The following is a 57,081-nucleotide window of genomic DNA, read 5'->3' on the forward strand; positions in this document are numbered from 1 at the left end:
TGTTCAACGTGCATTCGCAACGCTCGCCGGTGGACGGCGCCATCACCAAGGTGCAGTACTTCCCGGGCGCATATCTGAACGCGGCCGTCGACAAGGCTTCCACCGAGAACGAGCGCAATGCTGTCGTGCTGCAGACGGCTGGCGGTCATACGGTGACGTCGGTGCAGATCGCCGGTCTGATCGCGCGACGCATCCTGTGCTACGTGCATGTCGGCGAACCGCTCACGCGCGGTCAGCGCTACGGTTTCATCCGCTTCGGCTCGCGGGTCGATGTCTATCTGCCGGTGGGAAGCCGTCCGCGCGTGTCGATCGGCGAGAAGGTTTCGGCCTCGTCGACGATCCTCGCCGAGTTCGCGGAATAACGCGGAGGTTCCATGGCGGCATTCAAACCGCGCCGTAACCGCGTGAACGGCGCTTCGCCGCGCGCGTTCCGCCGCAACAAGGCCGTGCAGGACGTGGGCGTCGTCGAGACGCGCCGCGCCAAGCGGCAGCAGTTCCTCAAGAAGCGCGGCATTTATCTGCTGCCGAACGCGTTCACCACGGCCGCGCTGTTCTGCGGCTTCTTCGCCGTCGTGCAGGCGATGAACGTGCGCTTCGAGATTGCGGCCATCGCCATTTTCGTCGCGATGGTGCTCGACGGCATGGACGGCCGCGTCGCCCGCATGACGCACACGCAGAGTGCGTTCGGCGAGCAGTTCGACAGTCTTTCCGACATGGTGTCGTTCGGCGTCGCGCCGGCGCTCGTGATGTACGAGTGGGTGCTGAAGGATCTCGGCCGCTGGGGCTGGCTTGCGGCATTCGTGTATTGCTCGGGCGCGGCGCTGCGGCTCGCGCGCTTCAATACGAATGTCGGCGTGGTCGACAAGCGCTACTTCCAGGGCTTGCCTTCGCCGGCGGCGGCGGCGCTGATCGCCGGCTTCGTGTGGCTCGCCACCGATAACCGCGTGCCGCTCAAACTCGTGTGGCTGCCGTGGGTGGCGTTCGCGCTCACCATCTATGCAGGCGTCACGATGGTGTCGAATGCGCCGTTCTACAGCGGCAAGGCGCTCGACGTGCGCTATCGCGTGCCGTTTGCAGGCGTGCTGCTGGTGGTGGTGGCGTTCGTGCTGGTGTCGTCGGATCCGCCGGTGATGCTGTTCTGCCTGTTCGTGCTGTATGGCTTTTCGGGCTATATCTGGTGGGGCTATCTCGCGATGCGCGGGCGGCAGAATCCGGCGCGCAGTTCGCAGCGGGATCATTAGAACCTTCTGCGTCTTCATGCGAAAAGGCGGCAACCGTGAGGTGTGCCGCCTTTTTGCATTTCCGGTGCTGGCTCGGTCAATTCACTGCGGTCAACCCGCGACCAGCGTGCCGTTCTCGACTCGCACGCGCTGACCCTGGCCAAACGGCGGCGCGTTCTTATAGGTGAAATAGCGCGTGTGGCCGTTCTCCATGCGCACGCGGACCGAATAATCGGTTTCGCTGCGAACGTGCTTCTCGACCGAGTTGCCGGCCAGACCGCCGCCGAGCGCGCCGAGCAGGGTCATCGCAGTGCGGCCGCCGCCGCGCCCGAACTGGTTGCCGACGACACCGCCCGCCACAGCGCCGCCGACCGCGCCAATCCCCGTGCCATGGCCTTCGCGCTTGACGGCGGAGATGGCTTCGACGGTGCCACACGTCGAGCAATAGGCCGGGTGTTGCGGCGGTTGCTGTGCGTAGGACGGTTGAGCGGGCTGCGGCTGTTGCTGGGCGGCTTGTTGAGCGGCTCGCTGTTGCGCTGCTTGCTGAGTGGCTTGCTGAGCAGCTTGTTGCTGCGCGACTTGTTGCTCGGCAGCCTGCTGCTGTGCCGCGGCCGATTGCTGCGTCGGGCTGGGCGCTGCCGAGTCGACCACAGGCTGCTGAGCGACCGCAGCCGATTGCGTCTGCGGATTCTGCGCCGAGTTGCTGGTTGCCTTCGGGAAGAGTCCGGTCATGGCCGCCGTGGCCACGAGGCTGGCGACGATCACTGCGCCCGCCGCTGTCGCGATGAGCGGATGCAGACGCCGCTGTGGCGGGCGCGCGCCGCTCGAAGCGGGCGAGGTGCTGAATTTATTGGTCCCGTTATCCATTTTTTGAACCTCCTCTCGAGGCAATGTGTTGCGGCAGGGCCGACTGTCACGGTCATTGTCGGGCAAACCCGGATTCTTCGCTTTTTCGGGTTGTAACAATTTCGCGGAATCGCACGGCAAGAAGAAAAGCACAACGGATGCCAGCCTGAAAGGCCTCCAGCAAAGGGACGGCTGCCAGGGATGGCTTGAAACTTTTACCCGCAGTAACAGAAAAGCGTTCAGACGAAAAAAAGCGCGCCCGGACGGGGCGCGCTTCGGGGCCGCAAAAAGCAAGAAGAATCAGTCTTCGCGACGCAGATGCGGGAACAGGATGACGTCGCGAATGCTGGGGCTGTCGGTGAGCAGCATCACCAGACGGTCGATGCCGATGCCGCAGCCGCCTGTCGGCGGCATGCCGTATTCGAGCGCGCGGATGTAGTCGGCGTCGAAATACATGGCTTCCTCGTCGCCGGCGTCCTTCTGGTCGACCTGCTTCTGGAAGCGCGCGGCCTGGTCTTCCGGATCGTTCAGCTCCGAGAAGCCATTGGCGATTTCACGGCCCGTGATGAACAGCTCGAAACGCTCGGTGATGCCCGCAACCGAATCCGACGCGCGCGCGAGCGGCGACACTTCGATCGGGTAATCGACGATATAGGTCGGCTCCCACAACTGCGATTCCGCCGTCTCTTCGAACAGCGCCAGTTGCAGCGAACCGACTCCGGCATTCAAAAAGGCCGGCTGCGAAGTATCGACGCCGAACTTCTTCAGTTCCGTGCGCAGGAACGCGCCGTCCGTCAGTTGCGCGTCGGTGTACTGCGGCGCGTACTTCTGGATGGCCTGATTGATCGTCAGCCGATGGAACGGCTTCGCCAGATCCAGTTCGCGCCCTTGATACGTGATGGTCGCGGTGCCGAGCGCATCGATGGCTGCCTGGCGGATCAGCTGTTCGGTAAAGTCCATCAGCCAGCGGTAATCCGTGAAGGCCGCGTAAAACTCCATCATCGTGAATTCCGGGTTGTGACGCGGCGACACGCCTTCGTTCCGGAAGTTACGGTTGATCTCGAACACGCGCTCGAAGCCGCCGACGATCAGCCGCTTCAGATACAGCTCCGGCGCGATGCGCAGGAACATTTGCATGTCGAGCGCATTGTGATGCGTGACGAAGGGCTTGGCCGCCGCGCCGCCCGGAATCGGGTGCAGCATCGGCGTTTCCACTTCCATGAAGTTGGCCTGCGCCATGAAATTGCGGATCGACGTGACGGCCTTGGTGCGCGCCATGAAGGTCTGGCGCGATTCCGGCGTGACGATCAGATCCACATAACGCTGGCGATAGCGCGTTTCCTGGTCGGCGAGGCCATGGAACTTGTCGGGCAGCGGACGCAGCGCCTTCGACAGCAAGCGCAACTCCGTGCAGCGCACCGACAATTCGCCCTTGTTGGTGCGGAACAGCACGCCCTTGGCGGCGATGATGTCGCCCAGGTCCCACTTCTTGAAGGCGTCGTAGGTTTCGGCGCCGACATCGGCGGGCGTGATGAAGAACTGGATCTGGCCGCTGCCGTCCTGAACCGTGGCGAAGCTCGCCTTGCCCATCACACGCTTGAGCATCATCCGTCCGGCCAGCGCGACGGGCAGGGGATTCGCCTCGAGCGCGTCCTTGTCGGTGTCGGCATAGCCGGCTTGCAGCGCGGCGGCCTGGTGCGTCGGACGGAAGTCGTTCGGATAGGCGACGCCCTGCTCGCGTAGCGCGCGCAGTTTCTCGCGCCGCTCGGCCATGATCTGGTTTTCTTCCAGTTCGGGAGCGGCGCCCGGTTGAGTCGGTTCGGTCATGATGGTGTGGCTTGAATATGAGGCAAAGGCGCAGCGAAACGAACGCGGCGCGGCCGCAAAGCCGCGCCGCTTGGGGCAGGTCAGACGCCCTGTTTCAGGCTCGCGCTGATGAAGTCGTCGAGGTCGCCGTCGAGCACGGCGCGCGTGTTGCTCATTTCGACGCTCGTGCGCAGGTCCTTCACGCGGCTCTGGTCGAGCACGTAGGAGCGGATCTGATGGCCCCAGCCCACGTCGGTCTTGCTCGATTCGAGCTTGTCCTGTTCGGCCTGGCGCTTGCGCATCTCGAACTCATAGAGACGCGCCTTCAGCATCTGCATGGCTTCCGCGCGGTTGCGGTGCTGCGAGCGGTCGTTCTGGCACTGCACGACGATGCCGGTCGGCGCATGCGTGAGACGCACGGCGGAGTCGGTCTTGTTGATGTGCTGGCCGCCCGCGCCCGACGCGCGATACGTGTCCGTGCGGATGTCGGCGGGATTGATCTCGATCTCGATGGAATCGTCGATTTCCGGATACACGAACACCGACGAGAACGACGTATGCCGTCCGCCCGACGAATCGAACGGCGACTTGCGCACCAGCCGGTGAATGCCGGTTTCCGTGCGCAGATAGCCGTAGGCGTACTCGCCCTCGACCTTGATGGTCGCGCTCTTGATGCCGGCGACGTCGCCTTCGGATTCTTCCAGCACTTCGGTCTTGAAGCCCTTGCGCTCGCAGTAGCGCAGGTACTGGCGCAGCAGCATGGACGCCCAGTCGCAGGCCTCGGTGCCGCCGGCGCCGGCCTGGATGTCGATGAAGCAGTTGTTCGGGTCGGCCGGGTTGGAGAACATCCGGCGGAATTCCATGTCCTCGACGCGCACCCGCAGGGCGTCGGCATCGGCTTCGGACGCGACCAGCGTGTCCTCGTCCTCTTCCTCGCGCGCCATCTCGAAGAGTTCGTTGGCGTCGCTCAGATCGCTGTCGAGCGCGGTGAGCGTCGAGACGACGCCGTCGAGCAGCTTCTTTTCACGACCGAGCGCCTGGGCGTTCTTCGAGTCGTTCCAGACGTTCGGATCTTCGAGTTCCTTGTTGACTTCGGCTAGACGCGCGGACTTGGCGTCGTAGTCAAAGATACCCCCGTAGCTCGCCCGCGCGACGGCGCAGGTCGGCCAGAAGGCTTTCGATCGCGTTGAGACGTTCCGCTTCCATTGTCGATCTTCGGCTTCGTAAAAAGAGCAAATTATAGCCGATCGACCGCGTTTTCCCGTGCGGGACCGGCCGTGGAGGCCGTTTTCAGCCCGCGTGCTCGACAATCAATTGCACCCGCGCGACGCCATTCCACGAATCGCTGACGAGCCGGTACGCGACGGTCGCGCGCGGCGGCAGCGGATCGACGTGGTTGAACCAGATCGCGTTGAAACGCTGGCGGCCGCGCAGCAGCGAGAGCTTCAGGTGCTTGTCCTTCACGAGCGCCTGCGAGGCGACTTCGAATTCGCCGGAGAAAGTGGGCGCCGGAAAGCCCTGGCCCCACACGGCGGCGTCGAGCATTTCGACGAACTGCGGCGTGAAGTAAGCGTCCTCCAGTTCGCCGTCGGTTTCGACGGTGCGCGCGAGCGCGTCCGCGGTCAGCCATTCACGGCCGACTGCTTCGAACGCGGCGGTGAAGCGCGGGATGTCGGCGGTGGCGAGCGTGAGGCCCGCGGCCATCGCGTGGCCGCCGAACTTGTGGATCAGGCCAGGCTCGCGCTTGCTGATGAGATCCACGGCATCGCGCAGATGAAACCCCGGGATCGAACGGCCGGAGCCCTTGCAGAGCACGCCGCTGTCGTCGGCGTGGGCGAACGTGAACGACGGCCGGTGAAAGCGTTCCTTCAGCCGCCCCGCGACGATCCCGATCACGCCCTGATGCCAGCTCGCGTCGTAGAGCGTGAGCGTCGCGCGCTCGCCGCAATCGAGGGTCTGCAGTTCGGCCAGCGCCTGCTGCTGCATGCCGGCTTCGATTTCCCGGCGTTCGCGGTTCATGCCGTCGAGTTGCTGCGCGAGTTCCCAGGCGCGGCCGATGTCGTCGGTGGTCAGGCATTCGATGCCGAGCGACATGTCCGACAACCGGCCCGCCGCATTCAGGCGCGGCCCGAGCGCGAAGCCGAGATCGAAGCCCGAGGCGGTGCGCGCGTCGCGGGCGGCGGCGCGGAACAGCGCCGCGATGCCCGGCTGCATGCGCCCCGAGCGGATCCGCTTGAGGCCTTGCGCGACCAGGATGCGATTGTTGCAGTCGAGCTTCACGACATCGGCGACGGTGCCGAGCGCGACCAGATCGAGCAGGCCGTCGAGGCGCGGTTCGGGCACATCCTGATTCTGATACGTACCGCGGCGGCGCAGTTCGGCGCGCAACGCGAGCAGCACGTAGAACATCACGCCGACGCCCGCCAGGCACTTGCTCGGAAACACGCAGCCCGGCTGGTTCGGATCGACGATCGCGCGCGCGGCGGGAAGTTCGTCGCCGGGCAGGTGATGATCGGTCACGAGCACGTCGATGCCGAGCGCGTTCGCGGCCGCGACGCCGTCCACGCTGGCAATGCCGTTGTCGACCGTGATCAGCAGTTCGGGCAGGCCGGACGCCGAGCGCGCCGCCAGGTCGACGATTTCCGGCGTCAGCCCGTAGCCATACTCGAAGCGGTTCGGCACCAGATAGTCGACGTTCGCGCCGAACATGCGCAGGCCGCGCACGGCCACGGCGCAGGCGGTGGCGCCGTCGCAGTCGTAGTCGGCGACGACCAGCATGCGCTTGCCCGCTTCGAGCGCGTCGGCGAGCACGACGGCCGCGTCGTCGCAACCCTTGAGGCCGGCGGGCGGATGCAGGCGCTTGAACTCGGTTTCCACTTCGTCGGGCGTGCGCACGCCGCGCGCCGCGTACAGCCGGGCGATGACGGGATGCAGCCCGTGGCGCGCGAGCGCTTCGGCATCGGCGGGGGAGGCGGCACGGGTAACGATTCGCGTCATTCGGAAAAGCCTTATTCGATGAGCAGCGCCGCGACCGGCCGGCGGCGCCAGAATTTGCGCAGGTCGCCGCGCGTGACGCCGAGCGTGACCGAACCCGTGTCGCCGCACAGCGTCAGTTCGAAGCGGCCGAGCGAGCCGTCGGTGAGCGCCTGCAGCGCCGGCGCGAACCACGTCTCTTCGAGCGTCCTGAGTGCGGCATTCCAGCGCGCCCAGTCCTGTTCGATGAAGGGCGCCGAGAAAGGATCGAGTTCGACGAGCGTCGTGCCGGACTTGCCGGACGTATCCGCCGGCAGCGCCGCGAACGACTCCGGCGGCCGCGACGGCTCGATGCCCGCCGCCAGCGCCAGTCCGCGCGTGGCCGCGGCCTCCGACAGCACGCGCGCGAACGGGCTCGTCACCGGACGCAGCGCGCCTTGCGCGTGCAGCCAGATCGAGTTGATGGCAGGCAGGCCGCGCGACTCGCGTTCGAGATTCAGCGGCTGTTCGAACCATGCCATCTGGACTTCGTTCTGCAGCTTCATCCAGGCGCGCGAACGCTCGCCGGTGCGGGCTTCGTGCGGCAGCCAGATTTCGATGTTGCGGCCCGTCGCGCGCAGCGGCGCCGCGCCGGCGAGCGTGCCCAGCGCCGCGCCCGACACGTACCAGCGCAAGGGCGTCGGCGCCTGCAACGTCAGGCCCTGATCCTCGATCAGCGGGCGCGCGAGTTCGAGCAGCACGCGGGCTTCCTCGGTATGCACGCCGAGCGTATCCGGATCGATCAGCACCAGATGATCGTGGGCGATCCGCACATGCACCGGTTCGATGCAGGCCCACGAGGCATCGCCGGGCGTGCCGCCGTCGGCGAGCAGCATGAAGGGGGCGAGCGGGGCATCGTCGGCATGGCGCTGGTCGGCGGGCGTGACCGCGCCGAAGCGTCGCGCAACCCAGCGTTCGTGCGGCAGCGTGCGCTGAAAGTCTTCGCCGATCACGCGTTCTTCGAGCGTGGCGCGGGCCAGCAGTTTGTCGAGCGCCGCGCCCTCCAGGCCATGCAGGGCGGTGGTGGCATCGGCGGCCGAGGGCAGCGCGAAGGGCAGCAGGAGATGAAGTGCAGGGAGTGCGTGAGCGGGCATGATGCCCGGCATTGTAGGGCAAAGCGCTTTTGCCGATGCCGCGCGCGGCGTGATTTCGACTCGCCCGCAGGACTCGCCCGCAACGCAGGTTCGTGCGTGGCTTTCTTCATATATGGCAAACTTTCGCAAATTTCACGCGCGGGGGCGGCGGCATCGGCGTCTTGCAGGCCGGAGACGCGCTGGCCGTCATGCATCCACCACGGCCGCCCGGGCGTATTCACACGGTGTCATCGGGGCGCCGCAACGCTTGACCAGCAGCAAAAAAGGACTCGCTTGAAACTTCCGTACGAATGGCAGATCGGCTGGCGCTACACGCGCGCCAGCAAACGCACCACAGGCAACGGCTTCATCTCGTTCATCGCGCTCGTTTCGATGGCGGGCATCGCGCTCGGCGTCGCCGCGCTGATCGTCGTGCTCTCCGTGATGAACGGCTTCCAGAAGGAAGTGCGCGACCGCATGCTGTCCGTGCTCGCGCACGTCGAGATCTTCTCGCCGACCGGTTCCATGCCCAACTGGCAACTCACCGCGCAGGAAGCGCGCCGCAATCCGGAAGTGATCGGCGCGGCGCCTTATGTCGAAGCGCAGGCGCTGCTCACGCGCCAGGGCGCGGTCAGCGGCGTCGCGCTGCGCGGCGTGGAGCCTTCGCTGGAGCCGGAAGTCTCGGACATCGGCAAGGAGATGCGCGCGGGCAAGCTGACGGATCTCGTGCCGGGCGGCTTCGGCATCGTGCTGGGCAAGGATCTCGCGATGAACCTGGGCGTGATGACCGGCGACAAGATCACGCTGGTCGCGCCCGAAGGCACCATCACGCCCGCCGGGATGATGCCGCGCCTCAAGCAGTTCACGGTGGTGGGCATCTTCGAGTCCGGCCACTACGAGTACGACTCCACGCTGGCGCTGATCGAGATCAAGGACGCGGAGGCGCTGTTCCGCCTGCCCGCACCCACCGGCGTGCGGCTGCGTCTGAAGGACATGCAGCGCGCGCCGCAGGTGGCGCGCGAGCTGGCGAAGACGCTGTCCGGCGATCTCTACATTCGCGACTGGACGCAGCAGAACAAGACCTGGTTCTCGGCCGTGCAGATCGAGAAGCGCATGATGTTCATCATCCTTACGCTGATCATCGCGGTGGCGGCGTTCAACCTGGTGTCGTCGCTGGTGATGACCGTCACCGACAAGCAGGCCGACATCGCCATCCTGCGCACGCTCGGCGCGCAGCCGGGCTCGATCATGAAGATCTTCGTCGTGCAGGGTGTGACGATTGGCTTCATCGGCACGGCGCTCGGCGTGACCTTCGGCTGCCTGATCGCGTGGAGCATTCCGTGGCTGGTGCCCATGATCGAGCATCTGTTCAACGTGCAGTTCCTGCCGTCCTCGGTGTATTTCATCAGCGAGCTGCCGTCCGAGCTCGTGCCCGGCGATGTCGCGAAGATCGGCGTCATCGCGTTCCTGTTGTCGTCGCTCGCGACGCTCTATCCGAGCTGGCGCGGCGCGAAGATTCGTCCGGCGGAGGCGCTGCGCTATGAGTGATCTGATTCCCGCCGACAATGTGGTGCTGAACGCCTCGGCCATTTCGAAGGCTTTCGTGCAGGGCGGCTTCAACGTGCCCGTGCTCAACAACGCCCAGTTGCAGGTGATGAAGGGCGAGAAGCTGGCGATCGTCGGTGCGTCCGGTTCGGGCAAGAGCACGCTGCTGCACGTGCTCGGCGGCCTCGACGAACCGAGCGCCGGCAAGGTGTCGCTGCTCGGCAAGCCGTTCACCGAGCTGAAGGAGAAGGAGCGCAACGAGCTGCGCAATCGCGCGCTCGGCTTCGTCTATCAGTTTCATCATCTGTTGCCGGAATTCACCGCGCTCGACAACGTCGCGATGCCGCTGCGCATCCGCCGCATGACCGAGGAAGCGTCGCGCAAGCAGGCGCAGGAGATGCTGGAACGGGTGGGCGTGGGGCATCGGGCGAAGCATCGGCCGGGCGAGCTGTCGGGCGGCGAGCGGCAGCGCGTGGCGATTGCCCGCGCGCTCGTCACGCGGCCCGCCTGCGTGCTCGCCGACGAACCCACCGGCAACCTCGACAGCGGCACCGCGGACACCGTGTTCAACCTGATGCTGGAGTTGTCGCAGACGCTGGAGACGAGCTTCGTGATCGTCACGCACGACACGGATCTGGCCGCGCGCTGCGACCGCATCATGCGCCTGCGCGACGGCGTGCTGCACGAAGAGCTGGTGGTGCCGGTCTGATCCTGGGTCTGCACGGAGGGCGTCATGTGGATCGATACGCACTGTCATCTCGATGCCGGCGAATTCGACGCCGATCGTGACGCCGTCGCCGGGGCCGCGCACGCGGCAAAGGTCGCGCGCATCGTGATTCCGGGCGTGGGGCGCTTCAACTTCGACACGGTGCGCGAGCTGGCGCATCGGATCGCGGGCGGGGCGTATGCGCTCGGCATTCATCCGCTGTACACGCCCGGCGCCACCGACGACGACCTGCGCGTGCTGCGCGAGCAAATCGCGGCGAGCATGGACGATCCGCGCTTCGTGGGTATCGGCGAGATCGGGCTCGACTACTTCGTGCCGACGCTCGACGATGCCCGCCAGCAGTTCTTCTTCCACGCCCAACTGAAGCTGGCGCACGAGTTCGGCCTGCCGGTGATCTGCCACGTGCGCAAGTCGCAGGACAAGGTGCTGAAAGGCCTGCGCGTGCACGACATTCATCAGGGCATCGCGCATGCGTTCAACGGCAGTTTCCAGCAGGCGGAGGCGTTCATCGCGCAGGGCATGCGGCTCGGTTTCGGCGGCAACCTGACGTTCGAGCGCGCGCTGCAGATCCGGCGGCTCGCCACCGATCTGCCGCTCGACGCGATCGTGCTCGAAACCGACGCGCCCGACATCGCGCCCTCATGGCGCTACAAGCAGCGCAACACGCCGGATCAGGTGGCGCGCATCGCGCAGGTGCTGGCGCAACTGCGCGGCATCGATGAACCCGCGCTTTCCCTAGGCACAACGGCCAGCGCACACGCGGCGCTGCCACGGCTCGCGCTAGCTTCCTCATAATCGTTTCGTCGGATGCAAGGTGGTTTGCGTTCGCGACGGCAATGAGGACGAGGAAGCGGTGCGGGCGATTCTGCTGGGATATGCGTTGGGCATCGGATGGCTTCAGCAGCAGGCGCACTTGCCGGGCGGCTTCGGGTGGCTCGTTTGCTGTGCCGGCTTCTTGGTGGCAATCGGACTGGGCATCGCGAAGCCGCGGCTGCGCGTGGCGAGCTTCACGATTGCTGCTTGCATCGCGGGCTTTGCGTTTGCGGCATGGCGGGCCGAAGTGCGCTTGCAGCGGCAGTTGCCGCTTGCTTACGAGCAAAGGGATATCGAACTCAGCGGCTTCGTGCGCGGCATGCCCGACCCACGCGCCGACGGCACGCGTTTGCTCTTCGAGATCGAATCGAATGGCGCGCGGCTCGAGGGCTTTCCACGCGTCGTGCGCTTGCTGTGGATGCCGAAGGAGGGCGCGCTGCTGCCAACCTTGTACGCGGGTGAGCGCTGGCGCCTGACCGTGCGCCTGAAGCGTCCGCACACTGAGGCGAACTTCGCGCTTCGGGATGGCGAAGCGAGCTTGCTGGAACGCAATATCCGCGCGACGGGCGTCATCTCTGCCACGCCCGCGCCGCAGCGTTTGAAGCCGGACGCCAGCGGGCCGCTGCTGGCGCTCGATCGCTTGCGTACACGGTTGCGTGAGCGCATCGACAGCGTGCTTGACGATGCGCCGCATCGCGGCATCGTCGTCGCGCTGGCGGTCGGCGCACAGAACGCCGTCAGCGAGGAGGACTGGCGCGTGATGCGCGCCACCGGCACGAGTCATCTCGTCGCGATCTCCGGCTTGCACATCGGCTTCGTTGCGGGACTGGCGGGTCTGCTGTGCGGCTTCGTCTGGAAGCGCGTGAGGCTGCGCGGCGTCCCGGCGCCGTTGCTCGCAGCGGCTCCGAAGGCGGCAATGCTCGGCGCAGCCGCGTGCGCCGCGTTTTATGCCGCGCTGGCCGGCTTCAACGTGCCCGCGCAACGCGCGCTGTGGATGCTGCTGATCGCCGCCTGTGCGCTGTTCAGCGGGCGGCGGCCGGCGTCGTCACTGGTGCTGCTTTGGGCGCTCGCATGCGTGCTGACCGCCGATCCTTGGGCGGTGACGTCGCCGGGGTTCTGGCTGTCGTTCGGGGCCGTGGGCGCGATACTGTTCGCGCTCGCTTCGGCGGGCCGCGCCGCCTCCCGGCGGATGACGCCGGATGACGACGACATCGACCAATGGGACCGCGTCGATCCGAGCGAAGTGGGCCAGCGGCCCGCGCCGTCTCCCGGCGCGCGGCGCACCGTCGCACGCGTGCTCCACTTCATGCGCCGCTGCGCGCGCCGCGTGCGGGAGCGGATGGCGGCCGGCGTGCGCGTTCAGTACGCGGTGACACTCGCGCTCGCGCCGCTCACCGTCTGGTGGTTCTCACAGATCCCCTTGCTTGGACCGCTCGCGAACATCTTCGCCATCCCATGGATCAGCGTGCTCGTCACGCCCGCGACGCTCGCCGGCCTGCTGCTGCCCGCGCCCTTCGACGCGCCCTTGCTGCATATGGCACACGCCGCACTCGCCGTGCTGTGCGAGCTGCTGGCGCGCCTCGCCGCCGCAGCGCCCGCGTCGCTCTGGCAGTTGCCCCGGCCGGAGCCGTTCGCGCTGGCGGCGGCGTGCATCGGCGTTCTATGGGCATTGGCGCCGCAGGGCTGGCCGCTGCGCTGGGCCGCACCGCTGACCTGGCTGCCGCTGCTCGCGCCCGCGCCGCATCCGGCGCCGCCGGGCGCGTTCCGCGTGACCGCGCTGGATATCGGCCAAGGCTCGGCGCTCGTCATCGAAACCGCGCATCATGCGCTGCTGTTCGACGCCGGCCCTGGTCCGGAATCGACCCATGCGGGCGAGCGCATCGTCGCGCCGTATTTGCTCGCCACCGGCGTAACTACGCTCGATGCGCTCGTCATCAGTCATTCCGATTCGGATCACGCGGGCGGCGCGCCCGCCGTGCTGCGGATGGTCGCCGTGCGGCAACTGCTCGCCTCGCTGCCCGCGCAGGACGCGCTCTGGGCATCCGCCCGCGCGCGCGGCATCGAGACGCTGCGCTGCGCGGCGGGCCAGCGCTGGCAATGGGACGGCGTCGGATTCCGCGTTCTGTGGCCGGAGCCCGCGCCGCTCACAGGCAAGCCGAACCGGCAATCGTGCGTGCTCAAGGTGACGAGCGCGGCGGGGCGGGCGGCGCTCTTCACGGCGGACATCGAGGCCGACGTCGAGCGCGAGCTGCTCGCGCGCGCCCGCGACGTCCTGCGCGCCGACCTGCTGATCGCACCGCATCACGGCAGCCGCACGTCGTCGACCGAGCCTTTCCTCGATGCCGTCGAGCCGCGCGCCGCGCTATTTCAGGTAGGCTATCGCAACCGTTTTCATCACCCGAATGCCAGCGTGTTCGCGCGCTACGGCCTGCGCGCCATGCCGCTGTCACGCAGCGACGAAGACGGCGCGGCGCGCGTCGAGATCGGCGCGGATCTCGTGCTCGAACGCTTCAGACAGACGCACGCCCGCTACTGGATGGGGCGCTGATCAGAACAAGAGCAGACAGAACCAGATCAACAGAACAAGCGCAACGGCAACGGAGGCGTGCACGCGTGAAAGACATCATCCAGTTTTCGCATGCGAACGGCTTTCCCGCATCGACCTATCGCACGATGTTCGCCGAACTGGCCGACGAATTCGAGATTCGCGGCATCGAATGCATTGGTCACGATCCGCGCTTTCCGGTCACGCAGGACTGGCCGCATCTGGCGGAGCAGCTCATCGACGACATGAACCGCCAGCGCGGCAGCACCGACGGCGAACCCGCGAAGGTCTGGCTCGTCGGGCATTCGCTGGGCGGCTATCTCTCGCTGCTGGCGGCGCTGAAGCGGCCGAACTGGGTGAAGGGCGTCGTGATGCTCGATTCGCCGGTGATCGCGGGCTGGAAGAGCGGTTTGTTGCGCATCACGCAGTGGACCGGACTGGACGAGCGGCTGTCGCCCGCCGCCGCCACGCGCAAGCGGCGCACGCACTGGGCAAGCCGCGACGAGGCATGGCGGCATTTCCACGCCAAGCCCGCCTTCGCGCGCTGGGACGAGCGCATGCTGGCCGACTACATCGACCGCGGCATGCGTGAAGCGCACCCTGAAGGCGGACGCACGCTGGCGTTCGACCGGCAGGTCGAATATCTGATCTATCGCACCTTGCCGCACACGCTCGGCGCGCGGCTCGCGCACGGCGCGCCGGTGCCGGCGGGCTTCATCGCGGGGACGCGTTCGCGCGAGGTGCGCCACGTGGGGCTCGGCATGACGCGGCGGATCGTCGGCGAGCGGCTCGAATGGCTGGACGGCAGCCATCTGTTTCCGATGGAACGCCCGATCGATACCGCGCGCGCCGTGCAGCGCATGATCACGGCGATGCGCGCCGGCGTCTGACGCGACGCCCGACAGGGCATGAAAAAGGGCACGAGGCGCACGTGCCGCGCGGCGAAATGATCCCGGGTCAGGCCGGTGAAAACGCGCGCATTCTGAGCCCCTCCAGCGTCCAGGCACGCTTCGTGGGGCGCGGCCTTTACGGTATAATCCGTTTTTCCCGCGAGCATCTAGCGATGACCAAATATGTATTCGTCACCGGCGGCGTAGTGTCTTCCCTCGGCAAGGGTATTGCCGCCGCCTCCCTCGCCGCGATCCTCGAATCGCGCGGTCTGAAAGTCACCCTCCTCAAGCTCGATCCCTACATCAACGTCGACCCCGGCACGATGTCCCCGTTTCAGCACGGCGAAGTGTTCGTGACGGAAGACGGCGCGGAAACCGATCTCGACCTCGGCCACTACGAGCGCTTCATCAGCACGAAGATGCGCAAGGCCAACAATTTCACCACCGGCCAGATCTACGAATCGGTGATCCGCAAGGAACGCCGCGGCGAGTACCTCGGCAAGACGGTGCAGGTCATTCCGCACATCACCAACGAAATCCAGGCGTTCGTCGAGCGCGGCGCGGCGGCGGCCACCTGCGGCCAGCCGGATGTCGCGATCGTCGAGATCGGCGGCACGGTGGGCGACATCGAATCGCTGCCGTTCCTCGAAGCCGCGCGCCAGATGAGCCTGCGCATGGGCCGCAACAGCGCGTGCTTCGTGCACCTGACGCTCGTGCCGTTCATCGCCACCGCGGGCGAACTGAAGACCAAGCCCACGCAGCACAGCGTGCAGAAGCTGCGCGAGATCGGTATCTATCCGAACGTGCTGCTGTGCCGCGCCGACCGCCCGATTCCCGACGACGAGCGCTCGAAGATCTCGATGTTCTCGAACGTGCCGGAAGACGCGGTGATCTCCGTATGGGACGCGGACAGCATCTACAAGATTCCGCAGATGCTCAACGACCAGCATCTCGACGACATCATCTGCGAGGAGCTCAAGCTCGCGCCGCCGCCGGCGGATCTCGCGATGTGGGCGGACCTCGTGCAGAAGCTCGAGCATCCGAAGAGCGAAGTGACCATCGGCATGGTCGGCAAGTATGTCGAGCTCACGGAGTCGTACAAGTCGCTGATCGAGGCGCTGCGCCACGCGGCCATCCATACGTCGACCAAGGTCAACATCGAATACATCGATTCCGAGCAGATCGACGCCGAAGGCACGGACGCCCTCAAGCATCTCGACGCCGTGCTGGTGCCGGGCGGCTTCGGCCGGCGCGGTACGGAAGGCAAGATCAAGGCCATCCGCTACGCACGCGAATCGAAGACGCCGTATCTCGGCATCTGTCTCGGCATGCAGCTCGCGGTCATCGAGTTCGCGCGCGACGTCGCCGGTCTCGCGGACGCGAACTCCACCGAGTTCGATCAGGACACGAAGAACCCGGTCGTCGCGCTCATCACCGAGTGGTACGACCGCGCGGGCCGCGTCGAGAAGCGCAGCGAGGAATCGGATCTGGGCGGCACCATGCGCCTCGGTTCGCAGAAGTGCCCGATCAAGCCGGGCACCATGGCCGAGCGCATCTACGGCACGGATGTGAACGAGCGTCATCGTCACCGTTATGAAGTCAATAACCGTTTCGTGCCCCAGCTCGAAGCAGGCGGGCTTATCATCAGCGCCCGTACCCCGAGCGAAGACCTGCCCGAAATGATGGAACTGCCGCAAGCGCTGCATCCGTGGTTTGTCGGCGTGCAGTTCCACCCCGAGTTCACCTCGACGCCGCGCGACGGGCATCCGCTCTTCAAGGCGTTCGTCGACGCCGCGCGCGCGCATGCGCAAGGCGCGGGCGCGACGTCGCAGGCCAAGGCCACCGCTGGAGCGCAAGCATGAAGCTGTGTCATTTCGAAGCCGGTCTCGACCAGCCGTTCTTCCTGATCGCGGGAACCTGCGTGGTCGAGTCGGAGCAGATGACCATTGACGTCGCCGGACGGCTGAAGGAAATCACCGCGAAGCTCGGCATCCCGTTCATCTACAAGTCGTCGTTCGACAAGGCGAACCGCAGCTCGGGCAAGTCGTATCGCGGTCCGGGCATGGACGAAGGCCTGCGCATCCTGGGCGAAGTGAAGAAGCAACTGGGCGTGCCCGTCTTGACCGACGTGCATGCCGAAGAGGAAATCGAAGCCGTGGCGTCGGTCGTGGACGTACTGCAGACGCCCGCGTTCCTGTGCCGCCAGACGGACTTCATCCACGCGTGCGCGCGTTCGGGCAAGCCGGTCAACATCAAGAAAGGCCAGTTTCTCGCACCGCACGACATGAAGAACGTGATCGACAAGGCCCGTGACGCCGCGCGCGAAGCGGGCTTGTCGGAAGACTGCTTCATGGCGTGCGAGCGCGGCGTGTCGTTCGGCTATAACAACCTCGTCTCCGACATGCGCTCGCTCGCGATCATGCGCGAGACGAATGCACCGGTCGTGTTCGACGCCACCCACTCGGTGCAGTTGCCGGGCGGGCAGGGCACCAGTTCCGGCGGCCAGCGCGAGTTCGTGCCGGTGCTGGCGCGCGCGGCCATCGCCACGGGTGTCGCGGGCGTGTTCATGGAGACGCATCCGGACCCGGCCTGCGCGAAGTCGGACGGTCCGAACGCGGTGCCGCTGCATCGCATGGAAGCGCTGCTGGAAACGCTCGTCACAATCGATCGCGCCGTCAAGAGCGGCCCGTTCCTCGAAAGTGATTTCAACTGAAACTGAGCGGCAACCGCCATTGCAGTTTCGCGGTGAAGAAGTACGATAGCGGGCGCCCGTGTCGGCGCCCGTATGCAGGACAGCGGTCACGTGACGTGGCCGTGCAGGAGGAGCGGGCCGTGCCTGATGTGTTCGAAGGCATGGCCGTCATGACGAACCTGAAGCCGAACTTGAAGCCGAACTTGCAGCATTCAGCGGTCACGCAGGCAGTATCGTGACCGCATGTGCCGGTCCCGCATCAGCCTGACGGATTCAGTTCACCGCAGCGTCGGCCGCGCTTGTGACGAGCTTGTTACGCGTCGCGCAACGCTGCCGCGCCACTGAATCAGGGGTCGTGCATAAAGGGTCCGGGCGAAGCGCAGCAGGCGCGAGCGCCACGGCCAGTCCGGCCGCGCCGCGTCGTAACGCCTGACAGAATTCATCGTCATTTCTTGAGGAAACCATGAGTGCTATCGTAGATATCATCGGCCGCGAGATTCTCGATTCGCGAGGCAATCCGACCGTCGAATGCGACGTGTTGCTCGAATCGGGCACGATGGGCCGCGCCGCGGTGCCGTCGGGTGCGTCCACCGGTTCGCGCGAAGCCATCGAACTGCGCGACGACGAAGCCGGCCGCTACAACGGCAAGGGCGTGCTGAAAGCCGTCGAACACATCAACACCGAGATTTCCGAAGCCATCATGGGCCTCGACGCCTCGGAACAAGCCTTCCTCGACAAGACCCTGCTCGAACTCGACGGCACGGACAACAAGTCGCGTCTCGGCGCGAACGCGATGCTGGCCGTGTCCATGGCTGTCGCAAAGGCCGCCGCTGAAGAAGCCGGCCTGCCGCTGTACCGCTATTTCGGTGGCTCGGGCGCCATGCAGCTGCCGGTGCCGATGATGAATATCGTCAACGGCGGCGCGCACGCCAACAACAGCCTGGACATCCAGGAATTCATGATCGTGCCGGTGAGCCAGCCGACCTTCCGCGAAGCGCTGCGCTGCGGCGCCGAAGTGTTCCACGCGCTGAAGAAGATCCTGGCCGAGCGCGGCATGAGCACCGCCGTGGGCGACGAAGGCGGCTTCGCGCCGAACTTCGGCAGCAATGACGAGTGCCTCTCGACGATCCTGCAAGCCATCGAGAAGGCGGGTTATCGCGCCGGTGAGGACGTGCTGCTCGCGCTCGACTGTGCGGCGAGCGAGTTCTATCACGACGGCAAGTACCAGCTCGCGGGCGAAGGCCTGCAACTGTCGTCGAGCGAGTTCGCCGACTACCTCGCCACGCTGGCCGACAAGTTCCCGATCGTCTCGATCGAGGACGGCATGCACGAAGGCGACTGGGAAGGCTGGCGGATCCTGACGGAAAAGCTCGGCAAGAAGATCCAGCTGGTCGGCGACGATCTCTTCGTGACCAACACGCGCATCCTGAAGGAAGGCATCGAGAAGGGCATCGCCAACTCGATCCTCATCAAGATCAACCAGATCGGCACGCTGACGGAAACCTTCGCGGCCATCGAAATGGCCAAGCGCGCGGGCTACACGGCCGTCATTTCGCATCGTTCGGGCGAGACCGAAGATTCGACCATCGCGGATATCGCGGTGGGCCTGAACGCCGGCCAGATCAAGACCGGCTCGCTGTCGCGCAGCGACCGTATCTCGAAGTACAACCAGCTGCTGCGCATCGAGGAAGATCTCGGCGATATCGCGAGCTACCCGGGCAAGTCGGCGTTCTACAACCTGCGCTAAAGCTTTCGCCGCTTTAGTCGATAAGGGTTCGTCAGTCTTATTTCCAGCCCGTCGCCCTCGGCCATTCGTCTTTTGCCGCCGGGCGACGCTTCTTTCGGCTACTTGAATGCGGCTCGTCACTGTCGTTCTGATTCTGTTGCTGGCGCTGATCCAGTACCCGCTTTGGTGGGGCCACGGCGGCTGGCTGCGCGTGCATGAACTGCAGCAGCAGCTTGGGCAGCAGACGGACAAGAACGCCAATCTGCGCCTGCGCAACGAGCGGGTGCAGGGCGAGGTTCAGGATCTGCAGAACGGCACGTCGGCGGTCGAGGAACGTGCGCGCTACGAGATGGGCATGGTGAAGGACAGCGAGGTCTTCGTGCAGTTCGTCTCGCCGAACTCTACCGCGCCCGTCAACTCGGCCAACGTGCCGGGCATGAGCGGGTCGACGCGTGGTCAGGTGTCGTCGGCGCCGTTGCGCGTCGTGCCGAATCCGGTGTCGCGCTCGAAGCAGGAGCTGCGCGATCTCGACCGCAAGGCGCAGAAGGACAAGGCGGCTGAAGCGAAGAAGAAGGGCGGCGCGCAGTAGCACTGCGGCGCGATTCAGACAGACGAAAAAAATGGCGCGGTCACTTCGAGTGACCGCGCCATTTTTGTTATCAGGAGCCGTGGGTTGCCGCGCTCACCACCAGGTGCCGATACCCACGCCCGTGCCCCAGTACGGTCCGCCCCAGCCGCCGCTCGAATAGCCGCCGTACACCGAAACTGGCGCGGGCGCCGGTGCGTAGAACTGCGACATCGTCCGCGCGGCTTCGCTGGCCGTGGCGGCCTGCTGCGATTCGTTGAGCGCCTGTTTGTCGATGGCGTTGTAGCGCGCCATCTGCTGCTGCGGCGTCAGCGCCTGTTGCGGCGCGGGCGTGGTATCGGGCAGACGGCTATAGATGGGTGACGGGCCGGGCGGTTCCATCGCGCAGCCCGCGACGAGCGCGAACCCCGCGACGACTGCGAACAACCCCGTCAGCCGTTTACAGTCGGGCAGTGCGGTTTTCATCTTGCGACCTCCAGCGGGCCGGACATCTGAACGGAAAATCAAACTGAAGCTGCGGCGGGCTTTCCGTGAACCGCACCGCAGGCGACGCTCTCAAGCCTTGTTGCGCCCGACGCTCAATGACGCCGGTCCGACGCCGGGCTCACGCCTTGTGAGAGCTCTTTAGCGACGAAAAGTTGCGCGACGTCCACCGGGTCGAAGTCATAGCGCTGGTTACAAAACTCGCAGTGCACCTCGACGCCGCCGCGCTCTTCAATGACGCTGTCCACTTCCTCGCGGCCCAGCATCTTCAGCATGCCGCCCACTTTCTCGCGCGAGCAGCTGCACTGGAAGCGCGCCGGCGCCGGATCGAAATGCTGGACGTTTTCCTGCCAGAAGAGCCGCTTGAACACGGTGTCCGGTTCTTCCTTCAGCAGTTCCTCGTTGGACAGCGTGCTGCCGAGATGGCAGACGCGCTGCCACGTATCGGCGTCGTGCTCGCCCGGATGCGGAACGATGCCGCCGTCGCCGGGCAGCTTCTGCAGCAGCATGCCGACCGCGCGATCGGTATCGGCGGCGAGCCACAGGCGCGTGTCGAGCTGCTCGGAGTGGTGCATGTAGTGTTCGAGCACCTCGGCCATCGACGCCAGCGGGCCATGCTCGCCCGACAGCGGCACGATGCCCTGGTACGGCTGCTGGCCCGGCTTCTTGTCGGACGGATCGAGCGTAATCACGCAGCGGCCGCGGCCATGCTGGTTCAGCAGCTCGCTGAGCGACATCTCGTCCTTCAGCTCGCTTTCCGCGCCGTCGGCCAGCTTGGCGGTGGCGCGCAGCGACAGGTTCGAATGGCACTGCACGACCAGCATCTTCACGGGGCCGTCGCCGTAGATCTGCATGACGAGCGTGCCGTCGAACTTGAGATTGGCCGACAGCAGCGCGCACGCCGCCATCATCTCGCCGAGCACGTTGCGCACGGCCACCGGATACTGGCGGCGCGCGAGCACTTCCTGCCACGTATGGCGCAGCGAGACGATCTCGCCGCGCACGGGCGCCGCGTTGAACATGAATTTCTGCAACTGGTCGTTCACAACTCTTCCTTGGGTGTTGAGACTGGCCCGGATGTCCGGGTCTCAGCCGATGCGCACGAGCTGCGCCTTGTAATATTCGCGCCGGTCGGCATAGCTTGCCGTGGCCCCGCGCATGCGGGCGATGTCCGCTTCGCCGATCTCCCGGATGGCCTTCGCCGGCGCGCCGAGAATCAGCATGTTGTCCGGAAAGACCTTGCCTTCGGTGACCACGGCGCCCGCGCCAACCAGACAGTTGCGGCCGATCACCGCGCCATTCAAGACCACCGCCTGAATCCCGATCAGCGAGCCTTCCTTGACCGTGCAACCATGCAGCATCGCCTGATGGCCGACGGTGACGTCGTTTTCAATCGTCAGCGGAAAACCCGGGTCCGCGTGCAGCACCGCGCCTTCCTGCACGTTGCTGCCGCGCCCGACGACGATCGGCTCGTTGTCGCCGCGCAGGGCGGCGCCGGGCCACACGCTGGCGTTTTCCGCGAGCGTCACGCGACCGATGATGGTCGCGGTGTCCGCGAGAAACACGCTTTCGTGGATGGTGGGGGCGTCGTCGCCGAGTTTGTAGATGGCCACATTGTCTCCTGAGGCGTGGATTCGTATGAATGGATGCGAACGGGGCGTGGCCGGGGCGGGACCGGCGGCGGCGCTACAATGCGCGCCTGCCGGCACGGCGGCCGACGTCGTTGCGCGATGCGCGGGCGTGCGCCGGGATGTCCATTTTAGCCGTTTGCACTGGATGCCCGCCGATCGGGAATTTTCCGGCATCCTCTCTCCAGACCGCCACCATGCACGAGACCACCACGCCCTCCGACACCGATGTCCGCCTGCTCGCGCTCGAGATCCTGCGCGAGCACGATCCCGCCGTGAAGGCGTCGCGCACGCGCGCGTTGTGGGACGCGGTGCGCGCGCAGGCCGCGCGGATCGATCCGGCGGGCGCTCGCGCCGATCCCGGCGATCTTCCCGGCCGTCCGGCGCGGCCCGCGCTGGTCGAGCCGTCGGCGCTGAAGCGGCGCGGCATGCAGTCGGAGGCGGGGCGCGCCGTGTTGCTGCACGCGCTGGCGCACATCGAGTTCAACGCGATCAACCTGGCCCTCGACGCCGTCTGGCGTTTCCGGGCCATGCCCGAAGATTTCTATCTCGACTGGCTCAAGGTGGCCGCCGAGGAAGCCCATCATTTCTCGCTGCTGAGCGCGCGGCTGGCCGAATTCGGCCATGCCTACGGCGATTTCCCGGCGCACGACGGCCTGTGGGACATGGCGCAGCGCACGCGCGGCGATGTGCTCGGCCGCATGGCGCTGGTGCCGCGCACGCTGGAGGCGCGCGGGCTGGACGCATCGCCGCCCATCCGCAAGCGGCTCGCGCAGGCGGGCGATCACGCGTCGGCAGCGATCCTGGACATCATCCTGCGCGATGAAATCGGCCATGTGCTGATCGGCAACCGCTGGTTCCGCTTTCTCTGCGACGCCCGGCAACTCGATCCCCACGCAACCTACGAAAGCCTCGCCGCCCGCTATCACGCGCCGCGGCTGCGCGGACCGTTCAACTTCGAGGCGCGCCGCGAAGCGGGTTTCGACGAAGCCGAACTGCGTGCGCTCTCAGGTCTCGACGACGGCCCGCCGTCGGTATAATCGAACGATCATCCTTTTTTATCTTGAGAAGGCGGGAACATGAAGGAATCGCGCTCCGAATTCGTCGATGCGTGCGGCGTGCGTCTGCATGTGCGCCGCTGGGGTCCGCCCGACGCACCGATGCTTTTCATGCTGCACGGCTGGATGGATATCGGCGCATCGTTCCAGTTCGTCGTCGACGCACTCCCGGGCGACTGGCAGGTGCTCGCGCCGGATGCGCGCGGCTTCGGGCTGTCGGACTGGCCCGTGGCCCGCAGCGGCGGCGGTCACTACTATTTTCCGGACTATCTCGCCGATCTCGAACGGCTGCTCGACCACTACACGCCCGACGCGCCGGCGAATCTCGTCGGTCACAGCATGGGCGCGAATCTCGCGCTGCTGTATGCGGGCGTGCGGCCGGAGCGCGTGCGGCGCGTCGTCGATCTGGAGGGCTTCGGTTTGCCGGCGGCGCGCGCGTCGCAGGCGCCTGGCCGTCTGGCGCAATGGCTCGACGACCAGCGCGCGCCGCCCACGCTGCGCAGCTACGCGAGCCTCGACGAAGTGGCCGAGCGCCTGATCCGCACCAATCCGCGCCTCGCGCCGGCTCGCGCGCGCCATCTGGCGCAGTACTGGTCGCGCGAGGAAGCGGACGGGCGGTTTCACCTGCTCGCCGATCCGGCACACAAGATGCGCGGACCGACCCTATACCGTCTGGACGAGGTCAGCGCAACGTGGGCGCGCGTGACGGCGCCGGTGCTGCACGTCGAAGCGAAGGATTCGCAGACCCTCGCGGGCTTTGCCGGCCAGACGCCCGTCGCCGAGTTCAAGCAGCGCTTCGAGGCGTTTGCCGACTGGCGCGAAGAGGTCATCGACGACGCCGGCCACATGGTCCATCACGACCAGCCGGAGCGGGTCGCGGCGCTGATCGCGGCGTTCTGTGCGTGAGGCCGCCCGCGCGTGACGAAGGGACAGCATGCCCGGGCTGTCATGCCATTAAACTAGAATGTCAGTGAACCGCGAGAACCGATGATGAACGCCGATCTGCATTGCCACTCCACCGTGTCCGACGGCCAGTTCGCGCCCGCCGAGGTCGCGGCGCGGGCGCATGCGAACGGCGTGACGCTGTGGTCGCTGACGGATCACGATCAACTGGGCGGGCAGCGGGAAGCACGCGCGGCGGCCGAGGCGCTCGGCATGGGCTATCTGGCGGGCGTCGAGATCTCGGTGACGTGGGCGGCGCGGACGGTGCATATCGTCGGCATGAATGTCGATGCCGAAAACGAGGCGCTGCAACGCGGCCTCGAATGCACGCGCAACGGCCGGGCGGCGCGCGGCGAAGCGATCGGCGAGGCGCTGGCGGCCATCGGCATTCCGGACTGCCTGAAAGGCGCGCTGCGCTACACCGACGACCCGGACATGATCTCGCGCACGCACTTCGCGCGCTATCTGGTCGATGCCGGCTACGCGCAATCCACGTCCGAAGTGTTTTCGCGCTATCTCGGCGACGGCAAGCCGGGCTTCGTCGAGCATCGCTGGGCGAAGCTGGCCGACGCCGTGAAGTGGATCCGGGAAGCGGGCGGCGAGCCGGTCATCGCGCATCCCGGCCGCTACGATTTCACGCCGGTGGAGTTCGCCGCGCTGTTCGACGAGTTCATCCAGCTGGGCGGGCGCGCCATCGAAGTCGTGACGGGCAGTCACACGCCGGATCAATATCGCGAGTACGCTGACGTCGCGCGGCGTTATGGCTTCGAGGCATCGCGCGGGTCCGACTTTCACGGCGCGGGCGAAGGCCGTGTCGATCTCGGCCGGCTGCCGCCGCTGCCCGACGACCTCACGCCTGTCTGGGAGCGCTGGCTGTAACGCTCCTTCGCGCGCTGCTCCTGTTCCGCGCGCATGGTCCTTGCATTGATTGACTTGTTCCCGCACGCAGTCCGCGTATCGGCTCGCCCAGGCGCGAGCTGCACCTGCGCCGCTGCCGTGCGCGCCCAGGCCACGCGCCAGCGCAAACGCATACGCATACGCAAACGCAAACGATCGAAACAACAAGGCGTCGTCATGTCCCAATTCTTTCGCATTCATCCGGACAATCCGCAGCCGCGGCTCATCAACCAGGCCGTGCAGATCATCAAGGACGGCGGGCTCGTCGCCTTGCCGACGGATTCGAGCTACGCGCTCGCCTGCCATCTCGACGACAAGGACGCCGTCGAGCGCCTGCGACGGATTCGCGGCATCGACGACAAGCAACTGCTGTCGCTGCTCGTGCGCGACCTGTCCGAGCTGTCCAATTTCGCCCAGGTCGACAACCGGCAATACCGTCTCATCAAGTCGGTGACGCCGGGGCCCTATGTGTTCGTTCTGCAGGCCACCAAGGAAGTGCCGCGCCGGCTGTCGCATCCGTCGCGCAAGACCATCGGCCTGCGGGTGCCGGATCACACGATCACGCTCGATCTGCTCGAAGCGCTCGGCGAACCGCTGCTCGCCTCCACGCTGATCCTGCCGCCCGACACCGAACCGCTCAACGATCCCGAGGAGATCCGCGAGCGTCTGGAGAAGCAGATCGAGCTGGTGATCGACGCGGGTGCGTGTCCGGCGGAGCCTTCCACGGTGATCGACCTGTCCGGGGGGGAGCCGGTGCTCGTGCGCGCGGGGAGAGGCGCCCTCGAACCGTTCGGGCTCACGGCCTAGCGCCGTGCAGTGACGCACACGAGCACAAGTCCCGCATAAGTCCCGATTAAGTCTCATGCTTCACGATGTGGCCAAGAGCGTGCGCGCGCGGCCACACAGCGCGCGCCGGAACCTGCCTGCCTGCTTGATACAATACCGCCCTATGGATTCTTCCCTGATACAGACCATCGCGGTCTACGCGCTCCCGGTGATCTTCGCGATCACGCTGCACGAGGCCGCGCACGGTTACGCCGCGCGCCTGCTCGGCGACAACACGGCCTACGTGCTCGGCCGCGTTTCCATGAATCCGATGCGCCATATCGATCCCATCGGCACGATCGTGATCCCCATCGTGCTGTATTTCGTGACGAGCGGCGCGTTCATGTTCGGCTATGCCAAACCGGTGCCGGTCGCGTTCGGCAATCTGCGCAATCCGCGCTGGGGCAGCCTCTGGGTAGCCGCCGCCGGTCCCGGCAGCAATTTCGTGCAGGCGCTCGTGTGGGGCGTGATCGCGGTGCTGCTCATGGTCTTTCACGTCGACGAACCGTTCTTCACGCGCATGGCGGCAGCCGGCGTCGGCGTGAATCTCGTGCTCGGCGTGCTCAACCTCTTTCCGCTCCCGCCGCTCGATGGCGGACGCGTGCTGATGGCGCTCCTGCCGGTGCGCGCGTCCATCGCGTTCTCGAAGCTCGAACCTTACGGTTTCTTCATCGTGATGGCGCTCGTCGTCACCGGCGTGCTGACGCGCTTCTGGCTCGGGCCGCTCGTGAGCGTCGGCTACGCGGCGGTATCGGCCATCCTGAATCCCCTCGCTTCACTCTTTCCATAACATCATGTTCCCTGACCGTATTTTCTCCGGCATGCGCCCCACTGGGTCGCTGCATCTCGGCCACTATCACGGCGTGCTGAAAAACTGGGTGCGGTTGCAGTCCGAATACCCGTGCTTCTTCGCGGTCGTGGACTGGCATGCGCTCACCACGCACTACGAGACGCCCGAGGTCATCGAGAAAAACGTCTGGGAGGTGCTGATCGACTGGCTGGCGTCAGGCATCGATCCGGCGCAGGCCACGCTGTTCATCCAGAGCCGCGTGCCCGAGCACGCCGAGCTGTCGCTGCTGCTCGGCATGGGCACGCCGCTCGGCTGGCTCGAACGCGTGCCGACCTACAAGGAGCAGATCGAGAAGCTGAAGGAAAAGGATCTCGATACCTACGGCTTCCTCGGCTATCCGGTGCTGATGGCGGCGGACATCCTGCTGTATCGCGCGTCGCTCGTGCCGGTGGGCGAGGACCAGGTGCCGCACGTCGAGATGACGCGTGAAATCGCGCGCCGCTTCAATTATCTCTACGGCCGCGAACCCGGCTTCGATGAGAAGGCGCTGGAAGCCGCGAAGAAGCTCGGCGGCAAGCGTTCGAAGCTGTATCACGAGCTGCGCGTCGCATATCAGCAGGAAGGCGACGACGAAGCGCTCGAACAAGCGCGCGCGATGCTGCAGGAATCGCAGAGTCTTTCGATGAGCGACCGCGAGCGCCTGTTCGGCTATCTCGAAGGCTCGCGCAAGATCATCCTGGTCGAGCCGCAGGTGCTGCTGACGGAGGCGTCGCGCATGCCGGGCCTCGACGGCCAGAAGATGTCGAAGTCGTATGGCAATACCATCGGCTTGCGCGAGGACGCGGCGACCATCGAACAGAAGGTGCGCCGCATGCCGACCGACCCGGCGCGCGTGCGCCGCACCGATCCGGGCGATCCGGACAAGTGTCCGGTCTGGAAGCTGCACGAGGTCTACACCGACGAGACGGTCCACGCGTGGGTGCAGAAGGGCTGCCGCAGTGCGGGCATCGGTTGCCTGGAGTGCAAGCAGCCGGTCATCGAAGGCATCCTGCGCGAACAGCAGCCGATGCTCGAACGCGCGCAGAAATACATGGACGATCCGTCGCTGCTGCGCGCGATCGTCGCGGACGGCTGCGACAAGGCCCGCAAGTTCGCCACCGAGACGATGCGCGACGTACGCGAGGCCATGGGCCTGTCCTACAACTGATGGAGAGCGTGGCGAGCGCCTGGGTCACGCGCTGGGCGCATCTGCTCGCGGCCGGCGGCACGGTGCTCGATGTCGCCTCGGGCAGCGGGCGCCATGCGCGCTGGCTGGCGGCGCGCGGACATCGCGTGCTGGCGGTCGATCGCGATGCGCAGGCGCTCGAGTCGATGGCGTCGGAGCGCGGCATCGAGACGTTAAGCGCCGATCTCGAGGACGGCTCGCCGTGGCCGCTTTCCGGCCGAACGTTCGATGCAGTCGTCGTCACGAACTATCTGCACCGGCCGTTGTTCGGCGCGCTGGTGGCGTCGCTTGCGCCGGGCGGCGTGCTGCTTTACGAAACGTTCGCAGCGGGCAATGCGAGCGTGGGCAAGCCGTCCAATCCGGCATTCCTGCTCGCGCCCGGTGAACTGCTCGAGGCCGTGCGCGGAAAGTTGCGCGTCATCGGTTACGAGGACGGCTTTCTCGACCAACCGCGGCCAGCGTATGTGCAGCGGATTTGCGCGGTACGCGAGGCAGATTGGCTCACGATTGGTAACACACCCCCGGGTCCGCCGCGTTACGCGTTGCACGGCTAATCCGCTACAATCGCGAGAGATCGCGTTTCGCGGCTAAATTCACGATTAAATTCATAGAGTTTCATGACAAACGGCACAAGCGGCACAAGCGGCACCAACCAGGGCGGCCTTCAGATCCGCGGCAGCATTCCTGCCATCGTTACCCCGATGCACGAGGACGGTAGTCTCGACCTGCCGGCGTTCCGAAAACTGGTGGACTGGCATGTCGAACAAGGTTCGAACGGTCTCGTCGTGGTGGGCACGAGCGGCGAATCCGCCACGCTGTCGGTCGAGGAACACATCCTGATGATCCAGACGGCCGTCGAGCATGCGGCCAAGCGGTTTCCGATCATCGCGGGCGCGGGCGGCAACTCCACCGCCGAAGCCATCGAACTCTCGAAGCACGCGAAGAAGGTCGGCGCCGACGCCACGCTGCAAGTCGTCCCGTATTACAACAAGCCGACGCAGGAAGGCATCTATCGCCATTTCAAGGCGATCGCGGAAGCCGTCGACCTGCCCGTGATCCTCTACAACGTCCCCGGCCGCACGGTCGCGGACATGAGCAACGAAACCATCCTGCGCGCGGCGCAAGTGCCGGGCATCATCGGCGTGAAGGAAGCGACGGGCAACATCGACCGCGCCGCGCAGCTGATCAAGCACGCGCCGGCGCACTTCGGCATCTACAGCGGCGACGACCCCACAGCCATCGCGCTGATGCTGCTGGGCGGCCACGGCAACATCTCGGTGACGGCCAACGTCGCGCCGAAGGCCATGAGCCAGCTGTGCCGCGCGGCGCTCGAAGGCGACGCGGTCACTGCGCGCCGCATCCACATGCAGTTGCTGTCGCTGCACAAACAGCTCTTCTGCGAATCGAATCCGATTCCGGCCAAGTGGGCGCTCGCCGAACTGGGTCACATGCAGCATGGCATCCGTCTGCCGCTCACGCCGCTCGATGCGCGCTTCCACGACATCGTGCGCGACGCGCTGCGCGAGTCCGGGCTGCTCGGCTGATCGCAATGCGGCGGCGCGCCAGGGTCACACTCACGTGATCGCCGCGCCGCCGCAGTCGATCGACATGAAGCACTGCCTCCGTCATCAACCCACGCTCCTTGGCCTCATCGGGCGGTCCCGATGAACCGCTCGGCCCGAGCGGGATCGGCGCCAGGACCCAAGCGTCATCAGCAGCAACGAAGGACCTCATGAAACGTTCCGCTCTCCTTGTTCATGCCAAACGCCTGAGCGTGCTGTCGCTTGGCGCCAGCGCCGTGTTTGCCCTCGCCGGTTGCGATACGCTCAACGACTGGCTCGCGCCGGATCGCGTCAACTACAAGGCTGCTGAAACCGCGCCGTCGCTCAACGTGCCCTCGGACCTGACCACGGCCAACATCAGCCAGCGCTATGCCGCGCCGCCGAAGATCAACGCGCTGGGCGGCGCCGCCGAGCGTTCGGTCACGCCGGCCGGCAACGCGACGCTCGGCGTGCCGAACACGCAGGATCCGTACGGCATGCACGTCGAGAAGGACGGCGATCGCCGCTGGCTCGTCGTCGACGGCCGCTCGCCCGACCAGATCTGGGACCCGCTCAAGGAGTTCTGGCAGGAGAACGGCTTCACGCTCAAGACCGACGCGCCCGCCACCGGCATCATGGCCACCGACTGGGCCGAGAATCGCGCCAACATTCCGAACGACTGGTTCAGGAACAGCGTGGGCAAGCTGATCGACTTCGCGTATTCGTCGGGCACGCGCGACATGTTCCGCACCCAGGTGGACCGCGCGCAGGACGGCTCCACGGACATCTCCATCACGCACAGTGCGATGGAAGAAGTCCTGACGGGCCAGGACAAGACCGGCTCGCGCTGGGAAACGCGTCCGCGCAATCCGGCGCTCGAAGCGGCGGTCCTCACGAAGCTGATGCAGAAGTTCGGTCTCACCGAAGACCAGTCGAAGCAGCTGATTGCCGATGCACGGCCGGCCGGCGCGAAGGTGGCCGTGGATCCGGGCGCGGGCGGCACGTCGCTCGATCTCGCCGAGCCCTTCGATCGCGCGTGGCTGCGCGTGGGCCTGGCACTCGATCGCACGAACTTCACGGTCGACAATCGCGATCGCGAAAAGGGCATCTACTACGTGCATTACTCGGACTCGATGGCCGAGCTCAAGAAAGACGGCCTGTTCGGCAAGTTCTTCTCGAGCAACACGCCGAAGCCGACGCGCCAGTTCCTCGTCAACGTGAAGCCGAAGACGGACGCGGTCACGCAGATTGGCGTCGTCGATGCGAACGGGCAGCCGGACACATCGTCCGATGCGCAGCGCATCGTCTCGCTGCTTCACGCACAGTTGAACTAGCCATACGTGCAGGACTTCAGTTGATCAAGGTTGCATCGTGAGATTCGCCAGTCTGGGCAGCGGCAGCGAAGGCAATGCATTGCTCGTCGAGGCGTCGTGCGGCACCACGACGACGCGCGTGCTGCTCGACTGCGGCTTCTCCGCGAAGGAGATCGAGCGGCGTCTCGCGCGGCTCGATTGCCGCGCCGAAGATCTCGATGCCATCGTCATCACGCACGAGCATACGGATCACATCGGCAGCGCGATGACGCTGGCGCGCAAGTTCTCCATTCCGTTGCACATGAGCTGGGGCACGGCGCGCGCGATCGGCGCCGATGAAGGCAAGGTCGAGCTGAACGTGCTGTGGGGCGACGAGCGGGTGACCATCGGCGATCTGAGCGTGTTGCCGTACACCGTGCCGCACGATGCCCGCGAGCCGCTGCAATACGTATTCTCCGATGGCGCCAGCCGCCTGGGGGTGCTCACCGACGTGGGCGTTTCAACGCCGCATATCACGAACATGCTGAGCGGGTGCGACGCACTCGTGCTCGAATCCAATCACGATCTCGCGATGCTCGCGGCGAGCCGTTATCCGCCTTCGCTGAAGGCGCGCATCGGCGGAACGCACGGACACCTGAATAACGACGCGGCCGCGGCCATTCTCGCTTCGCTGGATCGATCGAAGCTGCGTCATCTCGTGGCTGCTCATTTGAGTCAGCAGAACAATCAGCCGCATCTGGCGCAGGCGGCGCTTGCCGCGGTGCTGGGAGCGTCGGCGCTCGAGGTGGTGGTGGCCACGCAGACGGAAGGCTTTGACTGGTTGACGTTATAGGTCGCGTCGAGATTGGCAATACATACGCATGAAGCAAGCATAAAAAAACCGGCTCGAAAGCCGGTTTTTTCGTTTGCAGGCCGCATCGAGCGACCTGCGGGGGCATAGCGCCTGAAGCCTTACTGGCTTGCGCCCGATGCCGGAGCAGCCGACGAAGCCGCAGCGTCCGAAGCAGCGCCAGCAGCCGAAGCTGCGTCGCTTGCAGCGGCCGAAGCGCTCGATGCTGCAGCGTTTGCGTCCGAAGCGGCAGCAGCCGGTGCCGAAGCAGCCGACGTATCGCTTGCAGCGCTCGGAGCAGCCGAATCGCTAGACTTGTTGCATGCAGCAAGAGCAACAGCAGCCAACAGGGATGCTACGAGGAGGGATTTCTTCATGATCACGTCCTTTTATGGTTAAAGGTAAGCAACAGCGCAAAGTACCGGTAATGTGTGCTCCAACACCGACCTGGGCCGCTGTGGAGACTCACAATTCTTTTTTGGTGTGAGACTTCCTACGGCTTGGCCGGAAATTATAGGCACTTTCGCAACGACCGTCGATAAATCGGGGGCCGATACGTTGTCTTTCTCATACAAACTTTCATATTGCGGAACGCCGTATTCTAGCATTCGCAGCGTGTTTCACAGCGTGTTTGGAAGCCTCGTCGAGCCAAGCCTGTCAAGCCCAAGCGCCTAGTTGAATCCAGCCCGCACGATACCATTCGTGCAGCAACGCTGTCATTGTCGAATCGTCTGTAAGTGTTACAAAGCGTTTCGCCTCCAGATGCCTCGAATCAGCCAATTCAGGGAGCCACTTTTTCAGCTTCGACGATAACGATGCCGCCTCGCCATTTACGAAATATGACTTCTGGTCATAGAGCAAAATGGCCTTTCTATCCAGCTTTACGCCCGTCTTTTTTGCGCGTTCAACAAAGCGTTCTTCATTCAACGCGCGTTCCGGCGAATCGAACACGACATTCGCCTTCGGCTCGCTCAAATAAGTGCCCAGAAACGCAGCGATGTCCTTTTCATTCCAGTCGATATTCGCAAGGATCGCGCCTACACGCTCCTTCAACAGTCCAGGCAGCGCGGCCGGGTTCGCCACGGGCTCTTGAGCAGGGTCGCGATAACGTGCGCTCGCGCGGGCGCCTTCGGCTGCTTCGCCTGCACGTTCAGCCAGGTGATAGAGGAACTGCGCCGTGAGCTCATGCTCCGAAGGCGCGCGAAAGCCGATGGACGCCGTCATGCATTCGCCTTCCGCAATGCCGTCGTGCGCGACGTGCGGCGGCAGATAAAGCATGTCGCCGGGCTCCAGCAGCCATTCCTCCTCAGGCTCGAAGTGCTGTAAAACTTTCAACGGCAGTCCGGGTTTTAGCGAAAGATCGCGCTGTTTGCCGATGCGCCAGCGGCGCTTGCCATGCACTTGCAACAGGAACACATCGTAGGAGTCGAAGTGAGGACCGACACCGCCGCCATCGGTGGCGTAAGAGATCATCAGATCATCCAGACGCGCGTCCGGAATGAAACGGAACTGATTCATCAGGGCATGGGCGCGGTCGTCGTGCAGGTTCGCGCCTTGCACGAGCAGCGTCCATTCACGCTTTTTCACAGATGGCAGTTCGTCAGGCGCGAACGGCCCATGCTCCATGTCCCATTTGTCGCGAAAATGGGTGATGAGACGTGACTCGACGTCGTCGAGATCGGCGAGGGCGAACAGTTCGCCGCGCGGCAGCGGAGCGGCAAGACCGGGGAACGCCTGGCGGATCAGCAGCGGCTTTTTCTGCCAGTAGCGACGCATGAACTGCCGCGGCGTGCGGTTGCCCAACAGGGGTGTGAGCTCGTCCGGCAAGGGCGCACGGGTGTGCCCGGGCGGGGTGGAACGGGGGGATGGACTGGCGTGGTGCGGCCGCTTGGGCATCGTATAATCGAGTCTTGTATCTTGGAGGATCCAATGAAAATTGCGAAAGACAAAGTCGTTTCGGTCGCGTACAAGCTATCGGATGCGCAAGGCAATCTGATCGAGGAAAGCGACGAGCCGATGGTCTATCTGCACGGCGGCTATGATGGCACGTTCCCCAAGATCGAGGAAGCGCTGGCCGGGCATGAAGCCGGCTTCGAAACGCTCATCCAACTCGAGCCGCAGGATGCATTCGGGGAGTACGATCCCGAGCTCGTGAAGATCGAGGAGCGCAGCCGCTTTCCCGAGCCGCTGGAAGTGGGCATGCAGTTCGAAGGCACGCCGGAGGATGCAGACGACGAACTGGACTCGCTGATCTATACCGTCACCGACGTCGCCGAAGACAAGGTCGTGCTGGACGGCAATCATCCGCTCGCGGGCATGGCCTTGCGTTTTGCACTGTCGGTGCAGGAAGTGCGCGACGCCACGGATGACGAGATCGAGCATCAGCACGCGCATGGCGCGGATGGACTGCAAGTCGTCGATGAAGACGACGAAGAAGACGATAACGAACCGCGCAAGGACGCGGGCCCGACGCTGCATTGAGCGCGCCGCGCCAGACCACTCATTGATGAAGAAAGCGCAGCTTCGGCTGCGCTTTTTTTATTTGTTCGGCGTTGGCGAGGTCGGCGCCGTGCCGTTCTGGACGTTCGAAGCCGGCATCGGATAGATGGGCGGCAGCGACTGCGGCGACGTCAGGATAGGTGGAAGATCGGAAGCGGGCAAGGGCATGGTCGGCGGCGCGGGCAGGGCTTCGGGCAAGTCGTCGCGCGGCAGCGCGGGCAGCGTCGGTTGTGGTTGTAGTTGCGATGGCGGCGCTGGATACGCCAGATCCGACGCGCCCGATGGCGCACCGGTCTCCACGTTGGCCGCTCCGTTCACGGTACGCATGCGCAGACGGAACGGCGGATGCCATTGCGCATCGGTCTGCACGTCGAGCCATTGCGATTGCGGCCTGGCGAACGCAATGGCCACGCGCGTCAGATTCGTGACGATCAGCCCTTTGTCGTTGCGCAGCGGCTGGTCGATATGAAAGCCGGTAGGCTCGGACGCATCCGTAGTGTGGATCACGATGACCGGCCCGCGAAACGTTTCGGCGGCCTTGACGAGACTGCGCTTGAGTTCGAGGAAGCCGTCGCGCGGCTGGTTCGCACGCGAAAAGCGCAGCCATGCAAAACGTTCACGCCGTTCATAGCGCGAGAAATCCGGATCGCCCTGCAGCAGGATGACGAGCGCACGCATGTCCGTGCGCCGGGCGGTCTCCGCCGCGTGTTCGAGCCAGAAGCTGGTGGCGACGGCGCGGTCTTCGAACTCGCCGTTGCGTCCACCCGCGGTCAGATAGTGATTGTTCGGACTCGGCACATTCAGGCCGATGAACGCGACGCCCTGCGACTGCCAGCGCACGATCTCCCGGAAGGTGCGAAAGCGCGCGACATCGCTTTGGCGCGACAGCGTGAGCGGGGTCTGGCCGAGCGTATTGGCATCGGCGAAGAACAGCTGGCGCACGAAGTCCAGCCGTTCGACGGGGTCATAGCCGCCCGCGTGAGCCTGACCGCAATCGGCCCAGTCGTGCTGGCCCAGCAGGACGATCACCGGCGTGTGCGACGCATCCAGCAGATCATGGCGCGACTGGTAGATGCTGTCGCGGCACGCTTCGGCGCTGCCCTTGAAGTTGCCGTCGTAGACGATGAACGCGATGTTGCTGTCGCGCCCGATGACATCGAGCATGCGGCGCACCGGGGCTTCGTCGGCGGGGCGCGAGAGGGCGTCGGCGAGCACCGCGAAACCGAGCGGCCCACTGGCCTGCGCATGCCCGCCGACGCTCCACATGAGCGCGGCCAGCAGCACGGCCGCGCCGGTCAGACGAGGCGCGTGAGAGAGGCGCGAGAATCCGGCACGCTCAACGCGCGTCATCCGGCGGCGCATTCGCCAGCTCGTGCAGTTCGTAGAGCAGATCGAGCGCGTCGCGCGGACGCAGGTCGTTCGGATCGAATCCGCGCAGCTTCGCTATCACCGGATGCTCGGGGGCTTCGACGGGTTCCGGCGGCGCGTCTGCTTCGTCTTCATACGGCGCATAGGGCTGGCTCGCGAAGAGATCGAACTGTGGGGTGGGCTGGTTGATGGACTGCTGTTCGAGCAGCACCAGATGCTTGCGCGCCGCGCGGATCACCGCCGACGGTACGCCCGCGAGTTGCGCCACCTGCAGGCCGTAACTCTGGTTGGCCGGTCCTTCGCTGACGGCATGCAGGAACACGATGCCGTGGTCGTGCTCGACCGCCGAGAGATGGACGTTCGCCGCCTGCGCGAATTCGCTCGGCAGTTGCGTGAGTTCGAAGTAGTGCGTGGCGAACAGCGTGTAGCAGGCGTTGTGCGTGAGCAGATGCCGCGCGATGGCCCACGCCAGCGCGAGACCGTCGAAGGTCGAGGTGCCGCGGCCGATCTCGTCCATCAGCACGAGACTCGATGCGCTGGCATCGTTGAGGATCGCGGCGGCTTCGGTCATCTCGACCATGAAGGTGGAGCGGCCGCCGGCGAGGTCGTCGGCGGCGCCGATGCGCGTGAAGATGCGGTCCAGCGCGCCGAAGCGCGCGCGTTTCGCGGGCACGTAGCTGCCGACATAGGCCATCAGCGCGATCAGCGCGGTCTGGCGCATGAACGTGGACTTGCCGCCCATGTTCGGCCCGGTGATCAGCAGGAGCTTGCGATCCTGGCTCAGGCAGCAATCATTGGCAATGAACTGCTCGACCTGCGCCTCGACCACCGGATGCCGTCCCTGTTCGATATCGATGCCCGCTTCCGCCGAAAACTGCGGCGCGACCCAGTCGAGCGCACGGGCGCGTTCGGCAAACGCACACAGCAGGTCCAGCTCGGCGAGCGCGCCGGCCACGCGCTGGCAGTCCGCGATGAAGGGCAGGAGGTTCTGCAGCAACGCATCGTATAACGCGCGTTCGCGGGCGAGCGCGCGTTCCTGCGCGGACAGCGCCTTGTCCTCGAAGGTCTTCAGCTCGGGCGTGATATAGCGCTCGGCGTTCTTCAACGTCTGGCGGCGGCGATAGTCGTCCGGCACCTTGTCCGTCTGGCCGCGCGTCACTTCGATATAGAAGCCATGCACCTTGTTGTATTCGACCCGCAGATTGGCAATGCCGGTGCGCTCGCGCTCGCGTGCTTCCAGATCAATCAGGAACTGGTCGCAGTTCTCCGAGATGTCGCGCAGTTCGTCGAGATCGGGATCGTAGCCGCGCGCGATGACGCCGCCGTCGCGGATCAGCGCGGCCGGTTCGGGCGCGATGGCGCTGGTCAGCAGGTCGAGACATTCGTGCGGCGGTTCGAGCGCGGCGGTGACGCGTTCGAGCGCGCTCGCATGCGCCGATACGCCCGCGACCTGCGCGCGCAGTTCCGGCAGCGCGGCGAAGGTGTCGCGCAGGCTCGACAGGTCTCGCGGTCGTGCCGAGAGCAGCGCGAGGCGCCCGGTAATACGTTCGATGTCCGACACCCGGCGCAGCGCCGTGCGCAACGTGTCCAGGCTGCTGGCGGCGGGCGCTTCGAGGAGTGCGCCGATGGCCTGCTGGCGTGCCTGCGCGATGGCGGCATCGCGCGGCGGATGATGCAGCCAGTGGCGCAGCAGACGGCTGCCCATGGTCGTGCAGCAGGTGTCGAGCAGGGAGAACAGGGTGGGCGATTCGGTGCCGCGCAGCGTCTCGGTCAGTTCGAGATTGCGCCGCGTGGCCGGATCCAGCCCGATGTATTCCGACTCGTATTCCACCTTCAGGCTGCGCACGTGGCGCAACTGCTGGCCCTGCGTCGCGGCCGCATAGAGCAGCAACGCGCCCGCCGCCCCGCACGCGCAGGTGAGGGTCTGCGCGCCGAAGCCGTCGAGGCTCGCGACATCCAGTTGCTCGCGCAGGCGTTGCGTGCCCGAGCCGACATCGAAATGCCAGGCTGGCACCCGGGTGATGGCGACGTGATTCGCGCCGAGATTCGTCACGCCAAGCGAGCTTTGCAGGTCCGTGATCGAATCCGCGACCAGCGTTTCCGCGGGGCGGATGCGTTCCAGCGCCGCGCCCACTTGAGCGGGGGCGACTTCCGCGAGGCGCAGCGCGCCGCTCGCCAGATTGAGCCACGCGAGCCCGACGCTCGTGACCACGCCGCGCCGGTTATGGATGGGGCAGAGCGCGAGCAGGTAGACGTCGCTTTTGTCGGAGAGCAGGGCGGCGTCGGTCAGCGTGCCCGGCGTGACCACGCGCATGACCTTGCGTTCGACGGGCCCTTTCGAGGCAGCCGGATCGCCGATCTGTTCGCAGATCGCCACCGACTCGCCGAGCTTCACGAGCTTGGCGAGATACTGCTCGCACGCGTGATGCGGCACGCCCGCCATGCGAATGGGATTGCCGCCGGACGCGCCGCGCTGGGTGAGCGTGAGATCGAGCAGGCGCGCGGCCTTCTCGGCGTCCTCGAAGAACAGCTCGTAGAAGTCGCCCATGCGGTAGAACACCAGCGTGCCGGGATGCTGCGCCTTGATGCGCAGATACTGCTGCATCATCGGCGTGTGTTGCGACAGGTCCGCAGCCGTGGCGGTTTCGCTGGAGGAGTCGGGAGTTGCCGTGTGATTGCCCATCATGCGTGCTGTGAAAGCCGGAACGTGCCGACGGCCGGACGCAACGTGCGCCCGCCGCGGACGGCGGATAACGGCGATGGTGACCAGTGAAGACCGGTTACCAGCGACAGGGCATGAGTTTAACCTGTTGGGAAGAACGGGCGGAGTCGGCCGGATGGCCTAGGGATGTTTGCAGCCGGAAGGCGAAGGCATGCCTGGATGGAACGCGGAAGGAACGCGAGCAGGTCGCAGCAAGCAAGGAGAGGCAGGGACGAAGCGCATCGTCCCCGCGGCCATCAACGAGGTGCGGACTGCATTATGCACGCGCGGCCAGAAGCCTTACGCACGCGCGGCCAGGAATCCCACCAGCAGCGCGAGTCCCGCCACTGCCCCCAGCGTGTGCCAAGGCTTGTCATGCACGAATTCATCGGCATAGCCGGCTGCGTCGCCGAGCTTGCCCGAGAACACGTTGCTCGCGCCATTCATCTGCGAGCGCGCGGACTTCAGCTTGGCTTGCAGGTCGCGCCGCAGCTTGTCGGCGTCGATGTCCTTCGCGCCGTGAATCGAGCTTTCCAGATCATCGAGCAGGCTGCGCAACTGGCTGCTGGCCGTATCGACCGCGTCGCTTGCACCGCGCACCGCGCGCTCGCCGACGTTGGCTGCGCCATTGATTTTGCTGTCGAGCGTCGAACGTGTGAACAATCCCATTTCCTTGCTCCTTTATTGACGTTGCCGAATAAGATTAGCGCCGGATTCGCCGCCTGCCACGATTTATCTCAACAGCCTGACGACCGTTCGTTTGCTACCCCGCGCAGGCTTGTCAACCGGTTGCGCGCGGGGCCGGCGAATCCAGATTCATCGAATCAGCAAGGATCATTCCTCGACCATCGCGCCCAGATCCACTTCGCGATCGTTGCGGGCGTGGCGGCGCATCGCGAGCGCCATCATCAGGCAGACGAACAGGCCAAAGACGACGATGATCCACTGCACCGGCACCTGGATGGTCAGCAGCAGCGCGTAGGCGCCGAGCATCGCCAGGACGGCGAGATTCTGGTTGAAGTTCTGCACCGCGATGGAATGTCCCGCCGACAGCAGGGTGGCGCCGCGATGTTGCAGGATCGCGTTCATCGGCACGATGAAGAAGCCCGACAGGCCGCCCAGCGCGATCATCAGCGGATAGGCCATCAGGATGTAGGCGGGCGCGAACCACGGCCCGATATGCACGCCCGCGCCGGCCGGAAACAGGTCCTTGTTGTAGAAGGCCATCGCCACCGATACCGCGCCGATCAGCACGCCCACCGGCAGCACTTTCAGCGACTGGCGCAGCACGATCCACGCGGATGCCGCCGCCGCCCCGAGCGCGATGCCCACGCCCGTGATGCCCTGCAGCACGGCCGCCTTCGACAGCGACAGGCCGAGGTTCGCGTCGGCCCACTTGAGCACCAGCAGTTGCAGCGTGACGGCGGCGCCCCACAGCAGCGTCGTGACCCACAGCGCGATCTGTGCGAGCCGGTCTTTCCACAGCACCTTGAAGCAGTGCGAGAAGTCATGCACGAGACGGGTCGGCTGGTTCAGCAGGTTCGGATAGCGCGCGCCGGTATCGGGAATGAACGCGTTGATCGCCGCCGCCGACGCATAGATCAGCATCACGGTAAACAGTGCGGCGTGCGCCGCGGTGCGCACGAAGGGCAGGTGCGCCTGCGCCACCCAGTGCGTGACCACCTGGCTCACGAGCGCGCCGCCGATCACGGTGCCGAGGATCGTCGAGCCGACCGTCGCCGATTCGAGCCAGGCATTGGCCGCGATCAGTTTCTGCGGCGGCAGGAGTTCGGTGAGGATGCCGTATTTCGCGGGCGAATAGGCCGCCGCGCCGAGACCCACGACGCCGTACGCGATCATCGGATGCACGCCCGCGATCATCAGCGCGCAGCCGGCCGCCTTCAGCGCGTTCGAGATGAACATGACGTGGCGCTTCTGGAGGGCATCCGCGAAGGCGCCGACGAAGGGGGCGAGCACCACGTAGGAAACGGTGAAGAAGATCTGCAGCAGCGGCGTGACCCAGGGCGCCGACTGCACGACGGCGAGCATGGCGATGGCGGCGATCAGGAGCGCATTGTCGGCGAGCGACGAGACGAACTGCGCGGCGATGATCGTGTAGAAGCCTTTTTTCATGACGGGCTCGATGGCAGGCTCGGCGCGCGGTCCCGAAGCCCGGCGCGGACGGGACGCGCATCGAGAGAGGCGGCCGGGGCAAAAGAGTGCATCGTAACGGAGCCCCGCGATCGATGCAGACCCGGCGCGCGTGCGCAAACGTGCGCAAACGTGCGGGAAAAGCGGGGCGCGCCCTGCGTACGGCTTATTCGCCGGTCAGGCGCGTGCGCGAGTACATGTCGAGGATCTTGATCATCTGCGCGTAGACCTTCGGGTTCGCCGCGACGATCTCGTTCTTGAACAGGAAGTCCGATTCGCCCGTGTAATTGCCGACCAGGCCGCCCGCTTCGGTTACGATCAGGCTGCCCGCCGCGACGTCCCACGGATGGATGCCCTGCTCGAAGAAACCGTCTAGCCGGCCCGCCGCGACGTTCGCGAGGTCCAGCGCCGCCGCGCCCGGACGGCGCAGGCCCGCGCACGACAGCGTCATTTCGCTGAACATGCGCATGTAGGCGTTGAGGCCCTGGCCGTCGCGGAACGGGAAGCCCGTGCCGACCAGCGCGTCCGACAGCCGGTCCAGCTTGCCGACGCGAATCCGGCGCTCGTTCAGATACGCGCCGCGGCCGCGCGAGGCGGTGAACAGGTCGTTGCGGGTCGGATCGTAGACGACCGCCTGCTGCACCACGCCCTTGTGCGCGAGCGCAATCGATACGCAGTAATACTGGAAGCCGTGGATGAAGTTGGTGGTGCCGTCGAGCGGGTCGATGATCCACTGGAACTCGGATTCGCGCTCGGTTTCGCCGGATTCTTCGGCGAGGATGGAGTGATCGGGATAGGCGGTGGTCAGCGTCTCGATGATCGCGGCTTCGGACGCCTTGTCGACTTCCGTCACGAAGTCGTTGTGCTGTTTCTTGCTGATCTGGATGCGGTCCAGGTCCAGCGACGCGCGGTTGATGATCTGTCCGGCGCGGCGCGCGGCCTTGACAGCGATATTGAGCATCGGATGCATGAGCGAAATCCTCTGGCCGCCGGCGCGTTCGAACCCACGCGCAGGCGAAAAAGTTGGCGACAACGACTGTCGACGAAAGACGAATTGAATAAGAGCGAGGCGGCCGCAAGACAGTCCGGAGTGAATCCGGCCGCCATTCACGACGCGCGAGGGCGCCATTTTACCTGAAACCCGGCGACGGGCCGCGTGCCGGTTGCGTCATGAGGCGCGCGGGGCGGTCGGCCGTCAAATCCGCGTTAACATAGCGGGCTCGAACGCTCCAATTCCAGCTTTTCCTCAGCTTACTCAGCACGAACCGCGCCTTGGACACCAACGATCTACTCCCGCCCGCCGGAGGCTTCACCTCCACCCGCTTCGTCCTCGTCGAACCGAGTCATCCGGGCAATGTCGGCGCGGCCGCGCGCGCGCTCAAGACCATGGGTTTCGCGCGCCTCGTGCTCGTCGCACCGCGCGTCGCGGACGTGAAGAACACGCCGGAAGCCATCGCAATGGCCTCCGGCGCCGATGACGTGCTCGCCTCCGCGCACGTCGTCGACACGCTCGCCGATGCGCTCACGGGCGTCCGCTGGTCGGCCGCGCTGACGGCGCGCACTCGCGAATACGGTCCGCCGCAGATGCCGCCGCGCGCGCTGGCCGAGCGCGTTCACGAATTCGTGCGGCACGGCGACATCGCGCTCGTGTTCGGCAACGAGCGCACCGGGCTCTCGAATGCCGACGTCGAACGCTGCAGCGCGCTCGCCCACATCCCGGCCAATCCGGCCTACAGCTCGCTCAATCTCGCGCAGGCCGTGCAGGTGCTGGCGTACGAACTGCGTCTCGCGTTCCAGGCGCCTGCCAGCCCGCTCGCGCTCGTCGAAACGGCGGGGCAGGGCGCGTCGAGCGAAGAAATCGAGGGAATGTATGCGCATCTCGAAGAAGCGCTCGTCGCGCTGGCGTTTCTCGATCCGGCCAACCCGAAGAAGCTGATGTCGCGCGTGCGGCGGATGTTCGCGCGCTCCGGGCTGGAGCACGAGGAAGTCAACATCCTGCGCGGCATCGCCAAGCACGTGCTGCTGCAGGCGGGGAAGGATCGCAAGGGGTGAGCGAGCGACGGGGGCCGACCGCATTCGCATCGTGGGCATCGCGGCAGACTCGGCGCGCTCGTCCTACAATCGCCGGAAAACGGCCCGAGCCGATATAAGCTTTGCGCGTTCCGTGCTATGCAGGCAACCGCCGCACGGAACGGCGCAGGCTCCGTCCTTGCCCCTGTCCCTCAATCGAGACCTCGCCATGTTCGACCGACTTCGCGAAGACATCGCCGCCATCCGCGAGCGCGATCCCGCCGCCCGCAGCGCATGGGAAGTCGTGACCTGCTATCCCGGGTTGCACGCCATCGTGCTGCATCGGTTCGCGCACGCGTGCTGGCGCGGCCAGTGGCGCTGGCTCGCGCGTTTCGTGTCGCAGGTCGCGCGCTTTCTTACCGGCATCGAAATCCATCCGGGCGCGACGCTCGGCCGGCGCGTGTTCATCGATCACGGCATGGGCGTCGTGATCGGCGAAACCGCCGAAATCGGCGACGACTGCACCATCTACCAGGGCGTGACGCTCGGCGGCACCTCGCTCACGCGCGGCGCGAAGCGTCATCCGACACTCGAACGCGGTGTGATCGTCGGGGCTGGGGCGAAGGTGCTCGGCGGCTTTACGGTGGGTGCGGAGGCGAAGATCGGCTCGAATGCCGTGGTGGTGAAGCCGGTGCCGGCAGGCGGCACGGCGGTCGGCAATCCGGCGCGCATCGTGATGCCGGCGGTCGGCAAAAAACCGGCCGAAGCGCCGGCGCGCAGCGGCTTCTGCGCCTACGGCATCACACCGAACGCCGACGATCCCATGTCCCTCGCCATCCACGGCCTGATCGATCACGCCTCGACGCAGACCCAGCGCATCGACGAGATGGTCGCGGCGCTGGAGCGGCTCGGCGCGCGCATGGAAGCGCTGAATCCGGCGGACGGCGCGGCGCTCATCGACCTCAAGCGCCTGTGCACGTCGATGGACGGCAAGACCAGCGCCGCCGCGCAAACGGCGGACACCGCCCGCTGACCCGTTACAGCGGCAGCGCGCGCAGGCCCTGTTCGTCCAGACGCAGATAGCCGCCGCGCGGCGCCGCGACATCGAGCTCCCAGTCGGGCAGCACCCAGCGCACGCCCTCGACCTCGCGATGCATCGCCGGGCGGTGCGTGTGCCCGTGAATCAGCGTATGCGTGTGGCTCCCGATGAACAGCTCGGAGACGGCCTTCTTCGTGACATCGTATTTGGGCGCGGCGCCCGCCATGCGGCCGCCTTCGCGCTGCGTGCTCTTCGTGCGCATGCGCTGGCCGATGCCCATGCGCGTCTCCAGCGGCAACGCGAGAAACAGGCGCTGCGCGATGCGGTTGCGCGCGAGCGCGCGGAAGGCCTGGTAGCCGCGATCGGCGGTGCAGAGTCCGTCGCCATGCGCGAGCACGATGCGCTTGCCGAAGCCCGTAATGACGAACGGCTCGGGCAGCAGCATCGCGCCGGCGTCCTTCATGAAACGCGGACCGAGCAGGAAGTCGCGGTTGCCGTGCATCACATACAGCCCGATGCCGCGTTCCGACAGCGTATGCATCAGCCGCGTCATGCGGCGCGCGAAAGCCGCGCGCGGGTGGGAGGAGGGCGCATCGAGGATGTCGTCGCCGATCCAGAATTCGAACAGGTCGCCGAGAATGAAGACGGAATCCGCCTCGTTCGCGGTGACCTCGACGAAATGCTCGAATGCCGTGACCGTGTTCGGCAGCGCCTCGCTCAAGTGCAGGTCGGAAATGAAAAACAGCGGGCGCGGCTGTTTCGCCGCACCCGCTGCGTTGCGATCGAATGACGCGTTCGTAGCGATCATGCAGTGACCGCGATCAGACCACCACGGCCTTCTCGATCACCACGTCGTCCGCCGGCACGTCCTGATGGAAACCCTTCGAGCCGGTCTTCACCTTCTTGATCTTGTCGACCACGTCCATGCCCTCGACCACGCGGCCGAACACGGTGTAGCCCCAGCCTTGCGGCGTCGGCGACGAGTGGTTCAGGAAGTCGTTGTCCTTCACGTTGATGAAGAACTGCGCGGTGGCCGAGTGCGGGTCGTTCGTGCGGGCCATCGCGACCGTGTAGTTGTCGTTCGAGAGGCCGTTGTTGGCTTCGTTGGTGATCGGCGCGTCGGTCGGCTTCTGCTTCATGCCCGGCTCGAAGCCGCCGCCCTGAATCATGAAGCCGTCGATCACGCGGTGGAACACGGTGTTGTCGTAGTGTCCCTTCTTCACGTAGTTGAGGAAGTTTTCCACCGACTTCGGCGCCTTCTCGGCGTCCAGTTCGATCTTGATGACGCCGTGGTTCGTATGCAGTTCGACCATGATTGTGTTCTCCAGTGTTCCAGTGTGTTGATTGGGGCCGTGGCGCGGCTTGAATCATGACGGCGCCACGGACGCGAAGGGCGTTGCGGATTACTGCGAGACCACGCTCGCCGATTCGATGACGGTCGGCTTCTGCGGCACGTCCTGCATCGGACCGCGCGTGGTGGTCGGGCTTCCTTCGATCTTCTTCACGACATCCATCCCGGCCACGACCTTGCCGAACACGGCATAGCCGTTGCCATCCGGGCTCGGGTAGTCGAGACCCGCATTATCGACCGTATTGATGAAGAACTGGGCCGTGGCCGAATTCGGGTCGCTGGTGCGCGCCATCGCGATGGTGCCCGTCAGGTTCTTCAGGCCGTTCTTGCTTTCGAGCGGGATCGGCGCGCGCGTCGGCTTCTCAGCAAAACTCGTGCTGAAGCCGCCGCCCTGGATCATGAAGCCCGGAATCACGCGATGAAAGATCGTGCCGCTGTATTGACCGGACTTCACGTAGCTCAGAAAGTTCGCGACGGTCTTCGGCGCCTTTTCCGGATACAGCTCGACCTTGATGTCGCCTTGCGTGGTCTTGAGGAGCACGGTGGGGTGCGCTGCCTGTGCGTTGGGCTGGGCGAACGACGGCGCGCTCGCGATCAGGGCAGCGCTCGAAAGCGCCAGCATCAGGAATTTCATGAAGGATCGATCCTCGTGTGGTGAATGCAATGCGTCAGCCGCGACAGCCGGTTTGCGAAGCGAGCGCGCCGGAAGCTTGCCGGAACCGCGCCGCGAGGCGACAGCTTACCGCGCGCCGCGCCGGATGCCGGACCGGCGCGTGACCGGCTTCGTCTGCTCAGTGTCGTGGCTCAGTGTCGTGGCTCAGTGCCGTGGCTCAGTGCCGTGTGCTCAAGGCCGCGTGCTCGGCGCGATGTAGGGCGTGCTCGGCAGCGGGCTGCTCGGGCCGCCGAAAGGCGAGTAATCGTCGGGCGAGGGCACCGTCGACGTCGCGCTGCTTCCCGAGGTTGTCCCTGAAGCGGGCGCCCATTCGTCCGCGCCGCGCGCCGCTGCCGCGCCCGAAGCGCCCGATGCCGCCGCGGCCTCTGCCCCGCGCTTGCGCGCCGGCGGCGTATAGATGTTCTGGATGGCCGCGATGCGCCGGGCCGTGAGCGGGCTCTTCGAGCCGAGCGTCTGCGCGCGCTTGTACGACTCGCTCGCGAGCCTCAGGTACAGATCGCCGAGATTGTCGTAGGCGAGCGCATAGCCGGGGTTGGCCTTCACCGCGGTTTCGAGCGCCACGCGCGCGTCGTCATAGCGGCCTTTCTTCGCATAGAGCGCGGCCAGGTTGTTGTACGGCTCCGGCAATTCGGGATAAGCCTGCGTGAGTTCGGTGAATGCGGCGATGGCGTCGTCGTCGCGGTTCAGGCGGGCGAGCACGGTGGCGCGCTTGAACTTCGCCTGGACGTCGCGCGGATGGCTCGCGATGCGCGCATCGAGTTGCGTGAGCGCCGCGCTCCAGTCCTTGTTTGCAATGGCCGAGTCGATTTGCGGCGTATCGTCGCGCGTGGCGGGTGAGGTCTGCGCGAACGCGGCGCCCGAGGCGCCGATGCAGAGCGCGAGCACGGCGAGCGAGCGCGCCGCGAATGCACTGAGGGTCCCGGGCAGGCGCCGGCGGGAAAGTGGCGAAGACATGCGCGCTGAGCGATGAGTCACTTGGGATCGATTCAATGATTGATGCTGCGAAGGATGCCGGAAAGCGGCGAAAGCGTGCAACGAAAAAACCGGCGGCAGCTTCGGCGCACGGACCGTGACGGAGCCTGAAACAATCCCTTCGGCGGATGCTTCGAACGGGCTTTGCGCCCGGCCCGGAACGCGCCTTGCAAGGCCCGCTGTCCGGCCGCCTGGGGTTTTCATAGGCTCAAGTCCCGGTGTTATACTCCGACCCATTCTAACAAAAGGTCTGCACGTCCCGCGCACGCGTCTTGCCTCTTGTCTCCGGGTTCGTTCCCGCGAGCAGTGCATGCGGCGCCGAATCCAGACTTTCCTTTGCCACTCGTGGCCGTGTCCGTCCAGGTCGCATGACCGTCGTGTTCGCGCTCGCGGGTGGGTCTCGTCGCTCCCCGAACACGCCGCATCCGTGCACGCCGCTTTTACCCGGCACACGGTGGTTTCCGTTCTACGTTTTGCCATCTATGAACTCGCTGCGCATCTACAACACGCTCGCCCGTGACAAGCAAACCTTCACGCCGCTTCGCGCCGGCGAGGTGCGCATGTATGTCTGCGGAATGACGGTGTATGACTACTGTCACATCGGACACGCGCGCGTGATGGTGGTGTTCGACATCGTGCAGCGCTGGCTGCGCGCGCTCGGCTACAAGGTCACGTACGTGCAGAACATCACGGACATCGACGACAAGATCATTCGGCGCGCCGTGGAGAACAACGAGCCCATCAAGGCGCTCACGCATCGCTTCATCGAGGCCATGCATGAAGACGCGGCGGCGCTCGGCGTCGCGCGTCCGGACCTCGAGCCGCGCGCGACCGACTACATTCCGCAGATGCTCGGCATGATCGATGCATTGCAGTCGAACGGCTATGCGTACCAGGCGAAGGACGGCGACGTGAACTTCGCGGTGCGCAAGTTCGCCGACTACGGCAAGCTGTCCGGCAAGTCAATCGAAGACCTGCGCGCCGGCGAGCGCGTCGCCGCGAACGATGCGAAGGAAGACCCGCTCGACTTCGTGCTGTGGAAGCAGGCAAAGGCGGACGAACCCGCCGATTCCGGCTGGGACTCGCGCTGGGGCCGCGGCCGTCCGGGCTGGCACATCGAATGTTCGGCGATGGGCTGCACGCTGCTCGGCGACCAGTTCGACATCCACGGCGGCGGTCAGGACCTGCAGTTCCCGCATCACGAGAACGAGATTGCGCAGAGCGAAGGCGCGACGGGCAAGACCTTCGTGAACTACTGGATGCACAACGGCTACGTGCAGATCGATAACGAGAAGATGTCGAAGTCGCTCGGCAACTTCTTCACGATCCGCGAAGTGCTGAAGAAATTCGACGCCGAAGTGGTGCGCTTCTTTATTGCACGGGCACACTATCGTTCGCCGCTGAACTACAGCGACGTGCACATCGACGACGCCCGCAACGGACTCACGAGGCTGTATACGGCGTTGAAGGATGTCGAGCCGGACGATCAGCCACTTGACTGGAACGAGCCGAACGCGCAGCGTTTCCAGTCAGCAATGAACGATGACTTCAACACGCCGCTGGCGGTATCCGTGCTGTTCGATCTCGCGAGCCAGGTGAACCGCTCGCGCGATGCGGCGTCCGCGCGTCAACTGAAGGGTCTCGCCGGCGTGCTCGGCCTGCTCGTGCGCGAGCCGCGGGTGTTCCTGCAGCAGGCCGCGGGGACCGGCGAGGCGCCGGGACTGACGCCGCAGGAGATCGAAGCGAAGATCGCCGGGCGCGTCGCCGCCAAGCAGGCGAAGAACTATGCCGAAGCAGACCGGATTCGCGCTGAATTGCTCGAAGCCGGTATTGCCCTTGAAGACAAACCGGGTGGGTCGACCGAATGGCGCCGCGTCTGAACGCGGACCTTCGAACCCTCTGATCGACTCACCAGGCAGGAGGCACGATGGCAACGGCCAGGAAGACGCCGGTCAAACGACCCGCGTCTGTTAGCGACACGCCGCGCGCAATGAAGCGCACGCGCGTCGCGCGAACGGAAACACACGTGGAAGGTCAGGCTGCAGCGGACACGCGAAAGATCGACGGCGCGGGCGCGGTGAACGGCCGCAAGAGCGCCCTCAAGCGCGCGGACGGCGGCAAGCCAACTATCGATGTGACGCGCGCCGCGAAGACCGCACGCCCGAATGGCGCCTCAGCTAACGCGCGCGCTGCGAAGACCAACGGCCGCGCCGCGGACGATGCGCACGCGCAGGCGCTCGTGCCGGATGCGCGCGAGGGCGAGATCGTCCGCAAGTCGCACGTCGTCACCGCCGACGCGGTGAAACCGGTGCAGATCGGCGGTCTCACGCGCGAAGCCGTGCGTCCCGACTACTGGGATCGCGCGTGTGCGGATCTGATGAAGCGCGACCGCATTCTCAAGAAACTGATCCCGAAGTTCGGCGAGATTCATCTCGTGAATCTGGGCGATCCGTTCTCGACGCTCGCCCGTTCCGTCGCGGGCCAGCAGATCTCGACGAAAGCCGCGCAGGCCATCTGGGAACGCGTGAAGACCGCGTGTCCGGAGATTCATCCCGCGCGCTTCATCCGGCTCGGCCATGACAAGTTGCAGGCGTGCGGCCTGTCGCGGCGCAAGGCCGAATACATTCTCGATCTCGCGCAACATTTCGAGAACGGCGCGCTGCACGTCGACGCATGGACCTCGATGGACGACGAAGCCGTGATCGCCGAGCTCACGCAGATTCGCGGCATCGGCCGCTGGACGGCGGAGATGTTCCTGATCTTCAACCTGTCGCGCCCGGACGTGCTGCCGCTCGACGACCTCGGCCTGATCCAGGCGATCAGCGTCAACTATTTCAGCGGCGAACCGGTCACGCGCAGCGAGGCGCGCGAAGTGGCGGCCAACTGGGAGCCGTGGCGCACGGTCGCGACCTGGTACATGTGGCGCAGCCTCAATCCGATTCCGGCCGATCACTAGACCCGACGCAAGCTACGACTCAAGGACGCGCGCAGGGGCGTGCGTGGCAGGCGCGCAAGGGCGGACTATCGTTGCTTTATAATCGATAGTTCCCGCGCGAATTTTAGAGGGACGGACGCGGTTAGAATACGCGCTGCCCGATGTTTCCCAGGACTCGAACACATGAAGACCACGTTTCTGGATTTCGAGCAGCCGATCGCTGAACTCGAAGCGAAGATCGAAGAACTCCGCTTCGTTCAGGACGATTCCGCTGTCGATATTTCGGAAGAAATCGAGCGGCTGTCGAAGAAGAGCCAGCAGCTCACGAAGGATCTCTACCAGAACCTGTCGCCCTGGCAGGTGTCGCAAATCGCGCGTCATCCGCAGCGTCCGTACACGCTGGACTATGTCAGCGAGCTGTTCACCGACTTCCACGAACTGCATGGCGACCGCGCTTTCGCGGACGATCTCGCGATCGTCGGCGGCTTCGTGCGTTTCAATGGCCAGCCGTGCATGGTGATCGGCCATCAGAAGGGCCGCGACACGAAGGAGCGCGCGCTGCGCAACTTCGGCATGCCGCGTCCGGAAGGCTATCGCAAGGCCGAGCGCCTGATGCGCACGGCCGAGAAGTTCAATCTGCCCATCTTCACCTTCGTCGATACGCCGGGCGCGTATCCGGGCATCGGCGCGGAAGAGCGTGGCCAGTCGGAAGCCATCGGCCGCAATCTGTATGTGATGGCCGAACTCAAGACGCCGATCATCACCACGATCATCGGCGAGGGCGGTTCGGGCGGCGCGCTGGCCGTGGCCGTCGCGGACGTCGTCATGATGCTGCAGTTCTCCACCTATTCGGTGATCTCGCCGGAAGGCTGCGCGTCAATTCTCTGGAAGAGCGCGGCCAAGGCGCCGGAAGCGGCCGAGGCGCTCGGTCTCACCGCGCATCGCCTGAAGGCGCTCGGTCTGATCGACAAGATCATCAACGAACCGCTCGGCGGCGCGCATCGCGATCCGAAGGGCATGGCCGCGCTGCTGCGCCGCGGACTCGCCGATGCGCTGCGCCAGTTCCAGGGCATGAGCGCGAGCGAACTGCGCGAACGCCGCTTCGACAAGCTGATGGCCTACGGCAAGTTCAAGGAAACGATCCCGGGCGCGTAAACGGCCCGAGGCATCCTTCCACCGCGCTGTTCATCTCTCACTCACGAATCCATCGTGACTTCCGACCGTGACACACCCGCCGGCCGCCTCGTCATCGAGGCGGTGCGCGCGGCGGTCGCGGACGCAGCGCTTCCCGAGCATTCCCTCCTTGCCGTCGCGCTCAGCGGCGGGCTCGATTCCACCGTGCTTCTCGATGTCGCCGTGCGCTGCTTCGGCGCGGCGCGCATGGTCGCGTTCCATGTGCATCACGGGCTGAGCCTGAATGCCGATGCATGGGACACGCATTGCGAGCGCTTCGCGGCGTCACTCGGCGTGACCTATGCGGCGCGCCGCGTCGAGGTCGCGCGCGCGGGCGGCGAAAGCCTGGAGGCAGCCGCGCGCGATGCCCGTTATCGCGCGCTGGACGCCCTGTGCGACGAACACGGCGCGGCTGCGCTGCTGATCGCCCATCATGCCGACGACCAGGCCGAAACGGTGCTGCTGCAATTGTTGCGCGGTGCGGGCGTCGCGGGTCTCGCGGCGATGGCACCGCACGCGGATGGCGCCGTCGCGCGTCTGCGGCCGCTGCTGCGGCTGTTGCGCGCGCAACTCGAACAGTACGCACACGAGCGCGACCTGAGCTGGATCGACGACGAATCCAACGCCGACACGCGCTACGCTCGCAACGCGCTGCGGCACGACGTGCTGCCGGTGCTCGCGGTGCATTTTCCGGGCTTTCGCGATGCGCTCGCGCGCACGGCGTCGCATGCGGCGTCCGCGCAGCGCTTGCTGGATCAACTGGCGCGCATCGATCTTGCGCAGGCCGAGCATGACGGCGAGCCGGATGCGCTCAGGCTCGACGCCTTGCTCGCGCTCGAACCCGAGCGCGCGATCAACCTGATGCGGCACTGGATCCGCGCGTGCGGGTTGCAGGCGGCATCGACGGCGCGCCTCGCCGACATGCTGCGCCAGCTGCGCGATACCGCCGCCGCGCGCGACGGTCATGCGCTGCGGATCGATCACGCGGGTCACTGCCTGCGGGCGTATCGGAATGCGCTGTTCTGGGAAGCGGGCGACAGCGCCGATGCCCCCGATCTCGACGCCGGCGCCGGCGCACCGAAAACCGCTGTGGAATGGCAATGGCAGGGCGAGGAAGTCTGGCGCCTGCCGCAATGGCGCGGTTCGTTCGTGTTCGAGCCGGCCGCTACTTCCGACGGCGACACGGTGGGCGAGGGCGTGCTGCGCGCCGCGCCGCTCGTCGCGCGCTCGCGGGCAGGCGGCGAGCGCATGCGCGTGGCGGTCGAAGCGCCGAGCCGCACGCTCAAGAACCTGTTCCAGGAGCGCGGCGTGCCGGCCTGGAAGCGCGAGGTGCCGCTGCTGTTCATCGGCGAGGCGCTGTTGTTTGTGCCGCACCTCGGCGTGAATCGCGAGGCGGCGCCGGCCGCGGCGCACGGGCCGCTGCGGCGCATCGTCTGGCGGCCGGATCTGCTGCTGGCTTGAGGAAGCCGCGCCGAAACCGGTAAAAGCGTCCGCGCCGCCGCTTCGGCTTGTAATTTCAGCCTCGATCGGGTACGGTAACTCGTTTTCGCCCAGCGTGTTTTTGCGCGGCAACGCCGTTCAAAAGACCCGAATTCGTCCGCAACCACGCACCCGTGCGCGCCGCAACCTGATCGCAACCTGATCCAGACGAGTCGGCGGGCAGGCGGCAGCGCCCCCCGCATCGAGCCGGCTTCACCACCCTCCGAAGTCTCGCGAAGCACCGTGGCGCGCGTATCGAGCGCTCTCGCGTTGGCGCGTGAAGCGCGGTTTTCCCTTCAGTTCAAGAACGACAATGGCACTCATCGTACACAAATACGGCGGCACTTCGATGGGCTCGGTCGAGCGCATCAAGAACGTCGCCAAGCGCGTCGCCAAATGGCATCGGGCCGGCCACAAGATGGTCGTCGTGCCCTCGGCGATGTCCGGCGAAACCAATCGCCTGCTCGGTCTCGCGCGGGACATCAAGGCGGACCCGGACCCGCGCGAACTCGACATGATTGCCTCCACCGGCGAACAGGTGAGCGTCGGGCTGCTCGCCATCGCGCTGCATGCCGAAGGCCTCGAAGCCGTGAGTTATGCCGGCTGGCAAGTGCCGATCAGGACCGACAGCGCGTTCACGAAAGCGCGCATCAGCGAAATCGACGGTGAGCGCGTGCTCAAGGATCTCGATGCCGGCAAGGTCGTCGTCATCACGGGCTTCCAGGGTGTGGATCCCGAAGGCCATATCGCGACGCTGGGCCGCGGCGGTTCGGATACGTCGGCGGTGGCGATCGCGGCGGCCATGAAAGCCGACGAGTGCCTGATCTATACCGACGTCGACGGCGTCTATACAACCGACCCGCGCGTGGTCGAAGAGGCGCGCCGGCTCGACCGCGTGACCTTCGAGGAAATGCTGGAAATGGCGAGCCTCGGCTCGAAGGTGCTGCAGATCCGCTCGGTGGAGTTCGCCGGCAAGTATCAGGTGAAGACGCGCGTGCTCTCCAGCCTGACCGATCCGCTGATGCCGCTCGACACCGAGATGCACTCCGGCACCCTGATCACTTTTGAAGAAGACGAGAACATGGAAAAAGCAGTCATCTCCGGCATCGCGTTCCAGCGCGACGAAGCGCGCATCGCGGTCATGGGCGTGCCCGACAAGCCGGGCGTCGCGTATCAGATCCTGGGACCGGTCGCCGATGCGAACATCGACATCGACATGATCATCCAGAACCAGAGCGTGAACGGCAAGACCGACTTCACGTTCACGGTCGGCCGCGGCGACTATGCGCGTGCGCTCGAGATCCTGAACGGCCAGGTCAAGGGTCACGTGCAGGCGGAAACCGTGCTGGGCGACCCGAAGGTGTCGAAGGTGTCGGTGGTCGGCGTCGGCATGCGTTCGCATGTGGGCATCGCGAGCACGATGTTCCGCACGCTGTCGGAAGAGGGCATCAACATCCAGATGATCTCGACCTCGGAAATCAAGATCTCGGTGCTGATCGACGAGAAATACACCGAACTCGCCGTGCGCGCGCTGCACAAGGCGTTCGAGCTGGATCGGGCGTAAGTGCGAGGATGACAGGCGTGTGAAGGCTCGCGGGCTTGTCTGGTGCAGCACCGGGTCATGCATGGCGATTTAAAAAAATCATCATGCGAATTTGACCGGCGTGAGCAGACACGCTATTATCTTGATCTCGTTGCGCTGCACTCCCGGCGTAACGGAAAGTTTGGGAGACGTGGCCGAGAGGTCGAAGGCACTCCCCTGCTAAGGGAGCATCTGGGCCAAAACCTGGATCGAGGGTTCGAATCCCTCCGTCTCCGCCAGTGATGGCGGAAAAAGCCCCGCAAGGTTAAAAGCTTGCGGGGCTTTTTGTTTGGGTCTTCGGGCAAGAGCGGGTGTTGATCAAGATTCCGAAGTGATCGCCGATGGCATCGCATCGGCTCCGCCCGATCTTACTTCCCCGATGCCAGCCGCTCCTGAATATGCTTCGCCCGCGCCGGCGAAGAAGGATGCGAAGCAAGCAGGCTCGACTTGCCGCCGTCGATCGACGCCAGCTTCTGGAACGCCGTCACCAGTCCCGCCGGGCTGTAACCCTTGTTCTTCTGCGTATCGAACGAGTAATCATCGGCGGCGCTTTCCTGCGACTGCGAGAACTGCGCGTTGACGAACTTCTCGGTCAGATCGCCGAGTTGCGATCCGGAAATACTGGCGATCATCCCCGACCCCGACGACGCCACCGAGCGCGCCGCCGACGTCGCGAACGCCACCTGCATCGCGCGCTTCGTGTGGCCCAGCGCGACATGTCCCATTTCGTGGCCGACCACGCCGCGTACCTCGTCGTCGTTCATCAGGTCCATGAGGCCGCTGTAGACGCGCACGCAGCCGTTCGCCATGGCCCAGGCATTGACGTCCTTCGTCATGTAGACCTTGTAGTTCACCGGCACGCCATTGATGTTGTTGCCAAGCTGCGTAGCGATCTTGTTGAGGCGCTGCGTGTACGGACTGTTTGCCGGCGCAATCTGGTTTTCCTTGTCCATCTGCGCGCAGGACTTGTCCGACAGCGTGCGCACGTCGCTGTCGTTCAGCATCAGCGCCTGCGATGCGAGCTGTCCCGACTGGGCAAGGGAGTTCGGATCGAAACTGCTCATTCCGCTGCACGAAGCGAGCAGAACGGTAGCGGACGCGGCGGACGCTACAGCGCCCAGGCGAAAGAACGTCATCGTGGTCTTCTCTCAGGTTTCGGATGGCAGATTGCGGTTCGTCCGGGTCGCAGCGAGCGAATCGATCAAATGGACGAGATGGAATGCTCGAGGGAGATCGACTCGTCGATCCGTCGAAAATTCCAAAACTTTTACAAAACCTGACGATTTGAAGACAGGGGCGTGTCAGTCCTGTTGCTGACGGCACGCGGCGCGGACGCGCGCGGCGGCGCTGGAGACCGATCCCGCCTCCATCGCGATCGATGCCGCGTCGGGCAGCGCGTCGGCCGCGAGCGACGTGAGCGTGCGGCCCGGCGGCATTTCGACGAACACGCTCATGCCGAGTTCGGACAGCGCGACGGTCGAGTCGTGCCAGCGCACCGGATAGCGCAGATTGGTGGCGAGGTCATCGCGGATCGCATCGGCGCTGCGCAGCACACGCGCGCCGCGATTGCCGACATAGGGAATGCGCGGTGCATCGAAGCGCACCGTGCGCGCCGCTTCGATGAGGCGAACAGATGCGTCCTCCATCAGCACGCAATGCGACGGCACGCTGACCGCAAGACGCTCCGCCTTGCGCGCGCCGCGCGACAGCACGAGGTCACGGATCGTCGCGAGCGCATCGTCGCTGCCTGACAGCACGATCTGGCGCGGCGCGTTCAGATTGCCGATCCACACCGCCGCGCCGCTTTCGGCGATCGCGCGCGTCATCTCGCGCTCGTTCAGGCCGAGCACCGCGAGCATGCCGTAACCGTGCGGACAGGCGTTCTCCATCAGTTGCGCGCGCAGTTGCACGAGCCTGAGTGCGGCGGCGAACTCGACTGCGCCCGCCACGACCGCCGCGCCGTATGCGCCGACCGAAAGGCCCGCTACCGCGTGCGGCGCGATGCCTTCGTCAGCGAGCGCGCGTGCCGCCGCCACGCCCGCGATCACGAGCGTCACCTGTACCGCGACGGTGGAGGCGAGCGAGGTTGCAGTGTCGAGCGTGAGCACATCGACGCCAAGCGCTTCGGACGCTTCGTCGAGCGTCTTGCGAATGGCCGGATGCGGATCCGCGCCGCCGAGCCGGTGCAGGAAGTCCGGCGTCTGCGCACCTTGTCCGGGAAACAGATACGCGATCATGACGCGGCCCAAGGATCGTCGACGAGACGCGGGCCTGCGGCGTGACGCAACATCACACGCAGTTGCGGGCGCGCGTATTCGGCGAGCGAGAACGCGGCTTCAGGCGTTTCGATCTGCACGTCGATGCGCGTGCCATAGCGCTGCGCTGCCTGCGAAAGCGCATCGAAGAGCGCGGACGCGTCGTCGCGCGGCAGCGGCGTATCGGCGCGCAGGATGAGATCGAGATCGCTCGCCGGCGTGATGGCCGGCACACCGCTCGCGAGTTCGAAACCCGCGCTGCCGGCCGGTCCCCAGCGCAGCGCGCGATCATCGAGCATGCCGGCGATGCCGCGCATCAGCGTGAACGCAGGAAGCGCGCGCCGCGCGGGTTCGGGTTCGCACGTCCGCAAGTCTTCAGGTGTGAACTTCGCCTCGATCCAGCCAACGTCCAGCCACGTGCCAAAGCGCTCTCCGCGCACGCTGCCGCGCACGCCCACCGCCAGCTTTCCCCCGAGCGGAGGCGCGCGCCGCACCACGACGAACGGCGCGCGCGCAAGCGCCGCCGCGACCCAGCCGGGCGCGCCTTCAAACGGCGGCGCGTCCGGCGTGAGCCGCAGCAAGTCGTGCGGACGCGGCGCGTGCTTCATCACGCGTGCCACTGCTCGCGCATGCGGCGACGCACCTCGATGGACGCCGCGCGCGTGCGCTGCGCATCGGCGGAGGCGAGCCGGTTCGACAGGTCGCGCGGTCCATCCCGCGCATCCCGCACCGCCGCCGCGAGCGACGCCTGCACGCGCGCGATGTCGGCGGAAGAGGGCGCATCGGCATCGATGCCTTCGAGCAATTCGTGCAGCAAGCCGAGCCTGGCGTAGGCACTCATCTTGTAGGACATCGGCAACACGGTGTCGCCTAGCGCGTCGAGGCTCTCGACGCTGCGCCGGGTGACGCGCGCCGCCGCTTCCTTGCCCATCGCATGCACGGCGGTGCCGGGCGCGTCGAGCGCGACGATGCGGTTGGCCTGATAGCCGTGCGCGAGATATGCGCCCGACATCGCCGGACCGACGATCAGCGCAATCACCGGATGTCCGGCGAGCCGCGCGCTCGCGTAGGCATCGGCGGCGGCCGCGCAGGCGAGATGGATGCCCAGCAGTTCCTCGCGGCGTCCGTAGGCCTGGCTCTTGACATCGACCACGGCGACGATCGGGCGCTTCACGGGCGCGTCGCGATCGGCATGGATGAGCGCGCGCACCGCACGCGCGAGCAGCCAGCCCTGTTCGAGGCCGACGACGTTGTCGGTTGCGCGCGGGAAGCGGTTCTGCGGATCGGGCACGACCGCGATGAAGGTGGCGCGCGCATCGTCGAGACGGCCTTCGCGGACGCGCACCGGACCGCTTTGGTCAGGCGCTGCGGATTCGGCGAGCGCGTCGAGCCAGCGCGCGCCGCGTGAGTAGACGTCGGTCATGATGTGCCCCACAGTTGACGCAAGGTATCGGGATCGATGGCGTCCGGATTCACTTCGGCCAGCCGCGCGAGATAGCCGTCGACGGCCTCGCTGCGATGCTGTTGCGGCACGCCGCGTTCGAACGCCGCGAGCACAGCCGCGCGCACTTCGCCGGCGTCGTCCTCGACCAGCGTATCCGCGAGTCCCGCCGCCACGCGTTGCTCGCCGCCGATCATCGACCAGATGAGGCGGCGGTCACTCGAATCGAGTTCCTCTATGCCCGCTTCCTGCTCGATGACTTCCGGCCCGTTCATGCCGAGCCGCGCCTGCCGCGTCATCACGAGTTCGGTGCAGAGCGCGGCCGCGAGCGACATGCCGCCGAAGCAGCCCACCATGCCGCCGATCACGCCGACCACCGGCACATGACGCCTGAGCGCGACGATCGCCGCATGAATCTCGGCGATGACCGCGAGCCCGAG

53 protein-coding genes and 1 tRNA gene (2 of these 54 only partly in view) are annotated in these 57,081 nt (G+C 65.8%); 30 read left to right on the plus strand and 24 right to left on the minus strand.

Translation table 11 applies throughout. The features are described 5' to 3' along the window. A protein-coding gene (locus QCE64_RS23775; RefSeq protein ID WP_310006546.1) for a phosphatidylserine decarboxylase crosses the window boundary here: on the plus strand, positions 1–362 show its 3' portion. The gene continues 283 nt to the left of window position 1, outside the view; the window shows 362 of its 645 coding nt (coding positions 284–645); the start codon falls outside the window, past its left edge; it ends in the stop codon at positions 360–362. Positions 363–374: 12 nt separating this feature from the next. After that, positions 375–1,241 (plus strand): CDP-diacylglycerol--serine O-phosphatidyltransferase, encoded by an 867-nt coding sequence (gene pssA / locus QCE64_RS23780; protein ID WP_309808874.1) that lies wholly within the window; start codon positions 375–377, stop codon positions 1,239–1,241. Positions 1,242–1,331: 90 nt separating this feature from the next. On the opposite strand, the gene QCE64_RS23785 is transcribed toward pssA, so the two are convergent. The 5 genes from QCE64_RS23785 to QCE64_RS23805 form a co-directional block, all read right to left on the minus strand. Further along, positions 1,332–2,087 carry a glycine zipper 2TM domain-containing protein gene (locus tag QCE64_RS23785; protein WP_310007346.1) on the minus strand — a complete coding sequence of 252 codons (756 nt, stop codon included), beginning with the start codon at positions 2,085–2,087 and terminating at the stop codon, positions 1,332–1,334. 279 nt (positions 2,088–2,366) lie between these two features. After that, entirely contained in the window at positions 2,367–3,893 is a 1,527-nt protein-coding gene (lysS, locus tag QCE64_RS23790) for a lysine--tRNA ligase (protein ID WP_309930375.1), read from the minus strand. A gap of 80 nt (positions 3,894–3,973) precedes the next feature. Continuing rightward, positions 3,974–5,078, minus strand: a protein-coding gene (prfB, locus tag QCE64_RS23795) for a peptide chain release factor 2 (RefSeq protein WP_309917114.1) whose coding sequence is annotated in 2 segments (ribosomal slippage) — positions 3,974–5,005 and positions 5,007–5,078 — 1,104 coding nt in all. Because the reading frame shifts where the segments join, the coding sequence is not laid out codon by codon here. A gap of 84 nt (positions 5,079–5,162) precedes the next feature. Then, the gene (recJ, locus tag QCE64_RS23800) at positions 5,163–6,869 is read right to left on the minus strand and encodes a single-stranded-DNA-specific exonuclease RecJ (RefSeq protein WP_310006548.1); all 1,707 of its coding nucleotides are present in this window, start codon (positions 6,867–6,869) and stop codon (positions 5,163–5,165) included. 11 nt (positions 6,870–6,880) lie between these two features. Beyond that, positions 6,881–7,990, minus strand: a complete 1,110-nt coding sequence (locus QCE64_RS23805; RefSeq protein ID WP_310006550.1) for a regulator — start codon at positions 7,988–7,990, stop codon at positions 6,881–6,883. A gap of 261 nt (positions 7,991–8,251) precedes the next feature. Here QCE64_RS23805 and QCE64_RS23810 point away from each other — a divergent pair, with 261 nt between their 5' ends. From QCE64_RS23810 to ftsB, 9 genes are all read left to right on the plus strand, one after another. Continuing rightward, entirely contained in the window at positions 8,252–9,505 is a 1,254-nt protein-coding gene (locus QCE64_RS23810; protein ID WP_309917108.1) for a lipoprotein-releasing ABC transporter permease subunit, read from the plus strand. Beyond that, positions 9,498–10,211, plus strand: a complete 714-nt coding sequence (lolD, locus tag QCE64_RS23815; RefSeq protein WP_310006552.1) for a lipoprotein-releasing ABC transporter ATP-binding protein LolD — start codon at positions 9,498–9,500, stop codon at positions 10,209–10,211. Before QCE64_RS23810 ends, lolD begins: the two co-directional genes overlap by 8 nt. Before the next feature lie 24 nt (positions 10,212–10,235). After that, positions 10,236–11,024, plus strand: a complete 789-nt coding sequence (locus tag QCE64_RS23820; RefSeq protein ID WP_310006554.1) for a TatD family hydrolase — start codon at positions 10,236–10,238, stop codon at positions 11,022–11,024. A 58-nt stretch (positions 11,025–11,082) separates the two neighbouring features. Beyond that, positions 11,083–13,590, plus strand: a complete 2,508-nt coding sequence (locus QCE64_RS23825; protein ID WP_310007347.1) for a ComEC/Rec2 family competence protein — start codon at positions 11,083–11,085, stop codon at positions 13,588–13,590. A gap of 65 nt (positions 13,591–13,655) precedes the next feature. Continuing rightward, positions 13,656–14,477: an alpha/beta hydrolase gene (locus QCE64_RS23830; protein WP_309917102.1), complete on the plus strand. Its 822-nt coding sequence runs from the start codon at positions 13,656–13,658 to the stop codon at positions 14,475–14,477. A 173-nt stretch (positions 14,478–14,650) separates the two neighbouring features. After that, a complete protein-coding gene (locus QCE64_RS23835) occupies positions 14,651–16,339 on the plus strand; it encodes a CTP synthase (RefSeq protein WP_309917099.1) in 1,689 nt (562 codons plus the stop codon). Then, complete coding sequence (gene kdsA, locus QCE64_RS23840) at positions 16,336–17,190, plus strand: 3-deoxy-8-phosphooctulonate synthase (protein ID WP_310006555.1); 855 nt, start codon at positions 16,336–16,338, stop codon at positions 17,188–17,190. Before QCE64_RS23835 ends, kdsA begins: the two co-directional genes overlap by 4 nt. Before the next feature lie 442 nt (positions 17,191–17,632). Then, on the plus strand, positions 17,633–18,916 hold the full coding sequence (gene eno / locus QCE64_RS23845) for a phosphopyruvate hydratase (RefSeq protein ID WP_309917094.1): 1,284 nt from the start codon (positions 17,633–17,635) through the stop codon (positions 18,914–18,916). Positions 18,917–19,022: 106 nt separating this feature from the next. Beyond that, the gene (ftsB, locus tag QCE64_RS23850) at positions 19,023–19,484 is read left to right on the plus strand and encodes a cell division protein FtsB (protein WP_309917091.1); all 462 of its coding nucleotides are present in this window, start codon (positions 19,023–19,025) and stop codon (positions 19,482–19,484) included. Between the two features lie 93 nt (positions 19,485–19,577). On the opposite strand, the gene QCE64_RS23855 is transcribed toward ftsB, so the two are convergent. The 3 genes from QCE64_RS23855 to QCE64_RS23865 all read right to left on the minus strand — a co-directional run bounded on the left by QCE64_RS23855 (position 19,578) and on the right by QCE64_RS23865 (position 21,577). Beyond that, positions 19,578–19,946: a hypothetical protein gene (locus QCE64_RS23855; RefSeq protein WP_310006557.1), complete on the minus strand. Its 369-nt coding sequence runs from the start codon at positions 19,944–19,946 to the stop codon at positions 19,578–19,580. Positions 19,947–20,059: 113 nt separating this feature from the next. After that, positions 20,060–21,010, minus strand: coding sequence for an Hsp33 family molecular chaperone HslO (gene hslO, locus QCE64_RS23860; RefSeq protein WP_309808840.1), 951 nt, complete (start codon positions 21,008–21,010; stop codon positions 20,060–20,062). A gap of 42 nt (positions 21,011–21,052) precedes the next feature. Continuing rightward, on the minus strand, positions 21,053–21,577 hold the full coding sequence (locus QCE64_RS23865) for a gamma carbonic anhydrase family protein (RefSeq protein ID WP_309808838.1): 525 nt from the start codon (positions 21,575–21,577) through the stop codon (positions 21,053–21,055). A gap of 212 nt (positions 21,578–21,789) precedes the next feature. Here QCE64_RS23865 and QCE64_RS23870 point away from each other — a divergent pair, with 212 nt between their 5' ends. The 10 genes from QCE64_RS23870 (at position 21,790) to QCE64_RS23915 (ending at position 31,015) form a co-directional block, all read left to right on the plus strand. Next, positions 21,790–22,632: a ferritin-like domain-containing protein gene (locus tag QCE64_RS23870; protein ID WP_310006559.1), complete on the plus strand. Its 843-nt coding sequence runs from the start codon at positions 21,790–21,792 to the stop codon at positions 22,630–22,632. Between the two features lie 39 nt (positions 22,633–22,671). Next, positions 22,672–23,556 (plus strand): alpha/beta hydrolase, encoded by an 885-nt coding sequence (locus QCE64_RS23875; protein ID WP_309917084.1) that lies wholly within the window; start codon positions 22,672–22,674, stop codon positions 23,554–23,556. Between the two features lie 84 nt (positions 23,557–23,640). After that, positions 23,641–24,471 (plus strand): 3',5'-nucleoside bisphosphate phosphatase, encoded by an 831-nt coding sequence (locus QCE64_RS23880; RefSeq protein ID WP_309808832.1) that lies wholly within the window; start codon positions 23,641–23,643, stop codon positions 24,469–24,471. 195 nt (positions 24,472–24,666) lie between these two features. Beyond that, complete coding sequence (locus QCE64_RS23885; RefSeq protein ID WP_309808829.1) at positions 24,667–25,296, plus strand: L-threonylcarbamoyladenylate synthase; 630 nt, start codon at positions 24,667–24,669, stop codon at positions 25,294–25,296. Positions 25,297–25,438: 142 nt separating this feature from the next. Beyond that, on the plus strand, positions 25,439–26,104 hold the full coding sequence (locus QCE64_RS23890; RefSeq protein ID WP_309808827.1) for a site-2 protease family protein: 666 nt from the start codon (positions 25,439–25,441) through the stop codon (positions 26,102–26,104). A 4-nt stretch (positions 26,105–26,108) separates the two neighbouring features. Further along, positions 26,109–27,311, plus strand: coding sequence for a tryptophan--tRNA ligase (locus QCE64_RS23895; RefSeq protein ID WP_310006561.1), 1,203 nt, complete (start codon positions 26,109–26,111; stop codon positions 27,309–27,311). Next, a complete protein-coding gene (locus QCE64_RS23900) occupies positions 27,311–27,883 on the plus strand; it encodes a class I SAM-dependent methyltransferase (RefSeq protein ID WP_309917082.1) in 573 nt (190 codons plus the stop codon). The genes QCE64_RS23895 and QCE64_RS23900 overlap by 1 nt, the downstream gene beginning before the upstream one ends. 63 nt (positions 27,884–27,946) lie before the next feature. Further along, positions 27,947–28,873 (plus strand): 4-hydroxy-tetrahydrodipicolinate synthase, encoded by a 927-nt coding sequence (gene dapA, locus QCE64_RS23905; protein WP_310006563.1) that lies wholly within the window; start codon positions 27,947–27,949, stop codon positions 28,871–28,873. 188 nt (positions 28,874–29,061) lie between these two features. Next, positions 29,062–30,204, plus strand: a complete 1,143-nt coding sequence (gene bamC, locus QCE64_RS23910; protein ID WP_310006565.1) for an outer membrane protein assembly factor BamC — start codon at positions 29,062–29,064, stop codon at positions 30,202–30,204. Between the two features lie 37 nt (positions 30,205–30,241). Further along, positions 30,242–31,015, plus strand: coding sequence for an MBL fold metallo-hydrolase (locus QCE64_RS23915; protein ID WP_309917075.1), 774 nt, complete (start codon positions 30,242–30,244; stop codon positions 31,013–31,015). 119 nt (positions 31,016–31,134) lie between these two features. On the opposite strand, the gene QCE64_RS23920 is transcribed toward QCE64_RS23915, so the two are convergent. Both QCE64_RS23920 and QCE64_RS23925 read right to left on the minus strand, forming a co-directional pair. Continuing rightward, positions 31,135–31,389, minus strand: coding sequence for a hypothetical protein (locus tag QCE64_RS23920; protein WP_244825575.1), 255 nt, complete (start codon positions 31,387–31,389; stop codon positions 31,135–31,137). A gap of 280 nt (positions 31,390–31,669) precedes the next feature. Beyond that, positions 31,670–32,908: a cupin domain-containing protein gene (locus tag QCE64_RS23925; protein WP_309917072.1), complete on the minus strand. Its 1,239-nt coding sequence runs from the start codon at positions 32,906–32,908 to the stop codon at positions 31,670–31,672. 33 nt (positions 32,909–32,941) lie between these two features. Between QCE64_RS23925 and QCE64_RS23930 the strand changes: the two genes are divergently transcribed. Next, complete coding sequence (locus QCE64_RS23930; RefSeq protein ID WP_309808810.1) at positions 32,942–33,493, plus strand: peptidylprolyl isomerase; 552 nt, start codon at positions 32,942–32,944, stop codon at positions 33,491–33,493. Between the two features lie 57 nt (positions 33,494–33,550). Here QCE64_RS23930 and QCE64_RS23935 read toward each other — a convergent pair whose 3' ends face one another. From QCE64_RS23935 to QCE64_RS23955, 5 genes are all read right to left on the minus strand, one after another. Further along, a complete protein-coding gene (locus QCE64_RS23935) occupies positions 33,551–34,861 on the minus strand; it encodes a hypothetical protein (protein WP_310006567.1) in 1,311 nt (436 codons plus the stop codon). Further along, the gene (mutS, locus tag QCE64_RS23940) at positions 34,848–37,562 is read right to left on the minus strand and encodes a DNA mismatch repair protein MutS (RefSeq protein WP_310007349.1); all 2,715 of its coding nucleotides are present in this window, start codon (positions 37,560–37,562) and stop codon (positions 34,848–34,850) included. The genes QCE64_RS23935 and mutS overlap by 14 nt, the downstream gene beginning before the upstream one ends. 318 nt (positions 37,563–37,880) lie before the next feature. Next, positions 37,881–38,249, minus strand: a complete 369-nt coding sequence (locus QCE64_RS23945; RefSeq protein WP_309916985.1) for a glycine zipper domain-containing protein — start codon at positions 38,247–38,249, stop codon at positions 37,881–37,883. Between the two features lie 165 nt (positions 38,250–38,414). Beyond that, on the minus strand, positions 38,415–39,713 hold the full coding sequence (gene lplT / locus QCE64_RS23950) for a lysophospholipid transporter LplT (RefSeq protein ID WP_309916982.1): 1,299 nt from the start codon (positions 39,711–39,713) through the stop codon (positions 38,415–38,417). Between the two features lie 184 nt (positions 39,714–39,897). Continuing rightward, a complete protein-coding gene (locus QCE64_RS23955; protein ID WP_309808802.1) occupies positions 39,898–40,701 on the minus strand; it encodes an inositol monophosphatase family protein in 804 nt (267 codons plus the stop codon). 302 nt (positions 40,702–41,003) lie between these two features. On the opposite strand from QCE64_RS23955, the gene QCE64_RS23960 reads away from it, so the two are divergent. Further along, complete coding sequence (locus tag QCE64_RS23960) at positions 41,004–41,783, plus strand: RNA methyltransferase (RefSeq protein WP_309916979.1); 780 nt, start codon at positions 41,004–41,006, stop codon at positions 41,781–41,783. A 187-nt stretch (positions 41,784–41,970) separates the two neighbouring features. Further along, a complete protein-coding gene (gene cysE, locus QCE64_RS23965; protein ID WP_309916976.1) occupies positions 41,971–42,774 on the plus strand; it encodes a serine O-acetyltransferase in 804 nt (267 codons plus the stop codon). A gap of 4 nt (positions 42,775–42,778) precedes the next feature. Here cysE and QCE64_RS23970 read toward each other — a convergent pair whose 3' ends face one another. From QCE64_RS23970 to QCE64_RS23985, 4 genes are all read right to left on the minus strand, one after another. After that, the gene (locus QCE64_RS23970; RefSeq protein WP_310006569.1) at positions 42,779–43,588 is read right to left on the minus strand and encodes a UDP-2,3-diacylglucosamine diphosphatase; all 810 of its coding nucleotides are present in this window, start codon (positions 43,586–43,588) and stop codon (positions 42,779–42,781) included. Between the two features lie 13 nt (positions 43,589–43,601). Continuing rightward, positions 43,602–44,093 (minus strand): peptidylprolyl isomerase, encoded by a 492-nt coding sequence (locus tag QCE64_RS23975; protein WP_309916972.1) that lies wholly within the window; start codon positions 44,091–44,093, stop codon positions 43,602–43,604. Positions 44,094–44,183: 90 nt separating this feature from the next. Continuing rightward, the gene (locus QCE64_RS23980; RefSeq protein ID WP_309916969.1) at positions 44,184–44,765 is read right to left on the minus strand and encodes a peptidylprolyl isomerase; all 582 of its coding nucleotides are present in this window, start codon (positions 44,763–44,765) and stop codon (positions 44,184–44,186) included. A 210-nt stretch (positions 44,766–44,975) separates the two neighbouring features. Next, entirely contained in the window at positions 44,976–45,758 is a 783-nt protein-coding gene (locus tag QCE64_RS23985) for a tetratricopeptide repeat protein (RefSeq protein ID WP_309930351.1), read from the minus strand. 500 nt (positions 45,759–46,258) lie between these two features. Between QCE64_RS23985 and cysS the strand changes: the two genes are divergently transcribed. From cysS to QCE64_RS24015, 6 genes are all read left to right on the plus strand, one after another. Continuing rightward, the gene (gene cysS / locus QCE64_RS23990) at positions 46,259–47,656 is read left to right on the plus strand and encodes a cysteine--tRNA ligase (RefSeq protein WP_309916963.1); all 1,398 of its coding nucleotides are present in this window, start codon (positions 46,259–46,261) and stop codon (positions 47,654–47,656) included. Positions 47,657–47,703: 47 nt separating this feature from the next. Next, a complete protein-coding gene (locus tag QCE64_RS23995) occupies positions 47,704–48,732 on the plus strand; it encodes a DNA-3-methyladenine glycosylase (RefSeq protein ID WP_309916960.1) in 1,029 nt (342 codons plus the stop codon). A 162-nt stretch (positions 48,733–48,894) separates the two neighbouring features. Beyond that, positions 48,895–49,866, plus strand: a complete 972-nt coding sequence (locus QCE64_RS24000) for an acetyl-CoA carboxylase carboxyltransferase subunit alpha (RefSeq protein ID WP_310006571.1) — start codon at positions 48,895–48,897, stop codon at positions 49,864–49,866. A 54-nt stretch (positions 49,867–49,920) separates the two neighbouring features. Next, positions 49,921–51,345 (plus strand): tRNA lysidine(34) synthetase TilS, encoded by a 1,425-nt coding sequence (gene tilS, locus QCE64_RS24005; RefSeq protein ID WP_310006573.1) that lies wholly within the window; start codon positions 49,921–49,923, stop codon positions 51,343–51,345. A gap of 331 nt (positions 51,346–51,676) precedes the next feature. Continuing rightward, entirely contained in the window at positions 51,677–52,927 is a 1,251-nt protein-coding gene (locus QCE64_RS24010; protein WP_309808778.1) for an aspartate kinase, read from the plus strand. Between the two features lie 163 nt (positions 52,928–53,090). Beyond that, a tRNA-Ser gene (locus QCE64_RS24015) sits at positions 53,091–53,184 on the plus strand. A gap of 129 nt (positions 53,185–53,313) precedes the next feature. Here QCE64_RS24015 and QCE64_RS24020 read toward each other — a convergent pair. From QCE64_RS24020 to QCE64_RS24040, 5 genes are all read right to left on the minus strand, one after another. Then, a complete protein-coding gene (locus QCE64_RS24020; protein ID WP_309916950.1) occupies positions 53,314–54,081 on the minus strand; it encodes a M48 family metallopeptidase in 768 nt (255 codons plus the stop codon). 165 nt (positions 54,082–54,246) lie between these two features. After that, positions 54,247–55,182 (minus strand): malonate decarboxylase subunit epsilon, encoded by a 936-nt coding sequence (gene mdcH / locus QCE64_RS24025; RefSeq protein WP_310006576.1) that lies wholly within the window; start codon positions 55,180–55,182, stop codon positions 54,247–54,249. Then, entirely contained in the window at positions 55,179–55,808 is a 630-nt protein-coding gene (locus QCE64_RS24030; protein ID WP_310007351.1) for a malonate decarboxylase holo-ACP synthase, read from the minus strand. The genes mdcH and QCE64_RS24030 overlap by 4 nt, the downstream gene beginning before the upstream one ends. After that, positions 55,808–56,623: a biotin-independent malonate decarboxylase subunit gamma gene (mdcE, locus tag QCE64_RS24035; RefSeq protein ID WP_310006578.1), complete on the minus strand. Its 816-nt coding sequence runs from the start codon at positions 56,621–56,623 to the stop codon at positions 55,808–55,810. The genes QCE64_RS24030 and mdcE overlap by 1 nt, the downstream gene beginning before the upstream one ends. Continuing rightward, positions 56,620–57,081, minus strand: the 3' portion of a protein-coding gene (locus QCE64_RS24040) for a biotin-independent malonate decarboxylase subunit beta (RefSeq protein ID WP_309916942.1). The gene runs 381 nt beyond the window's last position; 462 of the gene's 843 nt are visible here — the last part of the coding sequence; the start codon falls outside the window, past its right edge; it ends in the stop codon at positions 56,620–56,622. The genes mdcE and QCE64_RS24040 overlap by 4 nt, the downstream gene beginning before the upstream one ends.

Origin of the sequence: Caballeronia sp. LZ043 (assembly GCF_031451075.1) — a bacterium.
Classification (GTDB): domain Bacteria; phylum Pseudomonadota; class Gammaproteobacteria; order Burkholderiales; family Burkholderiaceae; genus Caballeronia.

Bases quoted from the DNA above. Each gene is read 5' to 3' on its own strand.
- pssA (WP_309808874.1), top strand. From the start codon at position 375: ATGGCGGCATTCAAACCGCGCCGTAACCGCGTGAACGGCGCTTCGCCG.
- QCE64_RS23785 (WP_310007346.1), bottom strand. From the start codon at position 2,087: ATGGATAACGGGACCAATAAATTCAGCACCTCGCCCGCTTCGAGCGGC.
- lysS (WP_309930375.1), bottom strand. From the start codon at position 3,893: ATGACCGAACCGACTCAACCGGGCGCCGCTCCCGAACTGGAAGAAAAC.
- recJ (WP_310006548.1), bottom strand. From the start codon at position 6,869: ATGACGCGAATCGTTACCCGTGCCGCCTCCCCCGCCGATGCCGAAGCG.
- QCE64_RS23805 (WP_310006550.1), bottom strand. From the start codon at position 7,990: ATGCCGGGCATCATGCCCGCTCACGCACTCCCTGCACTTCATCTCCTG.
- lolD (WP_310006552.1), top strand. From the start codon at position 9,498: ATGAGTGATCTGATTCCCGCCGACAATGTGGTGCTGAACGCCTCGGCC.
- QCE64_RS23820 (WP_310006554.1), top strand. From the start codon at position 10,236: ATGTGGATCGATACGCACTGTCATCTCGATGCCGGCGAATTCGACGCC.
- QCE64_RS23835 (WP_309917099.1), top strand. From the start codon at position 14,651: ATGACCAAATATGTATTCGTCACCGGCGGCGTAGTGTCTTCCCTCGGC.
- kdsA (WP_310006555.1), top strand. From the start codon at position 16,336: ATGAAGCTGTGTCATTTCGAAGCCGGTCTCGACCAGCCGTTCTTCCTG.
- eno (WP_309917094.1), top strand. From the start codon at position 17,633: ATGAGTGCTATCGTAGATATCATCGGCCGCGAGATTCTCGATTCGCGA.
- ftsB (WP_309917091.1), top strand. From the start codon at position 19,023: ATGCGGCTCGTCACTGTCGTTCTGATTCTGTTGCTGGCGCTGATCCAG.
- QCE64_RS23855 (WP_310006557.1), bottom strand. From the start codon at position 19,946: ATGAAAACCGCACTGCCCGACTGTAAACGGCTGACGGGGTTGTTCGCA.
- QCE64_RS23870 (WP_310006559.1), top strand. From the start codon at position 21,790: ATGCACGAGACCACCACGCCCTCCGACACCGATGTCCGCCTGCTCGCG.
- QCE64_RS23875 (WP_309917084.1), top strand. From the start codon at position 22,672: ATGAAGGAATCGCGCTCCGAATTCGTCGATGCGTGCGGCGTGCGTCTG.
- QCE64_RS23880 (WP_309808832.1), top strand. From the start codon at position 23,641: ATGAACGCCGATCTGCATTGCCACTCCACCGTGTCCGACGGCCAGTTC.
- QCE64_RS23885 (WP_309808829.1), top strand. From the start codon at position 24,667: ATGTCCCAATTCTTTCGCATTCATCCGGACAATCCGCAGCCGCGGCTC.
- QCE64_RS23890 (WP_309808827.1), top strand. From the start codon at position 25,439: ATGGATTCTTCCCTGATACAGACCATCGCGGTCTACGCGCTCCCGGTG.
- QCE64_RS23895 (WP_310006561.1), top strand. From the start codon at position 26,109: ATGTTCCCTGACCGTATTTTCTCCGGCATGCGCCCCACTGGGTCGCTG.
- QCE64_RS23900 (WP_309917082.1), top strand. From the start codon at position 27,311: ATGGAGAGCGTGGCGAGCGCCTGGGTCACGCGCTGGGCGCATCTGCTC.
- dapA (WP_310006563.1), top strand. From the start codon at position 27,947: ATGACAAACGGCACAAGCGGCACAAGCGGCACCAACCAGGGCGGCCTT.
- bamC (WP_310006565.1), top strand. From the start codon at position 29,062: ATGAAACGTTCCGCTCTCCTTGTTCATGCCAAACGCCTGAGCGTGCTG.
- QCE64_RS23920 (WP_244825575.1), bottom strand. From the start codon at position 31,389: ATGAAGAAATCCCTCCTCGTAGCATCCCTGTTGGCTGCTGTTGCTCTT.
- QCE64_RS23925 (WP_309917072.1), bottom strand. From the start codon at position 32,908: ATGCCCAAGCGGCCGCACCACGCCAGTCCATCCCCCCGTTCCACCCCG.
- QCE64_RS23930 (WP_309808810.1), top strand. From the start codon at position 32,942: ATGAAAATTGCGAAAGACAAAGTCGTTTCGGTCGCGTACAAGCTATCG.
- QCE64_RS23935 (WP_310006567.1), bottom strand. From the start codon at position 34,861: ATGACGCGCGTTGAGCGTGCCGGATTCTCGCGCCTCTCTCACGCGCCT.
- mutS (WP_310007349.1), bottom strand. From the start codon at position 37,562: ATGGGCAATCACACGGCAACTCCCGACTCCTCCAGCGAAACCGCCACG.
- QCE64_RS23945 (WP_309916985.1), bottom strand. From the start codon at position 38,249: ATGGGATTGTTCACACGTTCGACGCTCGACAGCAAAATCAATGGCGCA.
- lplT (WP_309916982.1), bottom strand. From the start codon at position 39,713: ATGAAAAAAGGCTTCTACACGATCATCGCCGCGCAGTTCGTCTCGTCG.
- QCE64_RS23955 (WP_309808802.1), bottom strand. From the start codon at position 40,701: ATGCATCCGATGCTCAATATCGCTGTCAAGGCCGCGCGCCGCGCCGGA.
- cysE (WP_309916976.1), top strand. From the start codon at position 41,971: ATGTTCGACCGACTTCGCGAAGACATCGCCGCCATCCGCGAGCGCGAT.
- QCE64_RS23970 (WP_310006569.1), bottom strand. From the start codon at position 43,588: ATGATCGCTACGAACGCGTCATTCGATCGCAACGCAGCGGGTGCGGCG.
- QCE64_RS23975 (WP_309916972.1), bottom strand. From the start codon at position 44,093: ATGGTCGAACTGCATACGAACCACGGCGTCATCAAGATCGAACTGGAC.
- QCE64_RS23980 (WP_309916969.1), bottom strand. From the start codon at position 44,765: ATGAAATTCCTGATGCTGGCGCTTTCGAGCGCTGCCCTGATCGCGAGC.
- QCE64_RS23985 (WP_309930351.1), bottom strand. From the start codon at position 45,758: ATGTCTTCGCCACTTTCCCGCCGGCGCCTGCCCGGGACCCTCAGTGCA.
- cysS (WP_309916963.1), top strand. From the start codon at position 46,259: ATGAACTCGCTGCGCATCTACAACACGCTCGCCCGTGACAAGCAAACC.
- QCE64_RS23995 (WP_309916960.1), top strand. From the start codon at position 47,704: ATGGCAACGGCCAGGAAGACGCCGGTCAAACGACCCGCGTCTGTTAGC.
- QCE64_RS24000 (WP_310006571.1), top strand. From the start codon at position 48,895: ATGAAGACCACGTTTCTGGATTTCGAGCAGCCGATCGCTGAACTCGAA.
- QCE64_RS24010 (WP_309808778.1), top strand. From the start codon at position 51,677: ATGGCACTCATCGTACACAAATACGGCGGCACTTCGATGGGCTCGGTC.
- QCE64_RS24020 (WP_309916950.1), bottom strand. From the start codon at position 54,081: ATGACGTTCTTTCGCCTGGGCGCTGTAGCGTCCGCCGCGTCCGCTACC.
- mdcH (WP_310006576.1), bottom strand. From the start codon at position 55,182: ATGATCGCGTATCTGTTTCCCGGACAAGGTGCGCAGACGCCGGACTTC.
- QCE64_RS24030 (WP_310007351.1), bottom strand. From the start codon at position 55,808: ATGAAGCACGCGCCGCGTCCGCACGACTTGCTGCGGCTCACGCCGGAC.
- mdcE (WP_310006578.1), bottom strand. From the start codon at position 56,623: ATGACCGACGTCTACTCACGCGGCGCGCGCTGGCTCGACGCGCTCGCC.